This is a genomic window from Thermodesulfobacteriota bacterium (genome assembly GCA_034189135.1).
Classification (GTDB): domain Bacteria; phylum Desulfobacterota; class Desulfobacteria; order Desulfobacterales; family JAUWMJ01; genus JAUWMJ01.
In genome coordinates, this window is record JAXHVO010000049.1 from 57,672 (window position 1) to 112,009 (window position 54,338).

48 protein-coding genes and 1 tRNA gene (1 of these 49 only partly in view) are annotated in these 54,338 nt (G+C 43.7%); 28 read left to right on the forward strand and 21 right to left on the reverse strand.

The genetic code is table 11. From position 1 onward, the window contains the following. The 6 genes from SWH54_06785 to SWH54_06810 form a co-directional block, all read left to right on the forward strand. Positions 1-202, forward strand: partial view of a 4Fe-4S dicluster domain-containing protein gene (locus tag SWH54_06785; protein ID MDY6790958.1) — the 3' portion only. Its footprint begins 1,082 nt before the window's first position; 202 of the gene's 1,284 nt are visible here — the last part of the coding sequence; its start codon lies beyond the left edge, outside the window; it ends in the stop codon at positions 200-202. Further along, complete coding sequence (locus tag SWH54_06790) at positions 195-1,154, forward strand: RnfABCDGE type electron transport complex subunit D (protein ID MDY6790959.1); 960 nt, start codon at positions 195-197, stop codon at positions 1,152-1,154. The genes SWH54_06785 and SWH54_06790 overlap by 8 nt, the downstream gene beginning before the upstream one ends. A gap of 1 nt (position 1,155) precedes the next feature. Beyond that, entirely contained in the window at positions 1,156-1,749 is a 594-nt protein-coding gene (locus tag SWH54_06795; protein MDY6790960.1) for an RnfABCDGE type electron transport complex subunit G, read from the forward strand. A 14-nt stretch (positions 1,750-1,763) separates the two neighbouring features. Further along, positions 1,764-2,369 carry an electron transport complex subunit E gene (locus tag SWH54_06800; GenBank protein MDY6790961.1) on the forward strand — a complete coding sequence of 202 codons (606 nt, stop codon included), beginning with the start codon at positions 1,764-1,766 and terminating at the stop codon, positions 2,367-2,369. A gap of 124 nt (positions 2,370-2,493) precedes the next feature. Further along, positions 2,494-3,069: an electron transport complex subunit RsxA gene (rsxA, locus tag SWH54_06805; GenBank protein MDY6790962.1), complete on the forward strand. Its 576-nt coding sequence runs from the start codon at positions 2,494-2,496 to the stop codon at positions 3,067-3,069. A 9-nt stretch (positions 3,070-3,078) separates the two neighbouring features. Then, the gene (locus SWH54_06810) at positions 3,079-5,157 is read left to right on the forward strand and encodes an FAD-dependent oxidoreductase (GenBank protein MDY6790963.1); all 2,079 of its coding nucleotides are present in this window, start codon (positions 3,079-3,081) and stop codon (positions 5,155-5,157) included. Between the two features lie 30 nt (positions 5,158-5,187). On the opposite strand, the gene SWH54_06815 is transcribed toward SWH54_06810, so the two are convergent. The 14 genes from SWH54_06815 to SWH54_06880 all read right to left on the reverse strand — a co-directional run bounded on the left by SWH54_06815 (position 5,188) and on the right by SWH54_06880 (position 19,501). Further along, positions 5,188-6,147: an RluA family pseudouridine synthase gene (locus SWH54_06815; protein ID MDY6790964.1), complete on the reverse strand. Its 960-nt coding sequence runs from the start codon at positions 6,145-6,147 to the stop codon at positions 5,188-5,190. A gap of 32 nt (positions 6,148-6,179) precedes the next feature. After that, the gene (locus SWH54_06820) at positions 6,180-6,770 is read right to left on the reverse strand and encodes a CarD family transcriptional regulator (protein MDY6790965.1); all 591 of its coding nucleotides are present in this window, start codon (positions 6,768-6,770) and stop codon (positions 6,180-6,182) included. Positions 6,771-6,919: 149 nt separating this feature from the next. Continuing rightward, positions 6,920-8,941, reverse strand: coding sequence for a sodium-translocating pyrophosphatase (locus tag SWH54_06825; protein MDY6790966.1), 2,022 nt, complete (start codon positions 8,939-8,941; stop codon positions 6,920-6,922). A 21-nt stretch (positions 8,942-8,962) separates the two neighbouring features. Beyond that, a complete protein-coding gene (gene pth, locus SWH54_06830; GenBank protein ID MDY6790967.1) occupies positions 8,963-9,556 on the reverse strand; it encodes an aminoacyl-tRNA hydrolase in 594 nt (197 codons plus the stop codon). Between the two features lie 3 nt (positions 9,557-9,559). Then, positions 9,560-10,234 (reverse strand): 50S ribosomal protein L25/general stress protein Ctc, encoded by a 675-nt coding sequence (locus SWH54_06835; GenBank protein MDY6790968.1) that lies wholly within the window; start codon positions 10,232-10,234, stop codon positions 9,560-9,562. A 157-nt stretch (positions 10,235-10,391) separates the two neighbouring features. Then, the gene (locus SWH54_06840) at positions 10,392-11,345 is read right to left on the reverse strand and encodes a ribose-phosphate pyrophosphokinase (GenBank protein MDY6790969.1); all 954 of its coding nucleotides are present in this window, start codon (positions 11,343-11,345) and stop codon (positions 10,392-10,394) included. A 42-nt stretch (positions 11,346-11,387) separates the two neighbouring features. Continuing rightward, positions 11,388-11,462 (reverse strand) — tRNA-Gln (locus tag SWH54_06845). A 51-nt stretch (positions 11,463-11,513) separates the two neighbouring features. Then, positions 11,514-12,380, reverse strand: a complete 867-nt coding sequence (gene ispE, locus SWH54_06850; GenBank protein MDY6790970.1) for a 4-(cytidine 5'-diphospho)-2-C-methyl-D-erythritol kinase — start codon at positions 12,378-12,380, stop codon at positions 11,514-11,516. A gap of 198 nt (positions 12,381-12,578) precedes the next feature. Next, a complete protein-coding gene (locus SWH54_06855; GenBank protein ID MDY6790971.1) occupies positions 12,579-12,998 on the reverse strand; it encodes a DUF1844 domain-containing protein in 420 nt (139 codons plus the stop codon). Between the two features lie 100 nt (positions 12,999-13,098). Then, positions 13,099-14,679 carry a phosphoglycerate dehydrogenase gene (gene serA, locus SWH54_06860; protein ID MDY6790972.1) on the reverse strand — a complete coding sequence of 527 codons (1,581 nt, stop codon included), beginning with the start codon at positions 14,677-14,679 and terminating at the stop codon, positions 13,099-13,101. A 171-nt stretch (positions 14,680-14,850) separates the two neighbouring features. Next, complete coding sequence (locus SWH54_06865; GenBank protein ID MDY6790973.1) at positions 14,851-15,684, reverse strand: MlaA family lipoprotein; 834 nt, start codon at positions 15,682-15,684, stop codon at positions 14,851-14,853. 218 nt (positions 15,685-15,902) lie between these two features. Beyond that, complete coding sequence (locus SWH54_06870; GenBank protein ID MDY6790974.1) at positions 15,903-16,670, reverse strand: CoA-transferase; 768 nt, start codon at positions 16,668-16,670, stop codon at positions 15,903-15,905. Between the two features lie 315 nt (positions 16,671-16,985). Continuing rightward, positions 16,986-17,963, reverse strand: a complete 978-nt coding sequence (locus tag SWH54_06875; protein MDY6790975.1) for a CoA-transferase — start codon at positions 17,961-17,963, stop codon at positions 16,986-16,988. 95 nt (positions 17,964-18,058) lie between these two features. Further along, entirely contained in the window at positions 18,059-19,501 is a 1,443-nt protein-coding gene (locus SWH54_06880; GenBank protein MDY6790976.1) for a DNA integrity scanning protein DisA nucleotide-binding domain protein, read from the reverse strand. 1,163 nt (positions 19,502-20,664) lie between these two features. Between SWH54_06880 and SWH54_06885 the strand changes: the two genes are divergently transcribed. From SWH54_06885 to SWH54_06900, 4 genes are all read left to right on the forward strand, one after another. Further along, entirely contained in the window at positions 20,665-21,828 is a 1,164-nt protein-coding gene (locus SWH54_06885) for an acyl-CoA dehydrogenase family protein (protein MDY6790977.1), read from the forward strand. Between the two features lie 149 nt (positions 21,829-21,977). Further along, positions 21,978-22,376, forward strand: a complete 399-nt coding sequence (locus SWH54_06890; GenBank protein MDY6790978.1) for a carboxymuconolactone decarboxylase family protein — start codon at positions 21,978-21,980, stop codon at positions 22,374-22,376. A 213-nt stretch (positions 22,377-22,589) separates the two neighbouring features. Then, a complete protein-coding gene (locus SWH54_06895; GenBank protein MDY6790979.1) occupies positions 22,590-24,323 on the forward strand; it encodes a carboxyl transferase domain-containing protein in 1,734 nt (577 codons plus the stop codon). A 123-nt stretch (positions 24,324-24,446) separates the two neighbouring features. Further along, positions 24,447-25,355, forward strand: coding sequence for a DMT family transporter (locus tag SWH54_06900; protein ID MDY6790980.1), 909 nt, complete (start codon positions 24,447-24,449; stop codon positions 25,353-25,355). Between the two features lie 222 nt (positions 25,356-25,577). Here SWH54_06900 and SWH54_06905 read toward each other — a convergent pair whose 3' ends face one another. From SWH54_06905 to SWH54_06915, 3 genes are all read right to left on the reverse strand, one after another. Then, positions 25,578-27,551, reverse strand: a complete 1,974-nt coding sequence (locus SWH54_06905) for a 5'-nucleotidase C-terminal domain-containing protein (GenBank protein MDY6790981.1) — start codon at positions 27,549-27,551, stop codon at positions 25,578-25,580. Positions 27,552-27,570: 19 nt separating this feature from the next. Continuing rightward, positions 27,571-29,007 (reverse strand): DegQ family serine endoprotease, encoded by a 1,437-nt coding sequence (locus SWH54_06910; GenBank protein MDY6790982.1) that lies wholly within the window; start codon positions 29,005-29,007, stop codon positions 27,571-27,573. Between the two features lie 90 nt (positions 29,008-29,097). Next, complete coding sequence (locus SWH54_06915) at positions 29,098-30,141, reverse strand: sensor domain-containing diguanylate cyclase (protein MDY6790983.1); 1,044 nt, start codon at positions 30,139-30,141, stop codon at positions 29,098-29,100. Between the two features lie 181 nt (positions 30,142-30,322). Between SWH54_06915 and SWH54_06920 the strand changes: the two genes are divergently transcribed. The 5 genes from SWH54_06920 to SWH54_06940 all read left to right on the forward strand — a co-directional run bounded on the left by SWH54_06920 (position 30,323) and on the right by SWH54_06940 (position 35,095). Continuing rightward, a complete protein-coding gene (locus tag SWH54_06920; GenBank protein MDY6790984.1) occupies positions 30,323-30,517 on the forward strand; it encodes a zinc ribbon domain-containing protein in 195 nt (64 codons plus the stop codon). Positions 30,518-31,207: 690 nt separating this feature from the next. Next, complete coding sequence (purB, locus tag SWH54_06925) at positions 31,208-32,560, forward strand: adenylosuccinate lyase (protein ID MDY6790985.1); 1,353 nt, start codon at positions 31,208-31,210, stop codon at positions 32,558-32,560. Between the two features lie 39 nt (positions 32,561-32,599). Then, positions 32,600-33,583, forward strand: a complete 984-nt coding sequence (locus SWH54_06930) for a phosphoglycerate dehydrogenase (GenBank protein ID MDY6790986.1) — start codon at positions 32,600-32,602, stop codon at positions 33,581-33,583. 311 nt (positions 33,584-33,894) lie between these two features. Next, on the forward strand, positions 33,895-34,329 hold the full coding sequence (locus SWH54_06935) for a hypothetical protein (protein MDY6790987.1): 435 nt from the start codon (positions 33,895-33,897) through the stop codon (positions 34,327-34,329). A 103-nt stretch (positions 34,330-34,432) separates the two neighbouring features. Beyond that, positions 34,433-35,095, forward strand: a complete 663-nt coding sequence (locus tag SWH54_06940; protein MDY6790988.1) for a flagellar motor protein MotB — start codon at positions 34,433-34,435, stop codon at positions 35,093-35,095. 15 nt (positions 35,096-35,110) lie between these two features. Here SWH54_06940 and SWH54_06945 read toward each other — a convergent pair whose 3' ends face one another. After that, complete coding sequence (locus tag SWH54_06945) at positions 35,111-37,600, reverse strand: PAS domain S-box protein (GenBank protein MDY6790989.1); 2,490 nt, start codon at positions 37,598-37,600, stop codon at positions 35,111-35,113. A 200-nt stretch (positions 37,601-37,800) separates the two neighbouring features. Here SWH54_06945 and SWH54_06950 point away from each other — a divergent pair, with 200 nt between their 5' ends. The 11 genes from SWH54_06950 to SWH54_07000 all read left to right on the forward strand — a co-directional run bounded on the left by SWH54_06950 (position 37,801) and on the right by SWH54_07000 (position 50,010). Continuing rightward, a complete protein-coding gene (locus tag SWH54_06950; GenBank protein MDY6790990.1) occupies positions 37,801-39,528 on the forward strand; it encodes a response regulator in 1,728 nt (575 codons plus the stop codon). Beyond that, the gene (locus SWH54_06955) at positions 39,518-40,459 is read left to right on the forward strand and encodes a TRAP transporter TatT component family protein (protein MDY6790991.1); all 942 of its coding nucleotides are present in this window, start codon (positions 39,518-39,520) and stop codon (positions 40,457-40,459) included. The genes SWH54_06950 and SWH54_06955 overlap by 11 nt, the downstream gene beginning before the upstream one ends. A gap of 322 nt (positions 40,460-40,781) precedes the next feature. After that, on the forward strand, positions 40,782-41,795 hold the full coding sequence (gene dctP / locus SWH54_06960) for a TRAP transporter substrate-binding protein DctP (protein MDY6790992.1): 1,014 nt from the start codon (positions 40,782-40,784) through the stop codon (positions 41,793-41,795). Then, on the forward strand, positions 41,788-42,297 hold the full coding sequence (locus tag SWH54_06965; protein MDY6790993.1) for a TRAP transporter small permease: 510 nt from the start codon (positions 41,788-41,790) through the stop codon (positions 42,295-42,297). Before dctP ends, SWH54_06965 begins: the two co-directional genes overlap by 8 nt. Next, a complete protein-coding gene (locus SWH54_06970) occupies positions 42,297-43,574 on the forward strand; it encodes a TRAP transporter large permease subunit (GenBank protein ID MDY6790994.1) in 1,278 nt (425 codons plus the stop codon). Before SWH54_06965 ends, SWH54_06970 begins: the two co-directional genes overlap by 1 nt. Positions 43,575-43,805: 231 nt before the next feature. Further along, entirely contained in the window at positions 43,806-44,108 is a 303-nt protein-coding gene (locus SWH54_06975) for a hypothetical protein (protein ID MDY6790995.1), read from the forward strand. Between the two features lie 159 nt (positions 44,109-44,267). Further along, positions 44,268-45,428 carry a CsgG/HfaB family protein gene (locus tag SWH54_06980; GenBank protein ID MDY6790996.1) on the forward strand — a complete coding sequence of 387 codons (1,161 nt, stop codon included), beginning with the start codon at positions 44,268-44,270 and terminating at the stop codon, positions 45,426-45,428. Between the two features lie 150 nt (positions 45,429-45,578). Continuing rightward, entirely contained in the window at positions 45,579-46,721 is a 1,143-nt protein-coding gene (locus SWH54_06985) for a beta-ketoacyl-[acyl-carrier-protein] synthase family protein (protein MDY6790997.1), read from the forward strand. After that, on the forward strand, positions 46,718-47,437 hold the full coding sequence (locus SWH54_06990) for a beta-ketoacyl synthase N-terminal-like domain-containing protein (GenBank protein ID MDY6790998.1): 720 nt from the start codon (positions 46,718-46,720) through the stop codon (positions 47,435-47,437). Before SWH54_06985 ends, SWH54_06990 begins: the two co-directional genes overlap by 4 nt. Continuing rightward, entirely contained in the window at positions 47,410-48,582 is a 1,173-nt protein-coding gene (locus SWH54_06995) for a DUF2062 domain-containing protein (GenBank protein MDY6790999.1), read from the forward strand. Before SWH54_06990 ends, SWH54_06995 begins: the two co-directional genes overlap by 28 nt. A 3-nt stretch (positions 48,583-48,585) precedes the next feature. Next, positions 48,586-50,010 (forward strand): radical SAM protein, encoded by a 1,425-nt coding sequence (locus SWH54_07000; GenBank protein MDY6791000.1) that lies wholly within the window; start codon positions 48,586-48,588, stop codon positions 50,008-50,010. 148 nt (positions 50,011-50,158) lie between these two features. Here the strand turns inward: SWH54_07000 and SWH54_07005 are convergent, their stop codons facing one another. The 3 genes from SWH54_07005 to SWH54_07015 all read right to left on the reverse strand — a co-directional run bounded on the left by SWH54_07005 (position 50,159) and on the right by SWH54_07015 (position 52,554). Further along, on the reverse strand, positions 50,159-51,313 hold the full coding sequence (locus SWH54_07005) for an MBL fold metallo-hydrolase (protein MDY6791001.1): 1,155 nt from the start codon (positions 51,311-51,313) through the stop codon (positions 50,159-50,161). 26 nt (positions 51,314-51,339) lie between these two features. Further along, positions 51,340-51,870: a class I SAM-dependent methyltransferase gene (locus tag SWH54_07010; GenBank protein MDY6791002.1), complete on the reverse strand. Its 531-nt coding sequence runs from the start codon at positions 51,868-51,870 to the stop codon at positions 51,340-51,342. A gap of 186 nt (positions 51,871-52,056) precedes the next feature. Beyond that, on the reverse strand, positions 52,057-52,554 hold the full coding sequence (locus tag SWH54_07015) for a Spy/CpxP family protein refolding chaperone (GenBank protein ID MDY6791003.1): 498 nt from the start codon (positions 52,552-52,554) through the stop codon (positions 52,057-52,059). Between the two features lie 136 nt (positions 52,555-52,690). Here SWH54_07015 and SWH54_07020 point away from each other — a divergent pair, with 136 nt between their 5' ends. Continuing rightward, complete coding sequence (locus SWH54_07020) at positions 52,691-53,389, forward strand: response regulator (GenBank protein ID MDY6791004.1); 699 nt, start codon at positions 52,691-52,693, stop codon at positions 53,387-53,389. Continuing rightward, positions 53,386-54,252 (forward strand): HAMP domain-containing protein, encoded by an 867-nt coding sequence (locus SWH54_07025; protein ID MDY6791005.1) that lies wholly within the window; start codon positions 53,386-53,388, stop codon positions 54,250-54,252. Before SWH54_07020 ends, SWH54_07025 begins: the two co-directional genes overlap by 4 nt. The last annotated feature ends 86 nt before the right edge of the window (positions 54,253-54,338 follow it).

Sequence of the window (54,338 nt, forward strand, 5' to 3'; positions counted from 1 at the left end):
AAAAATACCGATTAACCTGCTGGTCCGCTTTCTTGAAGCAGGACAATATGAGGAGGCTGCGGACCATTATGACCTTTACTCCTGTATCGAATGTGGTCTTTGCAGCCTTGTCTGTGTATCCAAAATTCCCATTTTTCAATACATAAAGCTGGCAAAATATGAGCTAGGACGGATGAGTGAAGCGGAGGAGGTAGATGAGTAATCAAAAAAAATTTATAGTATCCCATGCTCCTTTCTGGCATGACGGAAGCAATATCACCCAAAGAAGTTATCATATCATGATAGCGGCTTTGCCTGCAGTTTTATTTGGAATGTTTCAATACGGACTTCCTGCTGTGGCGGTCGTATCTTTTTCCGTCTCCTGTGCAATTTTCTGGGAACTTGCCATGAATTTTGCGACCAAACGCTCCGTAACCATAGGAGATGGTAATGCTGCTCTCATCGGTCTAATGTTTGCCATGCTCGTTCCGGCCACTTTTCCCTGGTGGGCGGTACTGACAGGTACTTTTGTTGCGGTGATTATCGGCAAACAGATTTTCGGCGGAATCGGAAGCAATGCGTTTAATCCGGTGGTTCTCGCCATTGCCATTTTAATGGTATCATGGAAAGACCTTTTTGATTTTGATGAAGCCCTGTTAAATTATGATCTTGGGTTTACCATGCTCTATCCCATCGCCGCACTTAAGCATTTCGGCACGACCTCAATAGAATCCTTTACTGCAGGTAATCTATTACTGGGAAAACACACCGGGGGCATCGGCGCCACATTCGGCTTGGGCCTGATTATTGGCGGAATTTATCTTATCATCAGGGGATTTATCCGTTGGGAAATCTGTATGACTTTTCTGCTTGCCGTTTTCGCAACCGCGCTGATTTTTAATTTGTATGACGGTGTCCGTTTTGCAGGGCCTGTATTTCATATCCTTACCGGGTATACCCTGGTCGGCGCTTTTTTCCTGGCCACAGAGGATTCTTCATCACCGGTGAACTTTATTCCCATGCTTATGTTTGGTGCCGGTGCAGGGGCATTGACTGTACTGATAAGAAATATCGGTGCCCATGTGGATGGAGTTATTTATGCAATTCTGGTTATGAATCTTGTAAACCCGCTTCTGGACAAGATCCGGCCAAAAGCAATTGGAAAGGTTGGTTAAGATGCGTGAAATGATTAAAATGGTGGTCGTTCTGACACTTTTATGCACCTTTTCAGGGGGGCTCCTTGCCGCCATCCGTGGCGGAACAAAGGAAAGAATAGAATATCAGCAATTAAAATTCGTCAAAGGCCCTGCAATAAAAGCAATTTTGCAGGGTGCATCCAATGACCCCATCGTTGACCGTTTTAAATTAATGGATGGAAAAATTGAAAGGAGTTTTTTCGTCGGTGTATTTGACGGCAAGGCTTCTTCGGTCGCTTTTGAAAGCTTTGGCAAGGGATTCGGCGGGGACATCGGTCTCATGGTCGCAGTCAATCTTGATGATGATAATATTATAGGTGTCGGTGTGACCACGCACAGCGAAACTCCGGGTGTCGGCTCCAGGGCAAAAACAGACCCCGGTTTTGCCGCTCAGTTTAAAGGCTTGTCCATAAAAGATACATTCAAGGTCAAAACAGACGGCGGACAGGTGGATGCCATCTCAGGGGCCACCGTCACTTCTCGGGGAGTCAGTATTGCAGCAACAGAAGCCGGGAAGATTTATCAAAAGCTAAAACCTCAAATTGCGAAAAAATTAGAAGCATTTGCTAACTAGGAGAGGATAAAAAGATGGCCAAAACTATAGTCCAGGAATTCACCAAGGGTCTTTGGGATGAAATACCACCCTTTCGACTTGTACTCGGTTTATGCCCTGTACTGGCGGTGACCAAGACAGTAGAAAACGGAATTGGCATGGGTATGGCAACCACTTTTGTCTTGGTATGTTCCAATATCCTTGTTTCATCTTTGCGTAAAGTCATTCCGCCAAAGGTAAGAATCGCCTGTTTTATTATCATTATTGCGACATTTGTTACGGTGGTGGAACTGGTGATGCAGGCATTCACTTATCCGCTTTTTCTAAAACTTGGAATTTTTATCCCTCTTATTGTGGTTAACTGTATTGTCCTTGGCCGTGCGGAAGCCTTTGCCTCTAAAAACGGTATTTTTGCCTCATTGGCGGACGGACTTGGAATTGGTATCGGATTTACACTTGCTCTCGGTTCTCTTGGAGCCATACGTGAACTTTTCGGAACCGGCATCCTGACTATATGGGAAAAACCGATACAGATTTTCGGGCCTTCCTTTCAACCCTTTACCTTTATGATTGAAGCTCCAGGGGCATTTGTCTGCCTGGGACTTATGCTTTGTGTGATGAACATGGTGGGCTCCAAATAAGGCCACGAAGTTGGAAAGCTCGCAGGGCTGGTAACTAAAGAATCTCCAACCTGCTGGCTTTTCAAATTTTCTGCCTTTGCGGCAACATAAATTATGTACCGGTTTATCCGGGATGGGAGATAAAATGGGTGACTACATCGTCCTTGCAATCAGCTGCATCCTTATAAATAATATCCTGCTGGCCCAGTACCTTGGCAACTGCCCTTTTTTGGGCACGTCAAAGAAAATGGAAACCGCTGTCGGCATGGCCATGGCCGTTGTATTTGTTCTGGTGATGGCAGGCGTTATTACCTGGATTTTTAACACCTATATACTGCAACAGTTTGGTCTCGAATATCTTCGCACACTCTCATTTATTCTGGTTATTGCATCGCTTGTTCAGTTTGTTGAAATGTTTTTGAAAAAGTCTATCCCTGCCCTCTATGCCGGACTGGGAATTTTTCTACCCCTTATTACCACGAACTGTGCCGTAATGGGCGTTTGCCTGATTAATGTCAACGAAGAATATACTTTTCTGCAGGCCCTGGTGACATCATTTAGCTATGCCGTTGGTTTTGGTCTTGCCCTCGTTCTTTTTGCAGGAGTGCGTGAACGCATCCTTCTCGCCAGGGTTCCAAAACCCCTCCAGGATACATCTATTGCACTGGTAACTGCAGGAATACTCTCTTTAACATTTTTTGCTTTTAAAGGGATGGTGTAGGAGGCAGCAATGATAGAAGCCATTCTGGTCATGTTTGGTATAGGCGCAGCATGCGGACTCACCCTTAGTGTTGCTTCTAAAGTATTTTATGTTTATGAAGATCCTCGTATTGCGGAGGTTGAATGGCATATGGCCGGAGCAAACTGCGGCGGATGTGGTTATGCAGGTTGTTCCGCTGCAGCGGTTGCAGTTGTTGAAGGCAAGGCCCCACCCTCTGCCTGCGTGGTTGCCGGAATTGAATCCGCTGTTAATATTGCAGCCATAATGGGTGTTGACCCTGGCAGTGCCGAACCACTTATTTCTGAAAACTCTTGCCTTGGCGGAAACAGAGCGGATGATAAATACCACTATATGGGAATAAACAGCTGTCATGCGCTTGATGCTTTGTATGGTGGGAAAAGAGTGTGCAGTATCGGCTGCCTGGGGCTTGGAGACTGCATAAAGGCATGCAACTTTAACGCAATCAAGATGGGACCCAATGGTTATCCTGTGGTCGATGAAAGCAGGTGTGTCGGATGCGGTGCATGTGAAAAGGTTTGCCCTAAAAATATTCTTACCGTCAGAACCATGTCACAGCGGCTGTTGCATTTTAATGAAGAAGATGATGCCCTTGCGCCCTGTCAACAGACCTGCCCTGCTGAAATCGATATTCCGCTGTATATTTCACAGATCAGAGATGGCGATTACGCAGGGGCGGTTCATACCATTCGCGAACGAAATCCATTACTCCTGTCATGCGGCAGGGTCTGTCCGCATCCCTGTGAATCTTACTGCCGTCGGGGCATAGAAGACGAACCTGTTTCAATAAACCAATTAAAACGTTTTGTGGCGGACTGGGAGATGAATTCCGGGAAACGACTCCCGATTCCATGCGCACCTGATACGGGGAGACGTGTGGCCGTTGTGGGGGGAGGACCGGCAGGACTCAGCTGTGCATATTTTCTGCGCCGCCTGGGTCACGACGTCACCATATATGAAGCCATGCCGGAAATGGGAGGAATTATTAGGTATGGAATACCTGAATATCGACTTCCCAAAAAGGTTCTGGCCTGGGAAATAGAAGGGATTTTGAACCTGGGTATTGAGCATCATACCAACATGCGGCTGGGTGTTGATTTTACTTTAGACTCACTAATCACTCAGGGATTCGATGCGATATTTCTGGGAGTCGGCGCCTGGAATGATTACAGTCTGAAAGTAGAGGGTGAAGACCTTAACGGCTGTTTTAAAGGGATAGACTTTCTGTCCAGGGTGGCCTCCGGTGAAAAAGTGCCCATTGGCCGAAGGGCTGCGGTGATCGGCGGAGGAAATTCAGCGATCGATTGTGTGCGAACCATAGTCCGCCTTGGCGCCGAAGAAGTATCTATTGTTTACCGCAGGACCCGAAAAGAGATGCCTGCAAACGAAGTCGAAATCGTTGCCGCCGAACACGAAGGAATAAAATTTCATTTTCTGGCCGCTCCTGTCCGTGTGGTGGGAGATGATAATGACCATGTGACTCATCTGGAATACCTGAAAATGGAACTTGGTGAACCGGATGCCAGCGGAAGACGCCGCCCTGTCCCCATTGAAGGATCCGAAACCCTGATGGAAATCGATATGCTTATCACAGCCATCGGCCAAACCCCTGATGTTTCCTTTACGGAAAAGGAAAGGCGTCTTAAGGATCTTGAAATTACCCGATGGAAAACCATCGACAACCATCCTGAAACATTGCAATCAAGCATTCCGTATATTTTTACCGCAGGCGATTCAGCAACCGGACCGTCTCTGGTTGTCACCGCCATCGGAGGAGGAAGAAGGGCGGCTGCATCCATTCATCACTATCTTTCAGGAGAACCGGTTGAACCGCCCGAAAAATCCTTGTTTCAAAAGCATATCCAAGAGTCGATTTTTGATTCAGTGGAAGGAATAACCAAAACACCCAGAGCCAAAATGCCCGAACTGGAAGTGGATGAAAGAATCAAATCTATGGATGAAGTTGACCTGGTTCTCGATGAAAAGGATGCGCTGAACGAATCCAAACGCTGCCTGTCCTGCTGCCGACTCTGTTACAACAGAGATAAGATGGCGATTAATTCGAATTAGCTCATAAGAAATAGCTGATAGCGTAAACGTTTACAGAGCGTTGAAATGAGAAATTGGCCCTTCATACCCCAACGCCTTAATACACTCTTCCATATCTTGTGGAATCGGCGATTCAAAAGTCATTTTTTTTTGTAACGCCGGATGAAAAATTTTAAGACGCCATGCATGAAGCATCTGCCTGGTGACTTTTTTTTTAAATCCAACATTCAAAAGACCGCTTCTCATCTTTCGCATACCATAGACCGGGTCGCCTATAACCGGATGGTTGATTGCAGCAAAATGCACGCGAATCTGGTGCGTCCTACCTGTCTTTAAGTTAACCTTAATGAAGGTTGCATTTTTAAACCTTTCACGAACCTCCCATAAAGTTTCGGCCTCCCTCCCCTTATTGCTCTTGGTGGACATTCGTTTTCGATGAACAGGATGTCGGCCTATGGGAAGATGAATTGAACCTGAACCAGATTTCATTTCACCATGCACAAGGACAAGATATTCCTTTTTGATTGTTCTGGACTTGAACTGCAGGGAAAGATTTTCATGAATAGGGGAACTTTTAGCGACGACCAGCGTCCCAGATGTATCTTTGTCAAGCCGGTGTACAATTCCCGGCCTTATTTCTCCGCTGATCGTTCCGATATCAGGGCAATGATTGAGCAAAGCATTTACCAGGGTTCCTGAAAAATGGCCAGGGGCAGGATGAACCACCATCCCGGCCCTTTTGTTAATAACGATCAAATGCTCATCTTCATAAAGGATATCGATTTCAATGGATTCGGGTGCAAATGTTGCAGGAATGGGCGCTGGAACTCTTATTTCTACTATCTCTCCGGCCTTTACCCTGTATCCGGGTTTTTTATTTTCACCCTGGACTTGAATGCGACCTTCAACAATCAACTTTGCGGCATAGGACCGCGAGCAATCCGAAATGACGGATGCCGCCACCACATCAAGGCGTTTTCCGGTATCTGATTCATTGACAAAAACGGTCAAAGCACTCTGGTTGTGCATGATTTTAGGAGGGATTAACTTTCAGGGCTGCCTGCATTTTCCGGATCTTCCGGGTCTTCCAGATCTTCCGGAATGAAAAATGATTTGATTTCTGTCATAATTGTCTTTTCATCGGTATTCCTGGCAGTGGACAACTCCTTAACCAAAAGTACCTGTGCGGTGTCAAAAAGCTTTCGTTCCCCAAAGGAAAGGTCTTTGGTATATTTTAATATGGACAGGTCCCTGTAAACCTCTGCCACATCGTAAAGAGATCCTGTTTTGATCTTGTCCATGTAATCTCTGTATCTGCGGTTCCAGGTCTGGTTATCCATGGGGTTTTCTTTTCTCGCCTCCAACACCTCATAAATTTTGGGAATCTCTTTTACGTCAATAACCTCCCTTAACCCGACAGATTCAACATTCCAGGTGGGAATCATGATAACCATGTTGTTTTCCAGAACCTTCATGATATAAAAATCATGTTCTTCCCCGTTTATGACCTTGCTTTCAATCGCTTCAATCATACCCACGCCGTGCGCAGGATAAACGGCAAGATCACCGATTTGAAATTCCGGCACTTTGCGATTAGCAGGCTGGCCCTGTTCATTAGGTTTTTTATTATTCATATTAACACCACCCATAGGGTTCTTTATAGATTCATCAAAACAGCAGAGTCTTAGTTCATATCACAGCTTTGCCCAATAATCAATAAAAAAAGGATTGGCGCATAATTGCGCCAATCCTTTGTTAAAGTTCATTGGTTACTATATTTTGTTTACAGCAAAAACGGCACTAACAGCAGTGCGACCACATTTAATATCTTGATCATCGGATTCACCGCAGGGCCTGCAGTATCCTTATAAGGATCGCCCACTGTATCACCGGTTACGGCTGCCTTGTGAGCATCGCTTCCTTTGCCGCCAAGGTTTCCGTCTTCGATGTATTTTTTCGCATTATCCCATGCTGCACCGCCTGTGGTCATGGAAATGGCCACAAATACGCCGGTGATAATACTGCCGATTAAGAGCCCGCCAAGGGCAATCTTACCCAGAAACAGGCCGACAAGAATCGGTGCCACAACCGGAAGAAGCGCAGGAACGAGCATTTCCTTTAAAGCAAACTTGGTCACAATATCCACACATGCACCGTAATCCGGTTTTGCGGTACCTTCCATGATACCGGGAATCTCTTTGAACTGACGTCTTACCTCGTCCACAACGGCCCCGCCGGCTCTTCCAACCGCCTGCATGGCAATGGAGCCAAAAAGAAAGGGAAGAAGACCGCCGATAAAAAGACCGATAATCACGCTTACGTTGCTTAAGTCAAATTTCAGGTTAGCCTCACCGCCATGCATGGCAAACTCCTGCGTATAGGCAGCAAAAAGCACCAGGGCTGCCAAACCGGCCGAACCGATGGCATAGCCCTTGGTAACGGCCTTGGTGGTATTTCCCACCGCATCCAGCGGGTCAGTAATGGCACGAACGCTTTCGTCCATTTCCGCCATTTCGGCAATACCGCCGGCATTGTCCGTAATCGGACCGTAGGCATCTATGGCAATCACCATTCCTGTCATGGAAAGCATGGACATGGCAGCCATGGCAAGACCATACAGATCTGCAAAATGATAGGCCAGACCAATGGCAAGACAGATGGCAAGTACCGGAGCCGCGGTGGACTGCATACTTACCGCCAACCCCGCAATGATATTGGTTCCGTGGCCTGTGGTTGAAGCCTGGGCAATATCTTTAACCGGTTTGCGAATGCCGGTGTAATACTCGGTGATGATCACAATCACAACGGTCAGAACAAGGCCCACTAAGGTTGAATAATAAATCGACATGGCCGAGACACCGGGAATGTTACCCATCATATTTTTACATGCAAAAAAGAAGGCGATGGCGGCAAGAATAGCAGCACCGAACATCCCCTTGTACAGAGCGCCCATGATATATTCGCTTGACCCAAGGCGGACAAAAAAGACCGCAATAATAGATGCAACAATGGAAATGGCACCCAGGACCAGAGGAAATTCTGTGGCAATGCCGATCTTTGGAAAGAGAAGGTTTCCCAGAAGCATGGCTGCAACCGCTGTAACCGCATACGTTTCGAAAAGGTCTGCGGCCATTCCTGCACAGTCACCCACATTATCTCCCACGTTATCCGCAATGGTAGCCGGGTTTCTCGGATCATCTTCAGGTATACCGGCTTCTACCTTTCCCACCAGGTCGGCACCCACATCAGCACCTTTGGTAAAGATGCCCCCGCCAAGCCGGGCAAAAATAGAAATAAGGCTTCCACCAAAACCCAGTGCCACAAGAGCAATAACCGCTTCTCTGGAAGGTGTGCCCATATTGATTAAAATTGTATAGAATCCGGCAACTGCTGTAAGGGCCAAGCCGGCAACGATCATACCGGTCACAGAGCCACCCTTAAAGGCCATGGAAAGTCCTGCTGCAAGACCCTTCTTGGCGGCTTCAGCGGTTCTCACATTGGCGATAACCGATACCCGCATGCCGATATACCCGGCAAGAAAAGAGGCAACCGCTCCAACTAAAAATCCGATTGCTGTCTTAAACCCCAAGGCAAAAATAATGATAACAAAAAGAATGATGCCGGCAATCCCCATGCTTTTCAGCTGCCGGTTCAGATATGCAATAGCGCCCTCTTTAACTGCACCTGCAATTTCCTGCATTTTTTCATTTCCTGCCGGAGCGCCTTTAACGACGCCCGCCAGAATAATAGAAAAAATGACCCCCACAACACCCACCAGTGTACAAACCAACGGTAAATAGTCCATTCTTTCCTCCATCTGAAAAGTTTAACTTGTCAATACGGTTCTTTTGTTGTTGAACCGGTTCATTCCATCCTTTATCCCTTTACAAAGGATGGTAACTGCTGCATTCCGGGCATTGATGATTATCTGATCCAAAACCTTGGATTCATCAGCAGAATATTTACCCAGAACATGACCGGTAACATCCGCTCCGGTCCCGGAACGCCCGATGCCGATGCGAATACGTGAAAAATCACCTCCTCCAAAGGCATCCATAAGCGATCTTACTCCATTGTGTCCTCCATGCCCTCCTTTCTCTATTATTTTTATTCTTCCAAAATCAAGGTCTATGTCGTCATGAATCACCAACATATCCTTATATAATATCCTAAAATACCCGGCAAGATTTTGAACCGGAGGTCCGCTTTTATTCATAAAAGCCATCGGTTTTGCCAGTATGACATCAACGCCTTCAATTAAACCTTTTCCAAAGGCCGTGTTAAATTTTCTTTTATCAAGGGATATGGAAAAAGTCTGTGCAATATGATCAACTGTCATAAAACCGGCATTATGACGGGTATTCTCGTACTCACCGCCAGGATTCCCCAGGCCCACAATCAGGCGTAATCGTGCCGTCATGAACTATTCTTCTTTGCCGGCTTCTTTACCGGTTTCAGAGGTTTCTTCTCCTTCAGCTGCGCCCTCTTCACCTTCTTCTAGCTCTTCTTCCTCTTCCTCAACCTCTTCTTCTTCAACCTTTGGACTGAGTACAGTCAGAACCGTATAATTAACATCAGCCTGAATTTCCATGTCCCCTTCCAAAGGAATCTCTTCCACATGGACAGAATCGCCTATATCAAGCTCGGTAATATCGATCGCAATTTCTTCCGGGATATCACCAGGAAAGCACATGACTTCCAGTTCATGTCTTATTATCTGGAGTAAACCGCCGAGCTCAACCCCCTTTGATTTGCCTTTGGTGACAACAGGAACGTTCACTACAATCTTTCGTTTCATATCGATCTCATAGAAATCGATATGCAGAAAGTCTTTGGAAACCGGATGTGTCTGTAATTCCTTGATTATGACTGATTTTTCAAAAGTTTTTCCGTTTTGAATGACAAGATTTAACAGAACCTGGCTGACATTACCCTTTTTTAGGACTTCCTCAAAATCACCTGTGCTGACAGACAACAAAACAGGTTCTGTGTCTCGGCCGTACAGCACCGCAGGTACTCTACCTTCGCGTCGGAGAACCCGTGCAGGCCCATTCCCCGTGGTTTTTCTAACATTTGCTTTTAGTTCAATTTGTTCCAAATTATTTCCTCCTTAAAAATAGTTTCGGAAAAAAATTGTTTTTCACCACTAAGCTCTCAAGCAACACAAAGACTATTTAATTTATTAATTAGTTATCTCTGTATGCTCTGTGGCCATGGTGACAAATTCAACTTTTTACGAAACCATCAACAATGACTTATACAAACAGTGATGTGACAGAGTCACCTGTATAGCTTCTGATTATCGCTTCCCCTATAAGCTCCGAAATGGTCAGAACTTTTATCATATCACAGGCTTTTGCTTTTTCGTTTAAAGGAATCGTATCCGTTACCATAAGACTTTTCAGCTTGGAATCTGTAATCCTGTCCACAGACGGGCCTGACAGTACGGCATGGGCACAGCAGGCATGAACCTCTCTTGCACCGTTTTTTATAATGGCGGCAGCTGCCTCGATCAACGTCCCCGCGGTATCGACCATGTCATCAAGGATAATCGCAATTTTTCCGGCAACATCACCGATGACCGCCATGGCCCGGGCCTTATTCGGCGCATCACGCCGCTTGTCTACCACAGCAAGATCCGCATGAAGCCTTTTGGCAAAAGCCCTTGCCCTTTCAGCTCCACCTGCATCAGGGGAAACGATCACAAGATTACTATTAAAATGATGCTTTATATACTCAATAATAACCGGTGCGGCAAAAAGGTTATCCACCGGAATATTGAAAAACCCCTGAATCTGGCCGGCATGGAGATCCATGGTTATCACCCTGTTTGCTCCGGCGACTTCCAGCATATCTGCAACAAGCTTGGCACTGATTGGAACACGGGGTGCCACTTTTTTATCCTGTCTGGCATAACCGTAATATGGAATGACTGCGGATATCCTGCTGGCAGAGGAGCGCTTAAATGCATCCAGCATTAAAAGGAGTTCCACCAGATTATTGTTCACCGGTTCACAGGTCGATTGAATGAGAAAAACGTCCTTGGAACGAACGTTTTCATCAATTTCAATCTGTATCTCACCGTCACTGAATGTTTTGACCTTGGCTTTGCCCATCGGAAGGTTGAGATAATCACAAATTTTTTTTGCCAGAACCGAATTTGAGTTACCCGAAAAAATGGCCAGACCGCCGGTTGAATTTTCTTTCATTGTTATAGCTTCACCGATTGAATATTTTTTATTTATGAAACATGGCTGGGGCGGGAGGATTCGAACCTCCGAATGCAGGAACCAAAGTCCTGTGTCTTACCGCTTGACGACGCCCCATAAAATGCATCAGCTTCAATAAGGGATGCTTGAAAAACTAACAGCCTCGTATCACGAATCCTGTATGATACATCCATCATCAATGATCATATCTGTGAGAAACAGCTGCCATTCACTGTTTTTAGAAAGCATACGATTGGCTGCAAGGGCCTTATCTTGATCAGAAAAAAGGCCGAACACAGTCGGCCCGCTTCCAGACATAAGCGCTCCTTTTGCTCCTTGGCCCAAAAGTGCTTCTTTTACCGCAGTTATTTCAGAATGTTTTGATACCACCACCCTCTCAAGATCATTACATAAATGACATGCGGCATTAAAGGTGCGAGTCTCCAAAAGAGTTTTTTTAAGAGTTTTTTTACATTTTGTCAATCCCAAATCGACATTTTTATAAACCTCGGCAGTCGAAACCCCAAACCCCGGATAAACCAACAAAATTTTATATGACGGCAATCCATCGCAGGCTTCAAGTTTCTCACCAATACCGCTTGCCCATGCTGCTTTCCCCAACAATAAAAATGGCACATCCGCACCAATGGAGATACCCATGGCCATGAGTTCATCAAGGCAAAACGGGTACCCGTAACAGCGGTTTAAGCCTAAAAAAACGGCGGCAGCATTACTGCTCCCGCCGCCAAGTCCGGCTGCAACCGGTATCTTTTTTTTAATCGTAATTTTGACACCCTCTTTTCTGTTTAATCGGTTAAAAAAAAGATCAGCCGCCTTAAATGCGATGTTGGTTTCATCTTCGGGGACCTTTGGGTTTGAGCACGATACGGTCGTCTTTTTAACGCCTGTTTTAAGAAAAATGGTGTCATAAAGGCTGACACCACACATAAGAGTGACCAGATTATGGTACCCGTCCGATGTTTTTCCGGTGACATGCAAAAACAGGTTTATTTTGGCCGGAGAGAGAATCTTCATAGAGCCACTCAATTCGGATGAACTATTATAGGGCATCATAGCCGTTAAGAAAAAAGACTATGAACATAGAACATCGAATTTTGAATACGGTGTTCTACCCATCTATAAACTGTCTGAGCGAAGCGATTTCATCATTCCATGTTCGATGTTCGACGTTCAATAAAAGACTTCGCTTTTTTAGTACACGTTCAGTTTTGCTTATCCCTTCTCTTTAACGTATATAATCCTCAAGTCGTAAAGAATGTTTTTAAGTATTTTTTCCTCTTCCTCCGATAAATTCCCTTTGGTTTTTTCTTCAAGCATGCTTAAGATATCGATGGTCTGCTTGGCTAAGGGCAAATTTTTCACTTTCGCACCCGATGCAGGGTCTTCAATCGCTCCAAGGTTAACCAGAGCAGATGCGTTCAAAGAGATGATGAAAGTCGGAAAATTGATCTCCGGAAGTTGAGCCTCTGCATCCTGTTTTTCCTCTGATGCCGCCTCTTTGGCCTCTGTTTTCTCTTCAGCAGTTTCCTTATCAGGTGCATGCTCCTCCGTATTAGGATCCTGTTCTTCCTGGGTTAAAATTCTTTTGTCTTTAATAACAAAACCTTTTTCTTCGCCTTTCTCGTCAGGCATTTTTCCTCTCCTTGTATTCCTTTAACTTATTGAAAAAATATGCCCAAATCCGCATTCAGGTCATCCGATTTTACATGAGCTAAAATGCGTCCTCCCTTTGTCATAATTCTAACAGTGTGACCGTAATGACCATGGGCAAATCACGCAGTTCCTTAAGTACATTGTCGGGTATGGGTGTGTCTGTTTTAAGAAAAATAATATTATTGACACCTTTTTCATCCCGCCCCACCTGCATTCGGCTTATATTAATATCGTTTTTACCGAGGACGGTACCGATACTTCCAATCGCACCCGGCTTATCAAGATTAAAAATAAGAGCCAGATGACCCTCAGGGATCACCTCAAGCCCGAAATTGTTGATCTTGACTATTCTGGGTTCACTCTTTCCGTATATGGTCCCTGATACCACATTTGTCATTTCAGTGGTATTCACCCTGACAGTAATCAGATTGATAAAGTGCTCGGCATGGGTGCTGGTTGCCTCGGTAACTTTTATGCCCCTTTCTTTGGCAATAATATTTGCATTGACAAAATTTACATCATCTTTGGCAACCACTGCGAGGAGTCCTTTTAAAACCGCGGTTGAAACAGGGGCAAGATCAAGATCGTCAAAATCGCCGTTGTACTCGATAACCACTTCTTTGATAGGCCCTTTGGCAATTTGTGCCTGAAGACAGCCCATTCGATCGGCAAGAGTCAGAAATGGCCCCAACCTGGCAAGAAGTTCGCCTGCCACCGAGGGAACGTTTACCGCATTATGGATGGTACCGTTTTTCAAAAAATCAATTATCTGTTCAGCCACACCAACCGCCACGTTGGTCTGTGCCTCCTTTGTCGACGCACCTAAATGGGGCGTACAGATCACACGGTCGTGTTCAAACAGGCGACACACACCCGGTGGTTCGGTTACAAAAACATCAAGTGCCGCTCCGGCGACTTTTCCAGATTGTAGGGCGTCATTTAAGTCATCCTCATCAACAATACCTCCACGAGCACAGTTAATGACCATCGCACCATCTTTCATCTGATCAAAAGCCGCCTTGTCAAGAAGCCCGATGGTGCTGTCAAGCTTGGGCACATGCACCGTAATATAGTCGGCTTCCTGATACAGTTGTTCTATGGAGACGCTCTTAAACCCGGCCTTTTCAATCTGTTCATCCGTGACATTGGCATCATGCACAATCACTCGCATTTTCAATCCTCTTGCACGGTCTGCAACAATGGAACCGATTTTGCCGAAACCGATCACACCCAGCTTTTTATGGAACACTTCTCTCCCCTGAAGTTTTTTCTTTTCCCACTGACCATTTTTTAAACTGCTGGTTCCCATAGGTATATTTCTGGTCAGAGCCAGCATCATGGCAATCGTATGCTCAGCAGTGGTTACTACATTCCCACTCGGAGTATTCATCACCACGATTCCCTTTTTTGTTGCTGCGGGAATATCCACATTGTCAAGGCCGATTCCCGCACGTCCGATCACCTTCAGGTTGGTTGCTGCCTGCAGAAGATCTTGGGTTACCTTTGTTGCGCTTCGAATAACAAGACCGTCGTAATCCCCGATGATACCTTTGAGCTCTTCAGGAGGCAGTCCTGTATTAACATCAACTTCAATCCCCTCTTCTTCCTGAAACATCCGGATGCCGATTTCGCCTAGATTATCGCTGACCAAAACTTTCATACTTTTTACCTCCTGATTCATGTGATTTTTTCCAGCAAACTCAAGTGCCGAAAGCCGTTTAAAACCTATGTTGCGCTAAGATTTTGCCAGCCCTTGCTGCAAATGTAATATATTTATATTTCTACCATATTATTTCAACCCATTTTGTCACGCAGGCTTAAAAGAAAAAATCTAGTGTTTCACCTTATTGTTGCGATACTGAATATAGGCATCGCGAAACGCTTCATACGGTTCAATGGCTGCCTCTTTAATAGACTCCCAATCTCCTATATGCAGGGAAGTTTCGTTTATTTTATCGAAAGACCAGATTGCCACTGAAGCTTCAATCGGTTTGACATAGGTAATGGGATTTAGAAAGCGGTCTCCGACCATCCCCACGGAATCACGTAAAGTAGATGGGCCAAGCACAGGCCAGACCAGATAAAATCCATTGCCGATACCATAAGCACCCAGGGTCTGGCCCAAGTCTTCGTCACTTATATCAAGATTGAAGTATTTCTGGGCAGGATCCCCAAACCCAAGGATTCCCACCGTACTGTTAACTGCAAAACGGACAAGTTCGGTTCCACCGGCGTTTACTTTACCCTGAAGCACACAGCTTGTCAGGCGGATCGGGGTAAAGATGTTGCTAAAAAAATTTCTCACACCGGTTCTGACCACTCCGGGAACTATCGCTCTGTATCCCTTTGCCACCGGCTTTAAAAACCAGAAATACAGCTTGTCATTAAAGTGATGCATGGCCCGATTCCATAAAGACAGAGGATCGGCCACTGTCACCGCCTTTTCTTTAAATTCATTTTCAAACTCATCAAGGAATTCGTCCTTTTCTGCTAAATTCGACTTGGCTTCCTCAGATGGAGATATCTCCCGGTTTGGTGAAACAGGTTTTTTAGTTGAAGCATCAGAGGGTGATACAGGTGTATCTGCTTTTCTGTGAGCACAGCCGGATAATATCAGAAAACCAATCCCCAAGATTATTAAAAATAGATTAAACTGTCTTTTCATCACAAGTTAGCGGCTTCGTTCCAATTGAAATAGCAGGTGTCTGACGCACATCGCCAAAAGGACTATGATTCCATTAAGTTGCAGAAACTCCGACACATCAAGCTATCAAGGGCGGGTTTAATTGTCAACGTCAATTTTCCAGCAGAAAGGGAACCACAAAGCATGACGCAGGTTGAGACAGTAAATGGGACTTTCATATTTGAAATTGTTCAACCGGTTTATCCCAGTATCAATCTTTGCGGATCACATCTCTCTCGTAACATCTTAAGCTCCTTTGCTGAGGGAGCCTGGACCTTACATGACCGTGATATGTCCACTTCGAAATCCATATTATCAAGTACTTGCTGCGGTGTAATTTCCGGGAAACATCCCTTAAGATACATTTCTTTTGTTTTATCATCAAACCCCATGATCGCCATGTTGGTAATCACGGTGGACGGTCCTCCGTCTGGCAGCCCGGCTTTTTTTCTTCCTTCAGGCCCGTCAAGCCAGCCCGGGCTGGTGATATAATCTACCTTTGACACAAATTTTCTTTTTTCTTGTTGCATGAAAATGATGGTTCTGTTGACAAAAGAGGCCACGTCACAGGCGCCCCCGCTTCCTGAAAATCGCACCCTGGGTTTAAAATAATCCCCGATCACCGTTGAGTTCAGATTGCCAAAGCGGTCAATTTGAGCGGCACCTAGAATTCCCACCACCTTTTTTCCGGTAAACCGGTTTTGCATGGTGGCAAATGCATCCGCAAGACCGCCATTGACTGACGTCCAGAACATGACACGGGGATCAGCCACTGCAAGAGGAACTTCTTGAAGCTTGGAATCCACTGCGCCGGTTTCAAAAAATATGACACTGTTGGGTGCACTGATGTGTTTGGCGGCCATGGCTGCTAGCATGGAAATTCCTGTTCCGCAAAACACGATATCTCCATCCCCTATCTCCCGGGCAGCAGCTACTGCCATCATTTCTCTCATTGTATAGTCTGCCATGGAATACTCCCGAATAGTTATTCTATTTGGATCATCTCCCAATGAGTTGGTCGATTGATCAGGGGTAAGGATTCCAGGGGTCAAGGGTTGGAGTTAAATTGACCGAAAAACAAATTTTTACAGAAAAATTCCTAACTCTTGGCACCGTCTCTTTATATAGACATACTTTAAAAACACTAAGAAGTAAGGGCAGAGAACACGCAAATTTTTATATCATCTGTATCGAGCCGTTTGCATTCACTTGAACCCTTGACCCCTTGGATCCTGGAACCCTATTCTCCGACTAAATTGGAGAAGAACCTTCTATTTCTCTCTTTATCTTCTATCTAGATTCTCCGCATACCCGGTAATGGGATCTGCCTTTATCATCTCCATTCGATCTTGGCCCACCAGATCAAGTAAGCCCTGGTGATTCTTTACACCGTAAATAAATTTTTCAAGATACTTCTGGTAACGAAGATCATCCACAGCATATTCCTTGTAATCATTCAGGTAAACCGGATCGTAATCATAATATCGATAATTGGCTGTTGGAAAAGCGCCAAAAGGAACATGCACAACCGCATCCACACAAAAAAATGGGATCTGGTTTTGATCCGGGTTTTTTCTTAACTCTTCAGATTCAACCAGTTCTTCGCAGGTGACAATAAGATGTTTTGCGGATTTTGCCTGTTCTATATCGGCAAAGGTGAGTCCTTCTATCCTGGTTGTCCCCTGTCGATCGGATTTTTGAACGTGAATGATGGTCACATCCGTATTGATGGCCGGGACCAGGACCACTTGGGTTGCATCGGTCCATGAAATAAAAGGGTTGTCTATCACCGTAAGTTTTTTGTCAGGTATCTTAACATCTGATTTTCTCAATTTCTCGGAAAAACCCCATTTGTCAATAATATCGGTCCCGAGTGAAGATCGAGTCGGCAGAAAAGGGACACCCATGGCACCCGCAAGAAATCGCAAAGTCATTTGGTAATTTGAATAGTCTTCCACGAGAATCGTTCCTTCTGTCACCGCCTTTTTAAACCGAATACATGTGGGTGCAAATCTGCCGCTTCCACCATAGGCAATTTCCAGTTTTGCCACACACCCCGCTCCGATAAGTTCATCAACGCCCTGGCCATTGGAATGGGCATAGAGATGGAGGCCTGTGATACCCTGCCGAATAATTTCATACACCGCAGCCATGGGGTTCCGGTTAATGGTGAATCCACCAATGGAAATATGGCTGTCATTGGTAATATACTGCTTTATGGCCTCCGACAGGTCCATTACTTTGTCAAACCCGGTGTTCATAAAAAGACTTCTCCTTTTTTTTTAACAACACGCCTACATAACAAAACCGGTAAATAAAGACACCTGGTGGAATTCATTGCCGGCAGGTCATCAATCTATAAACCCGATTCTGCAATCCACGCTTCCAGTGTCACCGGTTTAGCAATAAATCCGGATACGGGCTTCCATTCACATTGAGCGCTTAACTCCACCCCTTCGCTTATAATTGAAACCGGTCGATCTGAAGAAACGACCACCACCATAATGTGATCATGTTCAGCAGTGAATCTAAGAGCGGAATTATATCTCGCTCCCCGCGATCTGTCCTCCCCGGGAATGGCCCGTCCATCCAGCAGGCAGGCAAAGCCATGAAGGTTTAAATCAGTGGCGATATGCAGGGCACCGTCTATTTTTGACAGTGCTTTGGTCAAATCCAAAAGTTCCGGCTTTTGAAGATCAAGGGGCTTTTCGAGCTTCTGACCTGAAATAGCTATGGATTGCTCATTAAGATCAAGCACAATGGTGCAACCGTGTTTTCGCCTCTCGGCATGGTGAACAATCCCATAGATCACTTTAAAAAGAGTGCCTGCAAGTGATGAATCCATGTCAGCCTCAAGCAGTGCTTCTTCAACCTGGACCAGTTTTGCCTTATGGGTGGTTGATTCAAAACTGCCATCAGAAAAACTGCAAACTTCGCTGCCGTTAAGCTTTAAAAAACCGTGTATCCCCTGGAAATCGGCAGTGATATGAAACTTCGGTATTTCTCCTATGGCAATTCCCACCACCGTTTTTTCGTCAGATACCAGTTTTCGGTCAGAATACTCCACCGCCTGCAAAAGCTTGCGGATGTGCTTAAAATTTTCCAGGCTGGGTCGCTCCATTTCAGGAAATTTCACCACAAATTCCATGTCCTGAATGGTTTTCTTTTCCAGGAAAACCAGTTCACCCCTGGGCCACTGTCCTTCTTCCCTAGTTTTTGAAATACCCATTATTGCATTCAGAATCGGATAAACCCTGATCTGGGTATCCCATCCCAAAATGGCATTCATTTCATCGATTACATAATCACGAACTGCATGAGCTGCATATTCACGAAGAAAAGTGCCTGAAATTCCTGTATACAATTCTTCTTCATTGGCAATATCATGGGAAAAGCGCCAGGCAGCGTGTTCCAGCCACCGTTCGGTGGGACCGACACAGCACAAATCCGGATGATGCTCGGTAAACCACATTTGGTAAAAAACGGAACTGGAACGTCCACCATATGAGATGAGCCCTGCCAACTGCAGATTTTTCTCCGGGATCATATGGCTGAACTTTTTCCTGTCATTTGAAATCCCGGTGTTCATGCGCCAGGCATTGGAACCCAAATATAGTTCTTTGAATTTGGGTTCATGCCCATTAAGAAGATGCTGGGGGTCATAAATGCACACCGGGTCGTGAGGCGTTAGAGCATAAATAACCACGCTTCGGCTCGGACCGGAAAAATGGGAAAGACCGTCACATAATCCATCACTTGTTTCGGCAATACATCGGCAGGTGAATGCATCAGCAGACATTGACTCTCTCAACTAAAAAATGTAATCTTTTTACTCAAGTTTCGCACCCCGGTTTGGCGGAAAATAATGCCCTGACGGTACGTAAAATATAAAATCAAATTTGAATCGAAACGGTTATATTTTTTTCTGTAAGGGGATATGTGGATCATCTATTCCACCTTATCGCAGTGTCCGGATATTTGGGATATACAGTCCCGTTTATATTATTTATCAACGGATGGGCTTTATCCCAAATATCCGGACACGCTGCAACCGATTAAATTCATATCCCCTGGAAGAAAATAATATAACTGTCTCGATTCACACCTTGAACACGAATATGCGCTTTAAGAATTCTGGCTCCACCGTAGATAGGGGGTGCGAAACTTGAGTTTTTATTTTTTAAAAGGGTTGACCACGCTTACAATGGGCGTTCTTCATAAAGCGAAAATATTGTCTATGGCGTATAGCTATCGATCGGATAACATAATGGGGCGTAAAACTCAACTGGCTATGAATATTTGGAGAAAAATACACCCAGAACCGTGATACGGACTTGGTTTGAGTCATGATTTTTTTCAAGATTGTCATAAACTTTCATGGCTGATTGGGCACAGCGAAGCATGAAACCTAAGGTTCGACCTGGGAAATCACCTATTGGCCCGTTATCAGACATACCAATATTATATAGAAATGAACGTTCGGCAGCTGTCTCGTTTCAATGAGATTTGAGCCAGCCCCAGAGGACAGAATCCCACGGCGGCGTTGATCGCCTCTGCCTGCATCGGTTTAACTGAGAAGATAGGGGGTGTGTAGGATACCGATTTTATTCATCGCTCTGGTACCGGGCAAACAGGTGATTCCCCCGGTCGAAACGAACTAAGATTGAAAAACAACTGTTTGTTTCTAATGAATTATTTATAGCTAAAATATAGCTACATAATTGTTGACATTTTTTTTTAATTGCTGGTATGTACTCAAAACAAATTTTGGCATCATAGAACACTATTTTTTCTAAACATCGAGACTTTTAAAAAACGGTAAATGATATTCGACTTCAAGTCGACCGTCCTGAACTTTGAGTCTGTCGAAACAAAGGGGAAATCCCGCTCATCGGAGACGCAAAAATCGGATATAATGTGACGTTTTACAAAGGTCTCACATATTTTTCAGGAGGATGGTAAATGGATTTTGCTCTATCAAAAGAACTTGAAATGCTTAGAAAGGCGGTACGGGAATTTATGACCAAGAAGGTGGCACCGAATGCCGATGAATGGGATGCAAATCATTATCTGCCGTACAAAGAAGCCATGAAACCCATGGGAGAACTCGGCTTTTTCGGAACCGTAATACCGGAAGAATATGGCGGTGAGGAAATGGGATGGCTGGCGGCGATGATCGTCACCGAGGAAATTGCAAGGGTTTCAAGCTCTCTCAGGGTCCAGGTCAATATGCAAGTACTTGGTTGCGCCTTTACTATTTATAAATACGGCAGCGAGGAAATAAAGAAAAAATACATAGAAAAGCTTTGCACTGCCGAATATATCGGTGGATTTGGCATCACCGAGCCTGACGCAGGGTCCGATGTGATGGCCATGGCCTCCACGGCAGAAGATAAGGGTGATCACTGGCTTTTAAACGGTTCCAAGACCTGGATTTCCAACGCCAATTATGCGGATGTCGTCATTTATTATGCTTACACGGACCGGTCAAAAGGTTCCAAGGGTCTTTCCGCCTTTGTGGTTGAACTGAAGAATTTTAATGGTGTCAAGACATCCGGTCTGGATAAGATGGGATCTCATTCCTCGCCGACCGGTGAAATTTTCCTCGACAACACCAAGGTTCCCAAGGAAAATATTTTGGGGAAACCCGGCGATGGTGCCAAAATTGTATTTGGCTCCCTGAACCAGACAAGACTGTCCGCTGCTGCCGGTGCGGTCGGGCTTGCCCAGGCGTGCCTGGAATCGTCAACAAAATATTGCAATGAACGAAAGCAGTTCGGCAAACCCATCGGACAGTTTCAAATGAACCAGGATATGATTGCCCAGATGTCAACAGAGGTTGAAGCTGCAAGAATGTTGGTCTACAAGGCTGCTTGGGCAAAGGATCAGGGAAAACTCAACAACGGGCTGGATGTGGCACAGGCAAAATATTTTGCAGGTGAGGTGGCCACCAAATGTGCCAACTATGCCATGCGAATTTTCGGCGCTTACGGTTATTCCACCGAGTACCCCATAGCAAGATATTACCGGGATGTTCCCACTTATACCATGGTGGAAGGATCGGCCAACATCTGCAAGTGGATTATTGCTCTAGATCAGCTTGGCATCCGGAAAGCAAACAGATAACCGGCAGGTGGGGAATTGCAAAAATCGAACGCCAGAGGTGCAGCCTTCGGCAGTAAGGATCGTCAGTTAGTGACTTGAATAGCAAACTGGCGTTCTGGAAGCCAAAACCTTAATCCTCAGGCGAAACGTTCGTCAAAAGGAGTTTTGTTTTGGATAAAGAGATAGCGGAAAAAACAAAAAAGACCGCCGAGCTTTATTTTAAAGGGGTTAAGGATGAACGACCGTTTGAGCTCTGGCGAAGTTTTGACAAAGATCTTGCTAAGGATCTTTCTTTGTTTATTACAGGCAGGATGTATGCCAGGGAAAAAATACCACATAAAACTCGTCAACTCATTACCGTTGCAACCCTTACCGTACTCTCCCGCCTGGATGAACTGAAGCTTCACATTCAGGCATCCTTGAATGTCGGGTGTACACCGGAAGAAATCGCAGAAACCATATTTCAGACGTTTACCTATGCCGGGATACCAACGGTCAATGCCGCACTCAAGACGTTAAGATCGGTTCTTGAAGAAAAAGAAATATGGCCGTTGACAGATGAACCTTGATGATTTCGCCAAATGAGTATTTTTAAAATTGACGCTGCTTTTATAAAAGAGTATAGAAAATGGTAAATACCCAGACAGGCTAAAGCTGATAAAACAGCCACTACGCCTTCAGCCTTCTAACTAAACATCTGAAAGATCCTTTGGCGATGCCCTTCAAAGAGCTGAATAGACATTAAAAAATATACCAACAAATAAAATCGGGAGTTATGGACTATGAGACCTTATTTTGCAAAAATGACGGAATTTGGACACGAACTGAACAAAGGCCAGATATTAAGCAGTGAAGAAAATGTCAAACAAATCAAGGAAGTAGAGGCTGAGCTTAAAGAAGCTGTTGAAAAGGTCAAAACCGTTGGATTCCCTGAAGAAAAAATCAATGCACGTGGAATGATGACCGTGTGGCAGCGACTTCGATACCTGGTTGATCCTGGCACGTGGTGCCCGTTGCATACCCTTTATAACCCGGCCGAAAACGAGGAAGGGACCACCAATGTTTTTGACGGGCTGGGAAAAATATCCGGCAAGTGGGCGGTGATTATCGGTTTTGACAATAAGATTCTGGCCGGGGCATGGGTACCCGGACAGTACGAAAATATCCTGAGAGCAACGGATCTGTCAAAACGGCTCAACATTCCCCTGGTCTGGCTGGTAAACTGTAGTGGGGTAAAACTAACCGAGCAGGAAAAGTTCTATGCCAATCGACGGGGTGGTGGCACCACCTTTTTCCGGCACGCTGAGCTGGAGCAAGCCGGAATACCCATACTTGCGGCGATTTACGGTACAAATCCCGCCGGCGGAGGTTACCAGGGAATCAGCCCCACCATTCTTTTTGCCCATAAGAACTGCAATATTGCGGTCGGTGGGGGTGGAATACTGAGCGGAATGTCTCCCAAGGGACATTTTGACAAAGAAGGCGCCGAAGCGCTGATTGCTTCTGCAAAGCAGTTTAAGGTCGAGCCTCCTGGTTCCGCAAAGATTCATTATGATGAAACCGGCTTTTTCAGATATGTTTACGATGAAGAAACCCAGGTACTGGACGGAGTCAAGGATTATATGAAGGATATGCCTGCCTATAATCCCAAATTTTTCCGTGTTGCCGACCCCAAGCCCCCGAGGTTTCCCGCAGAAGACCTGTACCGGCTCATCCCCTTTAACCAGAAACAGATGTACAATTTTGACGAAGTGCTGGCACGTCTTGTTGACGGCAGTGAGCACATGGAATTCAGACCCGGTTACGGACCGGAGGTTTATACCGGCTTATGCAAAATCGACGGATACCTGGTTGGCTGCATCGGTAACCGTCAGGGTTTTCTGGGAGAAAATTACCCGGAATATGCAGACTATCCGGGTATCGGCGGAAAGCTTTACCGCCAAGGCCTTATCAAGATGAACGAATTTGTTACCCTTTGCGGTAGAGACAGGGTACCCATTATCTGGTTCCAAGATACTTCCGGTATTGATGTGGGAGACATTGCTGAACAGGCAGAACTTTTAGGACTGGGACAGGCCCTTATCTATTCCATACAGCAAACCGACGTTCCCCAGATGCTGATACTACTTAGAAAAGGAACCGCAGCCGCGCATTATATCATGGGAGGACCGACGGCAAATCGGCATAATGCCTTTACTCTTGGAATTGCAACCACGGAAGTTTATGTCATGCATGGCGAAACAGCCGCAGCTGCAAGTTTTTCCCGCAGACTGGTTAAGGAAAAGGATGCCGGCAGAGATCTGGACCCGATAATCGATAAAATGAATAAAATGGCACAGGAATATCACGACTACTCAAGACCCATTTACTGCGCCAAGCAGGGCTTTGCTGATGAAATTTCAACCATGAGTGATATGCGGAAATATTTGGCTGCTTTTGCAGGCGCCCTTTACCAGAACCCGAAATCGATCTGCCCCCTTCACCAGATGCTTTTACCAAGAAGTATTAAGGGATAAGGTTGAAGGCTGTTGGGGGAAGGTGCTTTTAAAGCCTTGTTCAGTGTAAAATCATGTTCCGCCAAAGTACGGCAATCGTGCCCTTTATACCCCTTCAGTCTAAGCCCCTTCAACCCTGCAAAAATGGAAAACCGGAAAAAAGCCCAACACTTGGTGCAGCTGGATGCAAGCGTCGCCGGACCGCTGTTTATGCTGTCCGCAGCATTGTTGTTTACCCTTCTCAATCTTTTAATCAAGTTGATCGGCCCGCAATTTACCATCTGGCACATTGGCTTTTACAGGTTCTTCGGTGGTATCATTGTTCTCTTTACCATCTTCGGACGCCACAGCAATCTTTACCGGGGAAATAACATCCGCCTGCTGATCATCCGGGGGTGTACCGGGTCTGTTGCCTTTATTTCCATAATCACGGCCATTCGTTTGCTTCCGGTATCCACGGCCCTGGTCATTTTCTATTCGTTTCCGGCCTTTGCCGCCATTTTCTCATTTCTGATTTATGGAGAGCGCATCGGAAAACATGAAATCATCTGCATTACCGTGGTCGTGATCGGTATCGGCATTCTGTTTGATTTTCAACTCACCGGTGGGCTTTTCGGGCAGGCCATCGCACTTGTGGGCGGTGCGTTTGCCGGTCTGACCGTCACGTTAATTAAGACGCTCCGGGAGAAAAACGGCCCTGTCATCATTTATCTATACTTCTGTACCATGGGTGCACTGGTGACCTTCCCCAAATTTGCCATGCACCCGATTCTGCCTTCCACACTCATTGAGTGGGTCATGGTTCTGGGAATCATCCTCGCTTCAGTAACGGCACAACTTCTAATGAACCAGGGCTTTTTCTATTGCAGTGGATGGGAAGGCGGGGTGTTCATGTCCAGCGAAGTCATTTTTACCGCTATAGTAGGTATTGCTTTTTTGGGAGATCCCGCCACCTGGCGTTTTTGGACAGGTGGTCTCATGATATTCGGCAGTGTGGTGGCCTTGAATCGGTTAAAATCCAATGGACAAAAAATTCCAAACCTTAAGGATTGAAACTTGAAATTAGAAAGCGGAAATTCGGGAAGAGTTTACGAGTTGGGTGTTTACAAACCGTCATAAGCGTTATCAGATATAATCCAGCATGACTTTGATAAGGCAATAGTAATAAATTAGCTTTTAAAAAGATTTACCACGGAGTTTCACGGAGAGACACTAAATTTTATTATCTGTGAAAGCTCCGTGTAAATCCGTGGTAAAAATATAAAGATCAAATTTCTAATTTCTATTTTTACCGGTCCGTGAATGGTTACCTATTTTCCTGATAATGAACCAGCCTGTTAATAGAATGAGAAGAATTCCGATCAACAGTACGGAAAATGCCAGCCAGGTAACATAAGTTCCCCGTTTGAGTAACTTGTACGGGTTCAAACTGGCCTCGATGACATTTCTGCCTAATTTTTTTCGATATTTCTCAGGAATATCTGCCAACCCATCACCATCGGTATCCGGAAAGCTTCGGATATACTCCATCACCGCTTTCCACTCCTTAAGCTCTTGAATCCCTGCTTTTTGTTTGTCCGAATCCAACCGCACGGTTTTTAAGTCATCAATGGGATTCCCTTTGCGATCTTTAGGGACGATATCCAGGACATGCCAGGTAAAGTCTCCGATTACCTTCAAAAACGTTGCATTGTAAATGTCGGCCCCAATCCGCAACAGGCTGTGATTTGATTCCGAGTAGTCCAAAAGGTGATAACCGTGTTCTACATCCCCTATCCGAATTTCGGTAATCCGGTCGAATATCATACGATACGGGTTGTAAGTAAACTGTATCCCCGATACCTGCAGGAAGTAGTCGCTGCCCTTCATCGGGTAAACGCTGGTTAGGATCTCTAAGGCTTTCTTTAATTCAGACGGATAAACGTAAATGGTAATCAACGGGTAACCCATGGTTTCAGCATGATCAAAGCCGATACCCAGAGGTATGGCACGAAATACATCGCACACCGCAATCTGGCCTGTTCTCCCTTTGACAATCGGATCCCGAATCACACCGTTGGAAATCATGGAAGCCACAACTTTGGTGGCAGGATCGGCCGCGTTATAATCGTTTTGGTTGATATACCATCGTATGGAATCCGCAATTAGATTTCCCAGGTTGGACTCCTCGGTTTTAAGGTAAAGATCAAAATCTGTTTCAGCAATAATTTGGCTGAAGGTCAGGCCCTCTTCATATAGAATCTGGCGATTGATATCCGTCTTGAACGCTTCAATCTCTTTGGAAACCTCGGTATCGCCCTTAATCTGATCATCAATATTCACCAGTTTGTAATTTTTTAGAAAAACCTGACCGTCATTATAAGCGATGTCCATTACACCCAATTGCTTGCCGTATGCCCATGCCTGAACAATAATGGTGTCGTTGACCAATAACGCCCTTTCTATTTTCGTATGGGTATGCCCGCTGATAATGATATCAATCCCGTCTACCTCCCTGGCCAGAATTTCATCTTCCGAGCGCTTTTTATTTTCCCATAACCCGCTGTGAGACAAACAAATCACCATATCAGCCTTTTCGGTTTCTCGTAGAACCTTAACCATTCTTTGTGCCACTGTAACCGGGTCATCAAAGGTAACCGGTGATGCAAAGGGAGCAACTTCGGCTGCGTTCTTTCCCATTAGGCCGAAAACACCGATCCGGAGTCCCGTTTTTTCCAGCATAAGATACGGTTTGACAATTCCGCGGGTAAATATTTTTTCCAGGGAATCATCTTTTTTGCTTTCTTGGCTGAAAACCGCATTGGAAAGAACCAACGGAGGGATCTGCCTGAATTGATGAGCGGTCCCTAATATTCGTGCAAGTCCGCCCGGTTTCAAATCAAATTCATGATTTCCGAGAGTGACCGCATCATATCCCATCATGCTCAAAAGTCTCAATTCAAAGGAGTGCTCTCTACTGAGCATATGAAACAACGATCCCATCAAAAAGTCACCGGCATCAACAACCAGCACCGGGTTCTGGCGATTTTGTTTAACCGTTTTGATCACAGTTGCAATTCTGGCCAGCCCGCCGATGGTTTCATCATCTCCGCTAATAGAAGGAGTATAGGCAATGTTCGGCGAAGCCCCTAAAAAATGAGAATGCAGATCGTTTGAATGAACGATTGTCAATGCTTTTTCAGCTGATAGGGTTGGTTGTGATATCATCATCAATAAAAACGGCACCAGATAAGTGAATAAACGCTTCATATTAAAATTCCCTACTTTTCTATTTGATGACTTTTATCACCATAAATCCGACTCTGCTTCTTTTTATCAGCAGCTGGATGGTTTCTCCTTTGCTAATTTTTCGCATCTTCTGGTGGTAATCATTCAGTGTTGAAACCGGCCGGCGATTAATTTCCTTGATAAGATCTCCCTGACGGATTCCGGCTTGCTCCGCTTTGCTGCCCTCTTTGACGCCGGTAACAATCACACCCTTTTCGCTTTCCTCATACCCCAATTGTCTTGCTGTTTCCGGATTCAGCTCCGAAGCCATCAGGCCCAGCCCGTTTGAGCTTTCAGTTTTTTTACTGACCAGCGATTCGTCATCCTGTCTTTTGGCTATCTTGATATACAGCGTTTTTTCCCTACCGTCTCTGATTAACAGTATGGCTATCTTTTTCCCAACGGCAATACCTGCGATTGTGCTGGAAAGTTCATGTGCGGTCGGAACCGGTTTGCCATCTATCTTAACGATAATGTCTTTGGCTTTTACTCCCCCTTTATCGGCGGGATCACCTGCAAAAACATGGGTGACCAAAACGCCTTTTTTATTCTTAACCTTGTAGTATTCTGCAAGTTCAGGCGTCAGGTCCTGAATAGCCACACCCAGCCAGCCGCGGGTCACCTCACCGCTCGCTTTCAACTGTGCAACAATTCCATCAGCCATATTAATTGGGATGGCAAATCCGATACCCTGTCCGCTGGCGATGATCGCCGTATTAATACCCACAACCTCCCCTTTCATATTTAAAAGCGGTCCCCCGCTGTTTCCAGGATTGATGGAAGCATCCGTCTGAATAAAATCGTCATACGGACCGGAACCCAGGATACGTCCCTTGGCGCTGACGATTCCTGCGGTAACGGTCTGCTCAAGTCCGAAAGGACTTCCGATGGCCACCACCCAGGTGCCGACTTTGAGAACATCCGAATTGCCCATTTTCAGTGGCACCAAGTCCGAAGAAGCATCAATCTTTATGAGGGCCAGATCGGTTTTGGGATCGCGGCCGACTATCTTTGCATCAAACTCTTTTTCATTTGCCAGTTTAACCTTTATCTGGTCTGCATTTTCCACCACATGATTGTTGGTCACAATATACCCTTTACGGTCAATGATGAAACCAGACCCCAAACTGCGCTGTTTAAATTCCCGTTGCGGATCCTGCCTCATAAATGGCTCTAAAAAATCCCTAAACCGATCATTGTCGCCAAAGGGTTTTCCAAAAAAATGACGAAAGACACGTCCCCCCCCTTTTACAATTTTTACTGTCCGGATATTCACCACTCCTGGTTTGGCTTTTTGTGCCAACTCAGTAAAATTATTTGGAATCATGGTGATCTGATCAGAGGCTTTTGATAATGCCGTATGTGGTGCCAATCCCAATAAAAGCACTACAAAAGATAAAGCCATAATACATGTGGTTATTTTTTTTGCTATTTTCATTTTTTTAACCTCCGTAATCCTGATTAATATTTGGTATAAATCGAATGTGTTAATAACAAACAATTTTAGCATTTTTTACAAAATGTCAATTTATAATGTGGCTACTGCGTCTTTGGTGGTGTTTTTAACCCGGTACATGGTTTTATCCGCCAGAATAAGGAGATCTTTAATGGTGTCGGCATCCCCGGGGTACATGGCAATTCCAAAGCTGGCCGTCACCCTGACCGGCCGGGATTCAGATTGCAGGTAGCTCGTTTCTCTGATTGAAGAGAGAATTTTTTCAGTTTGCTTTTTAGCTTCTTGTTTATCACTACCCGGTAAAATAATAACGTATTCATCCCCTCCGTACTTAACCAGGATACCTTTTTCCGGAAGACAGTCCGTAATGGTCTGTCCAACTTCTTTCAACATTTTGGTGCCAAGCAGGTGGCCGTGAAAATCCACCACTGTTTTAAAATTGTCTATATCAACAAAAACAACTGCAAATTCTGTTTGTTGGGGGATTGAATTTTCAATCAATTCTCCGATAATTTGATGCAAATAGCGTGCGTTATACAGGCCGGTATATTCATCCGTGACATTCATTCGTTGAATTTTGCTAAATAACCGGGAATTTTCAATGGCAATGGCGGCATAGTCTGTAAGAATGGTAAGGAAGGGAAGATATTTTGTTTCAAATAAAGCCATATTTTTAACATTCACGATTTCAATAACCCCAACAATTTTTCCATGAATTTTACAAGGAACGCAAATAATTGATCTTGTTTTAAACCCGGTCATCTTATCCACTTTATTGCTGAATCTTGGATCATCTTTAACATTTGGTAAAAAAAGCGGAATGCCTGTCCGGACCACTTGTCCTGAAACACCTTCACCGGGTTCCAACCGGACTCCTTTAATCAAATCACGATTAAGACCCACAACGATATCAAAGGTTAATTCCCCGGTGGTTTCATTTTTTAAAAGGAGAGACCAGTTCTGGGCATCAATCAGTCGGCTAACTTTCACCATAATAAGTTCAAGTATCTGCTTTAAATCAAGTGTGGACGTCAAGGCTTTGCCGATTTCCACACATGCTAAAAGCGCATCGGTCTCGTATAAACATTCATTTTTATCAGATTTGCCATCAATCATATTTTTCTCCTGAGTTGGCTTGGCTGCAAGAGTAGAATAACGATAAAACTTTAACTGTAAAAAAGTAATGAATTGAAACATCGGTGTCAATAAGTAAAAGGTACCGCTTAAATATTAGCTTGACATACAAGAAAAAATAAATATTTTATTACCGTGAAGAAAATACTCAGAAGGAAACGATATGCCGGTTTATGAATTTGAATGCCCCAATGGAACCATCACAGAAAAGCTGGTTCGAATGAATACCAAAGAGATTGTGTGCCCCAAGTGCCAGCAGAAAGCCAAAAAAATTATTTCGCCGTGCACATTTGAGTTGAAAGGTGGCGGATGGTACGCCGACGGATATTCAGCAAAAAAACACTCTAAAACCAAATAAAAACCAATCTTTTAAATATCATAATCAAGTTATGGGATCATCAGGTGGTGATCCCATTTTTTTTGCAACTGTTCACAGCCACTATATCTCCACCGGCTCAGTGCAGCCAGCCTATCAGGCGATAGCTGATTGATCTGATCACGCACATTTACAACACCGGTGGAAACTTATAACTCAAGTTTCGCACCCCGTTTTTACGTAAAGTAATGCCCTGACGGCACGCAAAATATAAAATCAGATGTGAATCGAAACGGTTATATTTTTTTCTGTAAGGGGATATGTGGGTCATCTATTTCACCTTTTCGCAGTGTCCGGATATTTGGGATAGACCGTCCCTTTTATATTGTTTAGCAACAAATAGACGTTATTCCAAATATCCGGACACGCTGCGACTGATTCAGTTCATATCCCCTGGAAGAAAATAATATAATCGTCTCGATTCACACCTTCAACACCAATCGGCGCTTCAAGAATACCGACTCCAGCGTAGATAAGGGGTGCGAAACTTGGGTTATAAGTTTAAGATGGTGCAACCTTTTTGTTCCCGGGGAACATGAACGGTTGCTTTTATTTCCGGGATTCATCCGTGCTTGACACACAAATTTCATTTGTCTATACTTATTTTAAATCTCACTTCTTACACTTTGACAGTCTGATAAAGTATCACCGATGGCGTCGTAGTTTGATCCTATGAGCATTTCATCATTAAAAGCAATCTCTCCTGTTGATGGCCGCTATCAAAAGGTGGCCGGGAAATTAAGCGACTACTTTTCTGAAAGTGCCCTGATAAAATATCGTGTATTCGTTGAAATAGAGTACTTTATTGCCCTGTGTGACATACCGCTCCCTCAGTTGAAAAGTCTGGATAAAGCCTTAACCGGCACTCTGCGAGCTATTTATAAAGACTTTTCCGATAATGATGCCATAAAAGTTAAAAATATCGAGAAGATAACCAACCATGATGTTAAAGCCGTAGAGTATTTTCTTAAGGAAAGATTTGATGAACTGGGGCTGGGTCAACATAAAGAGTTTATTCATTTTGGGTTAACATCACAGGATATTAATAATACAGCCATCCCATATTCTTTAAAAAAGGCATATTTTGATGTTTTAAAACCCGCCCTTGATGAAGCCATAGATGTGCTGGGTAAAAAAGCCGCAACATGGAAAAACATCCCCATGCTTGCTCGAACTCATGGACAGCCGGCATCGCCCACAAGCCTGGGTAAGGAGGTGTATGTTTTTGTTGAACGGTTATTAAACCAAACCGCTCTGATAAAACAAATTCCTTTTTCAGCTAAATTCGGCGGTGCAACAGGCAATTTCAATGCGCATCAGGTGGCTTATCCCGACATTGACTGGATTTCTTTCGCAGATCATTTTATTAAACATATTCTGAAACTTGAACGCTTAAAAGTAACCACTCAGATTGAGCACTATGATCACCTGGCTGCATTTTTTGATAATCTTAAACGGATCAATACCATATTTATCGATTTAAACCGCGATATCTGGTCTTATATTTCCCTGAATTATTTCAAACAAAAGCTTAAAAAAGGGGAAGTGGGATCTTCGGTGATGCCCCATAAGGTAAATCCCATTGACTTCGAAAATTCGGAAGGCAACCTGGGAATTGCCAATGCCCTGTTTGAGCATCTTGCTGCAAAGCTCCCTGTTTCAAGACTGCAAAGGGACCTGACCGATTCCACGGTTACCCGAAATATCGGTGTTCCTGTTGCTCATATGTTTATTGCTCTAAAATCATTTTTAACAGGATTTAGCAAATTATTACTTAACGAAGAAACAATTCGCATGGATCTGCAGAACAACTGGGCGGTTGTTGCTGAAGCGATTCAAACCGTTTTACGTCGAGAGGGGTATCCCAAACCCTATGAAGCATTGAAAGAGTTGACCCGTACCCATAGACACATTGATCAAAAAAAAATAGCCCAATTTATTAACACCCTCAATGTGAGTCAAAATGTTAAACAAGAATTAATTAAAATCACCCCGGAAAATTATACAGGGGTTTATGGTTTTTAACTGATCGTATGGCATGTTTTAATAGGAGATAATTAAGCAATGGATAAAATAACTGCCCTGATCGAAGCAAGGCCGTTTTGCGTTTTTGACAACGGCCCGATGGAAAAACTTAAAAAAGAAGGGTTACATATCATTGATATGCGAGGTTCCGGTATTGATGATGTGAAATTTGTTGAAGCTTTGAAAGATGTGGATGCCGTGCTGTGCGGCAACGACCTGCTGGTTAATGATGCCATGCTGGATATGGCCCCCCGTTTGAAAGCAATCGCCAAGATGGGCGTGGGACTAGATACTGTGGATATTGAAGCAGCTTCCAATCACAATGCGATTGTCTTTAATACCCCTGGAGCAAATAACCAGGCTGTGGCCGACCACACGTTTGCCCTTATTTTAAGCCTGGCCAGAAAAATTGTTTTTTGTGATCAAAGTCTTCGAGATAAACACTGGGAACATACTAAAATCATGGGTATGGAAATCTGGCAAAAAACCATCGGATTAATCGGGCTGGGCGCCATCGGCAGGTGCGTCGCGCTAAGGGCAAAGGGATTTAAAATGAAGATTGTGGCATATGATCCTTTCTGGCCAGAGGAATTTGCCGAAGAGCATGGCATCGAAAAACTGGAAATTTATGATTTACTGAAGGTCTCTGACATTGTCAGTCTACACCTGCCGCTGACTGAGGAAAGTAGAGGAATGATTAATAAAAAGACCTTGCAAAGCATGAAACCCACGGCACTTCTCATCAATGCAGCCAGGGGAGAAATAGTAAAAGAACAAGACCTTTATCATGCCTTAAAGGACAATGTGATTGCGGGTGCTGGACTCGATGTTTTTGAAAATGAGCCCCCGACCAATTCGCCGCTTCTTACGCTTGATAATGTGGTGATGACACCTCACATTGCCGCATTCACCCGTGACGCACTGAACAATATGTGCTCAGGTATTGCCGATCAGCTTATTGAATACGCCAAAGGGAATAAACCTGCCCATTTGGTAAATCCTGAAGTTTTTAATCGGGCATAGGCCTGACTACCTTAATACCTTGATGCATTGATACAAAGCCCGCAAAAACCGGAAGGAAAGATTTTATCGGTGTCTTCCGGATCGTAAAGAGGATCAGTTTGCTCAACTAAAAGGGTGTAATGAAAAAATATTTTTCGGTTTGGTGGATTATTACAATCTTGGTATCATGCTCAACCATTCCGCCACCCAGAGTGGAAAATGGAACATATATAAATCCGGAATTCGGATTTTCGCTTAAAATACCAAGTGGCTGGGTAAATTCTAAGCCTATCCCCCCGTGGGTCCTTGATCAAATACCCCCGACGGAAAAAATGTATTTAAAATTTATGTTCACCAATACCCAACCTCAACTGGGAATAATGAGTAAAGGACGCATCCTTGCCTCATGTAGCAAGCTTGAGATCCCCTGGGAAAAATTGATTTTGTCATGGGATAAAGTAACAGCCCTCTTAACCAAAAGGCTGGGAAACAAAAAAATTAGCACCGATAGAAAGTCACACATAAAGAAATATTCCTATCGGACTTATAATTTGTCAACAGCAGTCTGTCTTATTCCTGCCTATGATGAGGAGATAGACGAATATCATCTTAAACTGTTAACAAATTGTTTTTATTACAAGTGCAATGATCTGATGGCATGTAAAATAGTTTTTTATGCCATATCAACGCCCGAAATGTTCAAAACAAATTCACCGGCTTACAAGAAAATGATTCAGACCTTCACCATCATCGATGAGAAGTATTAGCGGAGAAGTATCTGTGTATCAAAAAAAAATACTCGTTGTGTTGTGCTTAATCGGTTTATCAATCTCAGGCTCTGGCTCTGGCTGTGTCTCAAAAACGAAATATATGAAACTTGAAGCCCGTTTGCATAATGCGGAAAAACAGGCGGTGCAAAATAAAAATAAAATGAAAGAGCTCACAGATGCTCAAAGCAATTATGAATATCAGAAAATAATAAACACACAACTTGCCGGGAAAATAAAAAAACTTGAACTGGAAATTAAGAAAAAGCAGTCGGTGATTAGGCTCCAGAAAAAGATAATAAGCCTGCTCGACGATACAAAAAAAACGATTGAAGCCAGTCTGAAGGATCAAATTGCACAACAGCAAATTGAAGTGGTCAATATGGAAGACAAATTGAAAGTAATCTTTATAGATAAGATCCTTTTCGATTCAGGAAGTTCAACTATTAATGAAAACGGGAAAAAGCTGCTTTTAAGAATGGCTGGTTTTCTCAGGGACAATAAAAAGCAAAATATCTTGATAGAGGGACATACCGACAACGTCCCTTTAAAGGAAAGATTAAAAAAAAGATTCGCCAGCAACTGGGAATTGTCAACAGCCAGGGCCGCAGCGATTGCCCGTTTTCTTCACCAAAAAGGAAGTCTGGACCCGAAACGGCTTTCTGCCTGTGGTTACAGTTGTTATCGACCTGTTGCCCCAAACAATACAGAAAAGGGTCGCCGGCAGAATAGACGTATAGAGATCATTATGGTTCCAGCGGAGTAAGAAGCAGACTCCCGCCTATGATGCAGGCAGATAAATATCGAAAGTACTGCCATGTCCTTTTTTGCTGGACACCTTAATGATTCCCCTGTGGTTTGTTATGATACTGTAAGTTAACGCCAGGCCAAGCCCTGTGCCTTTGCCGGCTTCTTTGGTGGTAAAAAAGGGCTCAAATATCCTTGCCATCACCTTCTGCTCCATACCGGTACCGGTGTCGGTCACTGAAACGCTTACATAATTTCCCCCCAGTACTTTAAAGGGCCTGCAAAAATCGTCATTCAGCCGGATATTTTCTGTTTGAAGGTAAAGATCGCCACCCTTGGGCATGGCATGCCATGCATTCACATACAGATTAATAAGGACCTGCTCAATCTGGTTTCTATCAACTTTTACCTTCCAGATATCTTTACGAAGTTTTTTATGCAGTTCTAACTCCTTTCTGCCGCGAATGAACATGGTGGAGCTTGTTTCTATCACATCATTCAGACAGGTGGGCTTGAGTTTATATTTTTCTTTCCGGGAAAAGCCGAGAAGTTGCCTGGTAAGGTTTCCTGCGGTTGTAATACTGTTTTCAATTTCCGCGATATGCTTGTACTGAGGTTGATCACTTTTTATGTGCAGCCGCATGATAGCAATACTACCCTGGATACTCATTAGCACGTTATTAAAATCATGGGCGATACCTCCGGCTAACGTACCAATGGCTTCCATCTTCTGGGCATGGATGAGTTGGGCTTCCAGTTGCTTTTTTTCCTGCTCAATACGCAACTGCTTGGTAATATCCAGGATCAACGCTACTGTTCTAATTTTTCCGTTTGAATCCTCAAAGCGATTGGCTCTGATTTTCACGCATTTTTTTTCTCCGTTTTTACAGATAATGTCGTACTCATCGTAAGTGGCAGTTTTTTCAATATGCTGCGGGTTCAGTAAATCATCCGGAATTAGCGTTGCATCATTATCGGCCAGGTATTTTTGGAAATCACTTCCCTCTATTTCTTTAATGGAATAACCCAAAATTTTTGGCATTACACTGTTTGCATATAGTATTCTATAATGATCATCAACCACCATAATTCCATCGTGAGAGTTCTCCACCACAGATCGATACCGTTCTTCACTTTCTCGAAGAGCTTTTTCTGCTTCAATGCGTTTGCTGATATTTCTTGCCACATTCAGGATAACCTCTTTCCCCCTGTATGTAATTGGCCGGGAATGAATTTCAACGGGAATCCTGCTTCCATCGGTTTTAAAATGACAGGTGACAAGGGATATTTTGTCCTGGCTGGAATCCCTGTTTTTGCTGTCAAGCTGTTTGATAATCATTTCAGTATCTTTTTCAGGAATGATTGCGGAAAGATTCAGGTTAAAAAATAGTTCAGCTGTATATCCCAACGGCAAATAAGCCGCTTCATTGGCTTCAAGAATCCTGCCTTTTTGATCAAAAATATAAACAGCATCATCTACATTTTCCAACAGTTCCTTATAACGGGATTGCTCTTCCGCATCTTTCAGGTTTGCAAGCATAAAATTAAACGCCTGAGATAATTGGCTGAATTCCCAATAACTTTTTTCGTTACTTTCAAAAAGCAGTTCTTTATCTCCCTTGGAGATCAAAATGGCCTTTCGGGTCATTTCTTTTAAAGGCTCTATCATTTGTTTGCTTAAAAAAACGGACATGACAATCGATACCGCCAGCACAAAAATGGAAAACAATCCCATTAATAAGGTCACTCTTCTCTTTTCGCGTATCAGGCTTTCTTTGGATGAAAGAAAAAATAGACCATTCACCCCGTTGATTTCAGATAAAACAACATCAGGGCCCAAAGAAATGAACTCTGATTTTGCAAATGAACGGTTTAGATCTATCGAATCCAAATGCATGGGGTCTGGTGAATTCAGACGAAAAAGGTCACCGGAGTTGAGAATGGTTATATCGCCATCCACAGTTTGGTGTATTTTTTCTATCAACTTTTTATCTTGTGCCATGTCATAGAGGACATACACGGTTCCCATATGTTTTTCCAGGTGCATCACCGGAGCTGAAAACCACCAGATGAATTGTAATCTGTTCCCCTCATTCCAAACTTTACCCTGGGGCAAGCCGGCAGCAGCAAAATGAATCGCCTTTTTAGATATTTTAGCATATTTGTCCGGAAAGAATGTTTTTTCCCCGGACTTTTTCACAAAATAATAAACCCCGTCACGGGATGGATAAAATTGTGTCACCCTTTCCTTCAATTGCGATTTGGCGCCAAGCATTAATGTCACCCGGATGGTATTGTCAAAACTGAGATTTTTTAATATGTCTTTTATATCCGCAATCCGGTTATTTAAAATAATTTCGACTTGCCCCCGTTGGGCGCGCAGTTTTTGGTGGAACTCCGATTCGACTCTTGTATCGAAATATATATGCAGGGCTGCCAGGATAACAACGACGGATAGTGTAACAAGAATAACATAAGTGGCTATCAGGTATGACGAAAAACGTTTTTGATTCTTAGGATTCAATGGCTTTCCCTAAAAAAAGTACAACCTTGAATTAATAATCATTTTATAGTACGGTCTTATTATACAATAAAACAACTAAGACTCAATAGAAAATATCGGTAGAGGCAAACCACTTCAATTGATTGAATAATTACCCTTAGGTCATCCATCATGCATCAAAGCTGTAAATAAGTTTGCCTAAGCGGAGGACACGGATTGTGATGAAAAAAAAAGGAAATCACAAAGGCATATTGGATTCAATGATGCTAGCTGCAATTTTTATAGCCACCGCTTACTGGATCCTTGATTCTATTCTGAATATATTCTTTTTCAATAAATATAATATTATTGCTGAACTGATCGGAGCGGATTTATACAACATTTATATTCGAGTGGTTGTTTTATGCCTTTTCGTCATCTTTGGTTCCCATGCTCAGGCATCCATAAACAAGTTCAGGAAAACTGAAAAATCTCTGAAGGAAGGAGAGGAGCGATACCGCACCTTGTTCGAATATAACCCTATCGAAACAATTACCGTTGATCATGATGCCCGGGTAACCGGTTATAACCTGGCAAAGATTAACTCCGGTGACAAGGTGCCTCAAATTGGGGATATCATGTACAAAGACTATGCCGGAAAACACAACATTGACATGTATAATGAGTTAATGGAGTGCATCAAGTCTAATATATCCAAAGAGTTTCCCGAACAAAAATATAATGGCAAATTTCTTTATATCAGGATAGCGCCTTTTTCAAAGGGCGCTATCATCACAGCCCTTAATACTACCAAGCAAAAACAGCTTCAAACTCAACTCCAGCAGGCAAAAAAGATGGAGGCCATCAGCACCTTGGCAGGCGGCATTGCACATCAGTTTAATAATATTTTAAGTGGAATAACCGGCAATACAGAACTGTTACAGATAGAATATGATAATGATAAAAAAATCAAAGAATACAGTGAACGTTTATTCGGTTTAACCCGCCGCATGACCGGTTTAACCAGTCAGTTACTGGCCTATGCAAGGGGTGGAAAGTACCAGGAAAGACAGTTATCAGTGTGCCAGTTGGTGGAGGAAACACTCCCCTTAATCAAACATAGCATGAACCGATCAATAAAAGTGGTTGCCAATCTGGAAAAGGATATTCCACTTATTAAAGCCGATGTGACTCAATTGCAAATGGTTTTTTCTGCGGTAATGAGCAATGCAGCAGAAGCAATAGAAAAATCGGGTACTATCCGGGTTGCCGTTCAACGGAAAGATGTTGATGATAAATACGCCGCACAGCATCCCGGTCTTAAAGTCGGGCAGTATATCAGACTTACGGTGGAAGATGACGGCAAAGGGCTTGACAATGAATCCAAGGAAAGAATTTTTGAACCGTTTTATTCCACCAAGCTTCAGGGACGCGGACTTGGCATGGCAGCATCATATGGCGCTATTGTTAACCATGGCGGCTGGATCGAAATAGATTCCGAACCAGACAAAGGCGCTGTCGTAAGTATCTACCTGCCTGTATCTTCTGACGCTGAAGTGATTTCATTAAGAGACGAAAAAGAGATCGCAGAAATCTCAACCGGCAACGAAACAATTCTTATTATCGATGATGAGGAGGAAGTCCTGGAGACAAGCTGTTTGGCCCTGGAACATCTTGGTTACAAGGTTTTAACGGCGAATACCGGTATGGAAGCAATCAACATTGTTGAAGCTGCCAGTGAAAATATTGATCTGGCCATTATTGATATCGGTTTGCCGGATATTAGGGGCGACATAGTATGCCAAAGGATTCAAGAACTTCAGCCGAAAATAAAGGTGGTGGTATCCACCGGATATATGGTTGAAGACATTACTGACGATTTCAAGATAAAAGCCCAGAGCTTTATACAAAAACCGTTTTCAATGTCAGAGATGGCAATGAAGCTAAAACAGGCACTAAATGATAAATAGGCAGACATTAAAAAATGTTGCGATTAAATGTCATTCTGATGCCGGAAATAATATCAGCATACGACTGACAATCCTTGTTGGCGTTGTAAAACTATTATTTCTTGTAACGGGTATTTGCGCTATTTCCGGCTGCTCTTTTATTATTTCCAAAGCCACCGGTAATCTTGTCAATAATCTGTCGGCTGCTATTCTTAATAATGATGACTTGGAAACAGTTGAATCAGGAGGGCCTGCTTACCTTTTGATGCTTGATGGCCTGGTACGGGAAAAACCTGACAATGTTCCATTGCTTTGTTCGGCTTCAAAATTATATACCGCTTATTCCAGTATTTTTATTAAAGATAAGGTAAGAGCAAAAAAAATGACTGAAAAAGCGTTAAGCTACGCATTCCGAGCTTTTTGCGTACACAGGCCTGAGGCCTGTTCAATACGCGGCATCAGGTACCAGGCTTTTGCGAATATCATAAAAAAAATGAACGTTAAGGATGTACCGGTATTATATGCCCTTGGTGAAGCCTGGGCCGGCTGGATTCAAGCACACCAGGATAATTTAATTGCAGTTGCCGAGCTTTCACGGGTTGAAGAAATTATGAAGCAGGTGCTTGAGCTGGATGAGTTGTACGAGGATGGTGGGGCTCATTTCTATCTGGGTGTATTTGCGACATTGCTTCCGCCGGCATTGGGAGGTCGTGCTGAGGAGGGTCGCCGGCATTTTGAGCAAGCCATTGCAATTTCAGGTGGCAGGAACCTGATGGTGAAAGTAACTTTCGCCCGGCAATACGCACGCCTGATGTTTGATAGAAAACTGCATGACCGGCTGTTACATGAAGTCTTAAAGGCCGATCCCAACTTACCAAACTATACTCTTATTAACACTTTGGCCCGGCAAGAGGCGCAGAAACTTCTCGATAGTGCCGACAATTATTTTTGATGGCGTGGTAAAAATTGCAATTAATGCGTTGCAAAGGTTTTTCGAACACTCGGCATAACACATGTCTAACCTTGACCCTGAAAAACCATTACACCTTGCATAGAAAGCTTTTTACTGAAGCATCCGCATTATATTTTACCAGATCGCCATTTTCACTTTTATCGTATTATTTCAGATTAGCTCTGACTTGCACGACAAGACACTAAATTTTAATTTGGGGACATTTCCGTGCAAATCGGTGGTAAAAGTATACCGGCAGCATGAATTTTATATGATTTGTTTTTTTCAGAATTCTCCGGTTTAACCGGGTCAGGATAAATATATGTGCGGTTTGTTACGAATCGTCTTGGTTGTACTGTTTTTTATGCTTTCAAGTCAGGCAAATGCTGTGGTGCTCAAAATTGCCACATTGTCCCCTGATGGATCCGACTGGATGATTGCCATGCGCCAGGGTGCAGAGGAAATAGCTAAAAATACAGAAAATCGGGTGCGTTTTAAATTCTATCCCGGTGGTGTCATGGGCGATGACAAAGCAGTTCTGCGCAAGATTCGCATTGGGCAGTTGCACGGAGGCATCCTAACATCAGGAAGCTTATCAAAATTTTATCCCGATATTCAGGTTTATAACCTGCCCCTGGTATTAAAATCATTTGGTGAAGTCGATTATGTTCGAAAACACATGGACAGGCTCATTATAGACGGACTGGGAAAAGGCGGTTTTGTGACATTCGGACTGGCTGAAGGAGGATTTGCTTATTTGATGTCGACCACACCGGTGAAAAACACCGATGACTTGCGTAAAAATAAAGTCTGGATACCGGAAAATGATGCTTTAGGCCTGGCTACCTTTAAAATAATGGGTTCCACGCCGATCCCCCTGCCCCTGGCAGAAGTTCGTACCGCCCTGCAAACCGGATTAATCAATACGGTCACCGCTTCAGCGATTGGGGCAATTGCACTCCAATGGTATACCCAGGTCAATTATATGACAGATACTCCGCTGATGTATCTATGCGGATTACTTGCAATAGATAAAAAAGCATTTAAAAAAATTCCCCTGTCTGATCAACAGGTAGTGCGCCATGTGATGTCACGAATATACAGACAGTTCGACCGGGAAAATCGGCAACGTAATTTAGAAGCCATAGAGGCTTTGCGCAAACAGGGCATTAAATCTGTGATGCCGGACAACAAAACCCTAGAAGAATGGAAAGACCTGGCTCAAAAAATAGTCCAGAATTTAATTGACTCAGGCGGAATATCACAGGAAATATTCAATATTCTGCAACGTAATTTAACAGCTTACCGATCAAAACAGCATAAAGCGGATGAGTAACAAGCCCGACCATTCATATTTCACCAAAGTCCAGGTGTTTTTATACCGGGTGGAAAACGGTATTTTGGTGGTGTTGCTGCTCTCAATGCTTTTAATGGCGGTTTTGCAGATCTTAATGAGAAACCTATTTGAATCCGGAATTGTCTGGGGTGATATTCTGGTTCGTGTCCTGGTACTGTGGGTGGGCCTCGTCGGTGCCATGGTGGCAAGCAGACATGGCAATCATATCAATATTAATATACTTTCCCGGTATTTGCCTGAGCGAGCAGGAAGTATCGTTAAGAGCGCTTGTGAATTTTTTACTGCAGCAGTCTGTTCAGTTGCAGCTTTTTACACTCTACGATTTGTAAAAATAGAGTTCGCCGAAGGAGGTATGGCTTTTGCCCAGATGCCGATCTGGGTATGTGAAGCCATCATTCCTGTTGCTTTTATTGTTATTTCCCTTCGTTATTTGATTTTGTCTATAATAACTTTCTCAAAAATAATTAAATCCACATCGTGATACTGTATATTCTTTTATTTGCAATCATTTTAGCCACACTTTTTGGCACACCGTTGTTTGCGGTGATTTTAGCAGTGGCTCTAATCGGCTTTTACCATATAGGGGTTGATCTGTCGGTGATAACCATTGAAATTTATCGAATCGCCGATACTCCCCTTTTAATGGCACTTCCACTGTTTACCCTTGCCGGGTATATAATGGGAGAAAGCAAGACATCACAGCGGCTGGTACGCTTGACACATGTTTTTTTAGGCTGGATGCCGGGTGGACTTGCAATCGTGGCTCTTGTCACCTGCGCTTTATTTACCGCTTTTACCGGTGCATCAGGAGTAACCATCGTTGCCCTTGGCGCACTGTTATATCCTGCGCTAAAACAGAGCCAATATAATGAAAAATTCAGTCTTGGCCTGGTGACCACATCCGGCAGCCTCGGGCTGTTATTTCCACCATCTTTGCCGCTTATTCTTTATGGAATTATTGCCCAACAAATGAATACAGGACAGGATGTCACTATTTCCAGGCTGTTTCTCGCTGGTCTTCTTCCGGGTATTCTTATGGTTATTTTGTTGTCTTGCTGGAGTTTATGGGCAAGTCGGAACAACTTTGAGCCCAAATCCCCATTTTCCGGAAAAGAAGCGATTTCCGCATTGCTGGAAGCCGCCTGGGAAATTCCGCTGCCGCTCTTTGTATTGATTGGTGTTTACGGAGGTTTTCTGACTATATCGGAAGTCGCAGCAGTTACTGCAATTTATATCATAGTAATTGAGGTTTTTATTTACCGCGAGATAAAATTTTCCCGGCTTCCTTTTATAATAAGGGATTCGATGGTGGTATGCGGCGGAATTTTATTGATCATCGGGGTATCTTTGGCTTTTACCAATTATCTTATCGATGCCGAGGTTCCCATGCGGTTGTTTAAGCTCATTCAGAAACTGGTGGCAAACAAACTGACATTTTTAATCCTGCTTAACTTATTTTTATTGATTCTTGGTGCGATTCTGGACATCTTTTCAGCACTGGTCATTATGGTACCGCTTATACTTCCTGTAGCTGTAAACTATGGTATAGATCCGGTTCATTTGGGCATTATTTTTCTGGCCAATATGCAAATAGGTTATTTTACCCCTCCGGTGGGAATGAACCTGTTTATCGCCAGCTACCGTTTTAATAAACCCATCACAGAACTCTACAACGCTTCCATCCCGTTTATGATTGTGTTGCTGATCGCACTCCTTATTATCACATACTGGCCAAGCCTTAGCATGGTTTTTTTGTAACTCTTCGTTTATTTATACAATATCAACATGTTGGTTTCCTTTCATTAAATTTTAGGAAAAAAGTCTAAAGTTATTTATTAAAATGCCGATAATAAATTGAGAATGCGTATTCCTGCAACGCAACAAGCAACCCGATTGGTTCAGAATCATAATTATCCGGTGAAAAAAATCAGTCAAATACCCCCTTTGATTTGCTACGCGGCCGTTATTCTTTTTGGCTTCGGTGTTGCCATGGCTGACAGCCACAAACCTTCTCAAAGCAACTCTGCCACTGCCAGTCTGAATTTTAAGATTCATATCCCTGAAACACTCTATCTGAAAATCGAAACAGTCGGTCACCAACAGGATGGGGATGTATCTGATGTCAATTCTGCAACTAAAACCCGCACCGCATCATTAGATAATAGAAAACGTAGCATAAAAACCTCAGGGCGGACCTCCAGGGGTGGTATGATTTTCCTGTCCCCTTGCAGCAGCCATGTGATAAACGGAATGCATGATAAAACAATCTGCTATATCTTAAGCTCACCATGATGATAACATCAACCAAAACGATCCGTCCTTCCTACCCACTGTCTTTTTTCCCTTCTCTCCCTACAAACTGCACACCTGGCTAAATTTTATTGCGGTATCTTTCTTGACATACAGTGCCCTTTTTCCTATACTATTTAAAATATTAAAAGGAGATCCATAATGAAACGATATATTGCCTTTATGATAATTCTTGCCCTTTTCCTATCGGTACCGCTTGGGGCAAAGGCGGATTTTAAAAGGACAAAAATTGCGGTCCTTGACTTTGATCTCAAAGGCTCCGGATTTGAAACTGAAGACATGGGAGCCATTGTGGCGGAGTGGTTTATTACCGCTTTTGTCAAGGAAGGGAGATTCGATGTTGTAGAACGCGGACTGCTGAAAAAAATTCTTGACGAGCAGAAACTCGGAATGTCCGGCATTGTTGATGAAGCAACCGCAACAAAAATAGGCAAGCTTCTTGGGGTTAAAGTAATTATTTCCGGTTCGGTACTAAAGCTGCAAAGAATTCTGGAAATCAATGCCAGAATCATTGACGTGGAAACCGCTTCGATTATTGCGGCTGAAAACGTAAAGAGTTCCGCCGCAGTTCGGCTTCAGGACCTGGTCGTACAAATGTCTGCAAAAATAATTAAAAATTTCCCCCTTGAAGGCTATATTGTCAGCCGAAAGACCGGGAAACCGAAAGCTTCCATCGATCTTGGCAGGATAGCTGGCGTGAGAGAAGGCATGGAGTTCATCGTTTATAAAGAAGGAAAAATCATACGACATCCAAAAACCAAGGAAGTACTGGATGTCGAGACTGTCGAAACAGGCAAAATAGTCATCACCAAGGTCAGAAATAAGATTTCAAAGGCTGATATCCTTGAAGAAATAGTCCCCGGCGTTATCTCATTTGGACAGATGGTTAAGAGCGTGGGCCCTTTGACTCCGATACATCCTGATGCAACTGTCGACAGAGCTCTGAGAACCGCGCGATCAGACCGCCGATCCAGAAGAAGAGCACCAGCAGCAACTGTTTCTGAAATTCTCTACCTGTTAAAATCACCAAACTACAAAGAAAAAATTAAAGGGGCTCAATACACCGTTAAATCATTTCCGACCAATCCTCAACTGTTAAAGGCTGCAGAAACAGAGCTTTTAAAAGGATATGGGGTAAGGACAAGAGATAAAAATCATGCTGAGGCAATGGCATGGATGTGTAACGTTCTTGGTCGCTCGAAGCAGGTCCAGTATAAAGACACACTGCAAATGGTTTATAAAAATGCAGCCAGTAGAAGAGTGAGAAAATATGCCAGAAAAAATTATAAAATTTTAAGGTAACCATTTTTTAGTTAGACTCTAAAACTCTGTCACTCTGAGGCCTTTGAAGAATAGTATATTTTCAAAGGCTTCTAAAAGTTTTCCTCAAGCAAAACGATCCTCAAACACAGTTCTCCCCAGGCGAACCCATAGACCGTCAGGAAAATATACATGAAACAGGTTTTAATTACAGATGCAGTGACTATCACTTCGTTGGGGAACGATCTTGAACAGCTATGGCAGGGGCTGATGTCCGGTAAAACAGGAATAAAGACTGTTCGACATTTTCCGGTTGAAAATTACACCTCAAAATATGCGGCATGTATAGAAGACCTGGTCTTGCTTGGAACCCGGAACAAAAACTCAAGGATACGGGCACTTCTTGACCGACTGCTGGCAAACATGTTTCCGGTTCCGGCAGATTCCTTTCTTATTACCGCTACAACCAAATCCGGCATAGACAACCTTGAGCAATTATGCCGGGAGAACCGTACCGATACTCAGGATATTTTGCTATCCACCATTCTGGACATCGTTTCTCAAAAACTAAAACTTACCGCAAAAGGCACAAATATCAATGCCGCCTGTGCATCTTCCACCATTGCGATTGCCCATGGTGCTGCCAGGATTGCATCTGGAAAGGTCAATTCTGTCCTGGTGTGCTGTATCGATATTATTACCGAATTTATTTTTTCAGGATTTTCCTCCTTGAAGGCATTGTCATCATTTCCATGCCGGCCTTTTAGCCGTACCAGGTGTGGACTTACCCCAGGAGAGGGCGCAGCAGCCATTCTTTTGATGAGCGAAGATCGCGCAAAGAAAGAAAACCTGCGTTCTCTCGGACGAGTAGTCGGCTGGGGCGTATCCAACGACGCGACGCACATCACCGCACCTGCCCAGGATGCGTCCGGCTTAACGCGGGCTGTCGGCCAAGCCTTAAAAAGGGCCAATCTAAAAAAACAGGACATCGGAGCCATCAGTGCCCATGGGACAGGTACGGTTTATAACGACCTAATGGAGCTTAACGCTTTCAGACAAATCTTTGGAGAACACCAGGTTCCTGTTTATTCCGTAAAAGGCTCTATCGGACATACCATGGGAGCGGCAGGCGGTATCGAAGTTGCTCTTGGTTTGAAAGCACTTTCCACCGGAGTCGTCCCTCCCACCGTCGGTTTCTCTGATCCGGAAGACGGTACCAAAGGACTTTTAAGTTCCAAGCCCAAAGTAATATCGACTGACTTTCTGCTGACTACAAACTCGGGATTCGGAGGAATTAACGCTGCCATCATCTTGGCAAAAGGAGAAAGCAAGTGATTGCTTATATTACCGGTATCGGATGGGTAACTGCGGCAGGAATGGGATGCGGAAGAAATTTTGATATTTTTTCCATGCCGGAAAACCCGTTGCCAAAATTCACCAGCACGGATGTTTTTAAGAAACCTTACAAACGTTTTGGAAGAATGGACAAATACTCGAGACTGGGTCTTTCCGCTGTTGCGTTCGCCTTGCAAGATGCCGGACTGGAAAAATACAAGGAAAAGCGAAACATCGGTATAATCGCTTCCACAGTATATGGTTGCCTTCACACAGATATCGATTACTTTAAAACAACTATTCCCCACGGAGGATTAATGGCCAGCCCAAACCTTTTTGCTTATACTTTGCCAAACTGTTTCCTTGGGGAGGCTGCCATTTATTTCGGCTTGACAGGAGGGGGATTTGTAGTAAACGACTCTTCCCCTGCAAGACTGGCAAGTTTAAAAATTGCCTTAGAAATTATCGAGTTTGGAGAAGGAGATAAAATGGTCAGCGGTGTTTGCGATTTGGGACGCCCGCCCAATTTTAGCCGGGGCAAAGACCTACCGCCAGGCTCGATCTTCCTTGTTATTGAAAAATCGCCCGAATCAAGCCTTCAGGTATATGGAGAACTTGGCCTGGGGAAAGATGATTTCATCAATTTTAATAAACAGAAAATAACCGATTTAGTGTCTTTGGTTAATGAATGTATAGTCAACAACAGACGAAAGTAATCTTTGCCATACCTGTTTATAATCATTCTGCTACCCTGCCTGGCTTTATAAATGCTGCCCTGGCAGTACATGGAGATATTATGGTAGTAAATGACGGCAGTACAGACAAAAGCATTGATGTCCTGACAGGACTCAATGTGCATCTTATTAACCACGAGAAAAATCTGGGAAAAGGTGCTGCCATTAAATCAGCAGCCCTGAATGCGCGCAAGCTGGAAATGACCCATATGGTGACCGCAGATCCAAACGGCCGGTATGATCCTGCCGATTTTCATCTTTTTGCCGAAGCTTTAAACAAAAACCCGGACTCTATTATTGTGGGCAGACGGAATTTTCCGAAGCGTGAGTTGACTGTATTATATCGATTCAGCCGTTGTCTGGCCAAATTCTGGTTTCAAGTACAAACCGGTAAGAAACTTTCAGATGTTCGCTGTACATTTCGTGCATACCCGCTTGCGGTGCTTGAAAATTTGACCTTGAGAACCAGGCGGAATTCATTTGAAATCGAAGTGCTGACCAAAGCGGCTTGGGCCGGAGTAAATTTAAGGGAAGTAAGCATTTTTTATAATTTCCATCGGAGTAACAAACAAGCATTTAATTTTAAGTCTCTCATCAATAACCTGCAAGCCACTCTTTTTAATTTTCACCTTACCATGCGCTCAATCGTTCCCTGGCCCCATCAAAAACTTATTGTTAAAGATCGCCCAGGGGAAAAAATCAGTTTATTCCATCCGCTGCAATCCATTAAAACTCTGCTTACTGAAAATACTTCTCCCAGGCAGCTTGCATCTGCCAGTGCAATGGGAGTCTTTCTAGGTACACTGCCGCTAATTGGCTGCCATAATATTGCTATACTTTTTGCCGCAAGCTATTTTCGTCTGAACAAGGTGGTACCCCTGGCCACCAGCGGTTTGTGCGTGCCGCCGTTCGTGCCTGCGTTGTGCATTGAAGCAGGGTATTTCCTGCGGCACGGCGCCTTCTTGACGGAAATTTCCATAAAGACTTTAGGCTATCAGGCACTTGAACGGATTTACGAATGGCTGATAGGCTCACTCCTGCTTGCTCCCTTATTTGCGATAGTCGTTGGGGGTATCGTTTTTGCTATGGCTTTATTTTTAAAAAGAACCCGGAGAAATTCACTGTAAATCATGCGAATCGTACTTGTACATCCTGCCGGCTCAAACTGGGTACCCGGCAAAAAAGATATCACCGCCACGGCAAACCGTATGGCTCCGCTCGGTATTCTTTCCATTGCGGCCTTTCTGGAAAAAAAGGGCCACCAGGTTTTCATCCATGACTGCTTGGGCCCTAAAGCTCCTTTCGGTACCCAGGCCAATGCAAAGATCATCCTCGACTATAAGCCGGATCTTGCAGGTTTTTCTGCAACAACCTCGGGCTTTCTTGACGGATACGACCTTGCCACTGAAATTAAAAGGGTGAGCCCGCAAATCACTACCGTTTTCGGCGGAGTGCATATCTCGTCCATGGGAGCCGTTTTACTGGAAGATTTTAAAAACATCGATTTTCTCTGTCAGGGCGAAGGAGAAGTCACCTTGTCTGAAATTGCAAACGGAAACGATGCCGGCTCCATAAATGGCCTGATTTACAGAGATGGAGAACAGATAATAACCAATCCGCCGAGAACGAATATTAAAAATATGGATGAACTGCCTTTTCCAGCCTACGAAAAGCTTGATGGTTTCCCTGAAGGCTACAATCTGCCTTTATTCAGCTACATCCAAAGTCCGGGCGGAACAATGATTACCAGTCGCGGATGTATCTATCATTGTTCATATTGTGATCGTTCCGTTTTTAAGCAGGGTTTCCGCTATAACTCCCCAGAATATGTTTACGAACACATTCAATATCTGCGTACACGCTTTGGGGTACGCCATATTAACATTTATGACGATCTGTTTACCACCAACCGCCGTCGAATAACAAAGCTTTGCGATCTTCTGATTTCAAAACCGCTCGGCATGCATTTTAACTGTGCCGTTCGGGTCGGATACGCTGATGATGAATTGCTTAACATGTTGAAAGAAGCGGGTTTCCTGCAAGTTTCCCTGGGAATTGAAACGGGAGACACCGATTTAATCAAGATTCATAAACCCGGTGCTGATCTTGATGAGATCCGTTATACCATAAAGCGGATCCAGGCTGCAGGCCTGAGAGCCAAGGGTCTTTTCATGATGGGGCTTCCAGGAGATACTGTGGAATCGATTCGCAGAACAAGTGATTTTGCCATATCTTTGGGTCTTGATGATATGAACATGTCCAAATTCACACCATTCTACGGAGCCCCCGTATGGTCCACCATATTTGACGATGGGGCTTTTGACTATGACTGGCGAAAAATGAACTGTCTCAACTTCGTGTTCGTACCCAAAGGTATCGACTCAAAGGAAACACTCGACCAGCTGTATAATGAACATGTCAAGCGGTTTTATACCCATCCTGCCTGGAGGAAAAAATTTAGAAAAAGAATCTGGCAGCACCGGAAAAGTCTGATGCATATGCTCAAACATCTGCCGACTTTCATCGCTGCCAAGCGTACCTTTGAGCCAAAGTAAAAGACAGGCGCAAAGGCAGAAGGTAGAAGGTAGAAGTAAACGAATATTCAACATCGAACGTTGAACATCGAATGATTAAATCGCTTCGCTCCACCAGTTTGTAAATTGGTAAAATACCCACTGTCTCATGTGTGGATAAATGTAAGCGTTATACCGAGCTCATCACATATGGTTTAGCAAAATCATCGTAAAACAGGGTTTGCCCATGTTTTAAGTCAATCACGCGATCTGATATCCCCTCTTTTTCCAGTTCCCGTTTAAGATCAATCGGTGGAAAGTGAACCGGCTCATCCCCCAGCCGAAAGGTTCCCCAGTGAACAATAAAAAAGTGCCTGGCATGAAGTTGCTGAAATGCCCGAACTGTCTCATGGGGATTCATGTGGCTGCCGGCCATGAACCAGCGGGGTTCATAGGCACCTAGATTGAAAATTACCAGATCAATGGAATATTCCTCTCCGATTTCATTAAAACCCTCAAAATAGCTGGTATCACCTGCAATGTAGATAGTAAGCCCACCGGCGGTTTTAACTAAATAAGAACCCCACAAGGATCGGTTTGGCCCGATAAAAGGATTCCTCATGGTCCAGTGGTTGCAGGGAAGCAGGGTGATTTCCAGCTTGCCCTCGCTAAAAATGTCAAACCAGTCCATTTGAGTACGCCGATTCATTTTCAGATCATCAAAGATTTCATTATAACCCAGAGGTGTAATTACCTGGGTATCATCGTTTAAGGAATCAAGGAAAGGCTTATCCAGGTGATCGTAATGCCCATGTGTAATCAGAACATAATCTGGAGATGGCATCTCTTTTATGTCGGAAACCAGAGGCGAGAAGTCCTGGAAGAATCCTGGAATCCCTGAAAAAAGAGGGTCTATAAGGATATATTTATCCGCATCTTTTATCATCACACAGGAATGTTTAACAAATGTGATTGAAAAATCCTTTTTTTCTTTTACTGACTTCCAGTCAATGGAAACAGGAATCCGGCGCTCCTCATTATAAAAGGCTTTGAAGCTGTTCTTGGAAAATAACTTCCACTGTAAGATTCGCCACGGACTGCCGAAATTTTCCCGGTTAAAAGGATTTACAAACCGGTTATTCCCGTGATGGATTTTTTGGAGCGCGATCTCCTTAAGACTCAGGCCGGGAGGAACGACAGCCGCGTGTCCCTTACCCCCGGCAAAGGCGGCTTTAAAAATTGCATCAAAGGGAAGGAGACAAAATATAAATACCCTTTTCCCCCATGCGAAAAACTTAGCTATGAAAATGCGTCGCGTCATGGTGTTGTTTATGAATTTGTACATTTTAAGGGATTGTTTTAGTAAAACTACTATCTTTTAAAAAAACTATAAGTCTTTTTCCCTTTTTTAGAAAGTAAAAATAGCTCACCGCCTGTTATTTTTGTCATGATATCATTTTCGTTCATATGATGATCGCTAAAAGACAAGATGCCCTCAGGCTTTAAAATTCGGTGCAATTCCGTCATTACGGCATCCGGATGATTCAGCATATGAAATATATCGTATAACAAAATCACCTCCATGCTGTGATCAGGCAATCCTGTTTTACCACCGGAGCAGATGGTTTCCACATTTGCCAGTTGCCTTTTCAAAACGATTTTTTGAACTCTGTTAACTGCACGCCGATTAATGTCCAACGCATAGACCCTACCCGATTGACAAACCATTTTTGAAACAGGAACCACATATCCCCCCGGACCACAGCCGTAATCGAGCACATAGTCCCCAGTTTTTATGCCTGTTTCCACCAGTATGGTTTCCCTTGGAATAAAAAAATCCCGTAACATGAAGGCAAAACACATACCTTGAAACATTAAATGACCCATCGGTTTATCCATCATTTTTCTCCTTAGGGTTCTCACAGGTAGGTATAGAGAATGGAGACAGAGAATGGTCAATTAAAAAAGAAAACCCCATGCCTTTGATCGAAAGGCTCTACCGGTTTTTAAACAACCCTCCAATCGTATTCAACAAAAATATTTTTCTATTTTTTAAAAACCCGATGCCCTTGAACCCAAACCTTCCGATCAGGACAGGCATGCCTTCATTTTTTTTCTTATTATTTCAATCACCTTTCTCTTTTGATCTTCATCAAGAATATGATAGAATTTCAGGAAAAGATCCAGGTTGTCCGCCATAAAAACCGGCATCTTGTTAAGCTGCTTTTTTGCGGCTTCGGCTATGGCATTCATATCCGGTTTTTCTTTGTTGATTTGATTGTGCAGTTGTATGAAATTTTCCTTTCGCTTTTTCATGGCCCAGGTCATCTTTTCCTTTACCTCCAGCCTGATTTTCTCATATTCTATCTTTTGAGTCTCTGTAAGATTCAAATCCTCAACCTTTTTATCCAACCGTGACAGGACATGCTGGGAAAAATTTTTGCCAAAAAACTTTGGGTGCGGCCCTTTTCCGCAAAACATGGGATGATACCCACAGTTTTTGAATCCGTGAATTCCACATGCGGACACAATACCCACAAACAAAATGACGGCTGTAATGATAAAATGCTTTTTCTTAAATTTCATTTGTCTCCTCCTTTTGGTGTGAGTCATTTTCTATTTCATTTTAAACTTAGAATAGTATAAACTTGTAAAGAATGTTTGTTCCGGTGATGAAAAAATGTTAAATAAAGGTAAAAAAATGTAAAAACGGGTGACAGTTATGGCAAAAAAGGTTTTACTGGTAGATGATGATAAAAAACTCAGAAAGCTTCTCGGGGAATATCTGGCAGGCTACGGGTTTAATACCCTCACTCTTGCTGACGGGTCATCGGTCCAGGAAACAATCCGTGAACAATCCCCGGACATGGTCATACTTGATATCATGTTACCCAAACGAAACGGGCTGGATGTACTGAAAGATATCCGCATGGAGTTTACCATTCCGGTTATCATGCTCACTGCCAAGGGTGATGATGCGGACAGGATTGTAGGTCTTGAGCTTGGCGCAGACGACTACCTTCCCAAACCGTTTAATCCCAGGGAGCTTCTGGCAAGAATCAAAGCGGTACTCCGAAGAGTACCGCGAGGAACAAAAGGCAGGGACAATGAGGGTATATTTGTCAGGGCGGGCGGCCTCATCCTGAACAGGGCCAAACAAACACTGTTGATCAATGACAAAGAAGTAGAGCTGTCTTCGACTGAATTTAAACTTCTTGAAATATTGATGACACATCCAAACCGGGTGATGAGTCGCGACCGACTCATGGATCTCGCCCAAGGCAGGAACTTTTGCGCCTTTGATAGGAGCATTGACGTTCACATCAGCAAGTTGAGAGCAAAAATAGAAAAAGATCTCCGATCTCCCCGGCGTATCAAAACTGTCTGGGGAACAGGCTACATGTTTATGGATTTGCCATGAAACCTGCAAAACTTTATATCAAAATATTCTTATCCTTTGTGATGGTGTTGATCATCACTGAGCTACTGATCTTCGGACTTTTTATCTTCTCCGTCGGCAGAAGCTTTAATTTCAGGTTTGAGCGATATGCAAAAGCCCAAGCCATGATAATAAACGATTTTATCAAAGAAAAAATTCAATCAGAGGTTAAAATACATCCGTCAAAAAACAAATCTTTACAAAACTTCCTCCTGCGCCTGGGAGAAATTTACGATGCAAAAATCTGGCTGGCAGACTCTGCCGGCGTTGTGCTTATCAAGTCTTTTCAGGGGAACATTCCGGTCGATATGACAAAGATTGACAAAGATCGTGTAAAGGATTACCAACAGTTTAAAATGCATCGTGATTTCAAAAGACGACATCTTTTCTATATCACCATCCCTGTTGAAATCAGTAACGGCGAAACCGGCTGTTTCCATCTTTATCAAAACATGAAAAAAACCCACATTGAGGGGCGTTTTGCCCTGGGACTTGCCGGAATCGGTATGATCATTGCTGTACTGATCGTTCCTGTTTCAAGGCTTATCACCAAAAGAATCAAGCGCCTTGGGGCCTCCGCCAACCGGATCGCAGCAGGTGATCTATCTCATAGAATACTGGTTAAAGGCAAAGACGAGATAGAAGAACTGGGACACTCTTTCAATCGCATGGCTGATGAACTTGAAAAAATGATTAAAGGCGGCAGGGAACTCACCGCCAACATATCCCACGAGCTGAGAAGCCCTTTGGCAAGAATTCGTATTGCTCAGGAACTGATTAGGAAAAAATTGGCGAGAAGCGAGTATAATGAACTAGTACAAAGTTTCATTAAAACATTTACATAAAATATAATATGTGATATAGCTTCTTCAAAAACTATGGAGGAAGCTATGCCAAGAAAAAGCCAAAGACCCAAATTACAATTAGACAA

Coding starts and splice junctions, on each gene's coding strand:
- SWH54_06920 (MDY6790984.1), top strand. CDS start 30,323: ATGCCGGTTTATGAATTTGAATGCCCCAATGGAACCATCACAGAAAAG.
- SWH54_06985 (MDY6790997.1), top strand. CDS start 45,579: ATGAAACAGGTTTTAATTACAGATGCAGTGACTATCACTTCGTTGGGG.
- SWH54_06865 (MDY6790973.1), bottom strand. CDS start 15,684: ATGAAAAGACAGTTTAATCTATTTTTAATAATCTTGGGGATTGGTTTT.
- SWH54_06980 (MDY6790996.1), top strand. CDS start 44,268: ATGAAACGATATATTGCCTTTATGATAATTCTTGCCCTTTTCCTATCG.
- SWH54_06995 (MDY6790999.1), top strand. CDS start 47,410: ATGTATAGTCAACAACAGACGAAAGTAATCTTTGCCATACCTGTTTAT.
- SWH54_06795 (MDY6790960.1), top strand. CDS start 1,156: ATGCGTGAAATGATTAAAATGGTGGTCGTTCTGACACTTTTATGCACC.
- SWH54_06900 (MDY6790980.1), top strand. CDS start 24,447: ATGGAAAACCGGAAAAAAGCCCAACACTTGGTGCAGCTGGATGCAAGC.
- SWH54_06915 (MDY6790983.1), bottom strand. CDS start 30,141: ATGATTGATGGCAAATCTGATAAAAATGAATGTTTATACGAGACCGAT.
- SWH54_07020 (MDY6791004.1), top strand. CDS start 52,691: ATGGCAAAAAAGGTTTTACTGGTAGATGATGATAAAAAACTCAGAAAG.
- SWH54_06810 (MDY6790963.1), top strand. CDS start 3,079: ATGATAGAAGCCATTCTGGTCATGTTTGGTATAGGCGCAGCATGCGGA.
- SWH54_07010 (MDY6791002.1), bottom strand. CDS start 51,870: ATGATGGATAAACCGATGGGTCATTTAATGTTTCAAGGTATGTGTTTT.
- SWH54_06965 (MDY6790993.1), top strand. CDS start 41,788: ATGAGTAACAAGCCCGACCATTCATATTTCACCAAAGTCCAGGTGTTT.
- SWH54_06905 (MDY6790981.1), bottom strand. CDS start 27,551: ATGAAGCGTTTATTCACTTATCTGGTGCCGTTTTTATTGATGATGATA.
- ispE (MDY6790970.1), bottom strand. CDS start 12,380: ATGAAGATTCTCTCTCCGGCCAAAATAAACCTGTTTTTGCATGTCACC.
- SWH54_06950 (MDY6790990.1), top strand. CDS start 37,801: ATGAAAAAAAAAGGAAATCACAAAGGCATATTGGATTCAATGATGCTA.
- pth (MDY6790967.1), bottom strand. CDS start 9,556: ATGACGGCACGATTACGCCTGATTGTGGGCCTGGGGAATCCTGGCGGT.
- SWH54_07000 (MDY6791000.1), top strand. CDS start 48,586: ATGCGAATCGTACTTGTACATCCTGCCGGCTCAAACTGGGTACCCGGC.
- SWH54_06930 (MDY6790986.1), top strand. CDS start 32,600: ATGGATAAAATAACTGCCCTGATCGAAGCAAGGCCGTTTTGCGTTTTT.
- SWH54_06870 (MDY6790974.1), bottom strand. CDS start 16,670: ATGGCAGACTATACAATGAGAGAAATGATGGCAGTAGCTGCTGCCCGG.
- SWH54_06935 (MDY6790987.1), top strand. CDS start 33,895: ATGTATTTAAAATTTATGTTCACCAATACCCAACCTCAACTGGGAATA.
- SWH54_06825 (MDY6790966.1), bottom strand. CDS start 8,941: ATGGACTATTTACCGTTGGTTTGTACACTGGTGGGTGTTGTGGGGGTC.
- SWH54_06910 (MDY6790982.1), bottom strand. CDS start 29,007: ATGAAAATAGCAAAAAAAATAACCACATGTATTATGGCTTTATCTTTT.
- SWH54_06875 (MDY6790975.1), bottom strand. CDS start 17,963: ATGAACACCGGGTTTGACAAAGTAATGGACCTGTCGGAGGCCATAAAG.
- SWH54_06840 (MDY6790969.1), bottom strand. CDS start 11,345: ATGAAAGAAAATTCAACCGGCGGTCTGGCCATTTTTTCGGGTAACTCA.
- SWH54_06855 (MDY6790971.1), bottom strand. CDS start 12,998: ATGCCTGACGAGAAAGGCGAAGAAAAAGGTTTTGTTATTAAAGACAAA.
- SWH54_06880 (MDY6790976.1), bottom strand. CDS start 19,501: ATGTCTGCTGATGCATTCACCTGCCGATGTATTGCCGAAACAAGTGAT.
- purB (MDY6790985.1), top strand. CDS start 31,208: ATGAGCATTTCATCATTAAAAGCAATCTCTCCTGTTGATGGCCGCTAT.
- SWH54_06820 (MDY6790965.1), bottom strand. CDS start 6,770: ATGAATAATAAAAAACCTAATGAACAGGGCCAGCCTGCTAATCGCAAA.
- SWH54_06885 (MDY6790977.1), top strand. CDS start 20,665: ATGGATTTTGCTCTATCAAAAGAACTTGAAATGCTTAGAAAGGCGGTA.
- SWH54_06955 (MDY6790991.1), top strand. CDS start 39,518: ATGATAAATAGGCAGACATTAAAAAATGTTGCGATTAAATGTCATTCT.
- SWH54_07025 (MDY6791005.1), top strand. CDS start 53,386: ATGAAACCTGCAAAACTTTATATCAAAATATTCTTATCCTTTGTGATG.
- serA (MDY6790972.1), bottom strand. CDS start 14,679: ATGAAAGTTTTGGTCAGCGATAATCTAGGCGAAATCGGCATCCGGATG.
- SWH54_07015 (MDY6791003.1), bottom strand. CDS start 52,554: ATGAAATTTAAGAAAAAGCATTTTATCATTACAGCCGTCATTTTGTTT.
- rsxA (MDY6790962.1), top strand. CDS start 2,494: ATGGGTGACTACATCGTCCTTGCAATCAGCTGCATCCTTATAAATAAT.
- SWH54_06975 (MDY6790995.1), top strand. CDS start 43,806: ATGGCTGACAGCCACAAACCTTCTCAAAGCAACTCTGCCACTGCCAGT.
- SWH54_06800 (MDY6790961.1), top strand. CDS start 1,764: ATGGCCAAAACTATAGTCCAGGAATTCACCAAGGGTCTTTGGGATGAA.
- SWH54_06940 (MDY6790988.1), top strand. CDS start 34,433: ATGAAACTTGAAGCCCGTTTGCATAATGCGGAAAAACAGGCGGTGCAA.
- SWH54_06895 (MDY6790979.1), top strand. CDS start 22,590: ATGAGACCTTATTTTGCAAAAATGACGGAATTTGGACACGAACTGAAC.
- SWH54_07005 (MDY6791001.1), bottom strand. CDS start 51,313: ATGTACAAATTCATAAACAACACCATGACGCGACGCATTTTCATAGCT.
- dctP (MDY6790992.1), top strand. CDS start 40,782: ATGTGCGGTTTGTTACGAATCGTCTTGGTTGTACTGTTTTTTATGCTT.
- SWH54_06790 (MDY6790959.1), top strand. CDS start 195: ATGAGTAATCAAAAAAAATTTATAGTATCCCATGCTCCTTTCTGGCAT.